Source organism: Streptomyces sp. NPDC023723, from assembly GCF_040639815.1.
In the GTDB taxonomy this organism is placed as follows: Bacteria; Actinomycetota; Actinomycetes; order Streptomycetales; family Streptomycetaceae; genus Streptomyces.
This window is the reverse complement of record NZ_JBFAAP010000031.1, coordinates 1-54,602: the sequence shown is the minus strand read 5'-3', so window position 1 is coordinate 54,602 and position 54,602 is coordinate 1. Positions and strand designations below refer to the sequence as shown.

The window sequence follows — 54,602 nt, the reverse complement described above, 5'->3', positions numbered from 1 at the left end:
GCGGCTGCTGGACGAGGGCAAGCCGTTCCACGCGCACGAGGTGTTCGAGGACGCTTGGAAGTCGGGTCCCGACGCGGAGCGGGAGCTGTGGCGGGGGCTGGCGCAGCTGGCGGTGGGGCTGACGCACGCGGCCCGGGGGAACCTCACCGGCGGGCCCCGGCTGCTGCGGCGCGGCGCCGGCGCGGTGCAGGCGTGGGCGGCGGGCGACGGCCGGCCGCGGCCGTACGGGATGGATCTCGGCGCGGTCGCCGGATGGGCGCGGGAGCTGGCCGACGACGTGGAGCGCGGCGGCACGGCGGTGGACGCGGCGGCGCGGGCGCCCCGGCTGCGCGGCTGACCCCGCCCGGCGTCGGTGCCGGCCGCGCGGTACGGCAGACTCGGGGTGTGCGGAAGATTCATGTCATCGGTATCGGCGCGGGCGACCCGCGGCAGCTGACCCTTCAGGCGGTCGACGCGCTGCGCGGCACGGACGTGTTCTTCGTCCTGGACAAGGGCGAGGTGAAGGCGGACCTCACCGAGCTGCGCCGGGACATCCTCCGGACGCATGTGCCGGAAGGGACGTACCGGATCGTTCAGGCGCGGGACCCGGAGCGGGACCGGACGGCGGGCGGCAGTGCCTACTCCCCCGCCGTCGGCGACTGGCGCAGTGCCCGCGCCGGGATCTACGAGCGGCTGATCGCCGAGGAACTGGGCGAGGACGAGCGCGGCGCGTTCCTGGTGTGGGGTGATCCGGCGCTGTACGACAGCACGCTGGGCATCCTGGAGGAGATCCTGGAGCGCGGTTCGGTGGCCTTCGAGTACGACGTGGTGCCCGGGATCAGCAGTGTGTCCGCGCTGGCCGCCCGGCACCGCACCGGGCTGAACCGGGTGGCCCGGCCGGTGCAGATCACCACCGGGCGGCGGCTCGCGGAGGAGGGTTTCCCGGCCGGGGTGGACGACGTGGTGGTGATGCTGGACGCCCGGCAGGCGTTTCGCGGGTACGCGGACCAGGACGTGCACATCTACTGGGGGGCCTACCTCGGTACGCCGGACGAGATCCTCGACTCCGGTCCGCTCGCCGAGGCGGCGCCGCGGATCGAGCGGCTGCGGGCCGAGGCGCGGGAGCGCAAGGGCTGGATCATGGATACGTATCTGCTGCGCCGCGCGCCCGGCGAGCGGTAGGGACACTCGGCCGGACCGGCACCGCATGCGTGGCCCGGTCACCGATGTGATCGTGGCCGGGTGACAGTCGCCGAGGAAACGCCGCGGACCGCCGCCGCCCAGCCGCCGGTGCTGGACCGGCGGCGGCGCAACGTGGTCTTCGCCACCATCGTGCTGGGCATGCTGCTGGCCGCCCTGGACCAGACGATCGTCGGCACCGCGCTGCCGACGATCGTTTCGGACCTCGGCGGGGCCGAGCACATGTCGTGGGTGGTCACGTCCTATCTGCTGGCCGAGACCGTGGCGACCGTGCTGGTCGGCAAGTTCGGCGACCTGTTCGGACGCAAGATCGTCTTCCAGGTCTCGGCGATCGTGTTCATCGTGGGCTCGTTCCTGTGCGGGCTGTCCACCAACATGACGCTGCTGATCGTGTGGCGGGCCATGCAGGGCGTCGGCGCGGGCGGGCTGATGGTGACCGCGATGGCGCTGATCGCGGATGTGATCCCGCTGCGCGAGCGCGGCAAGTACCAGGGGGCGATCGGGGCCGTGTTCGGCGTGGCCACGGTCATCGGGCCGCTGCTCGGCGGGCTGTTCACCGACCATCTGTCCTGGCGGTGGGCGTTCTACGTCAACGTCCCCATCGCGGTCGTGGTGGTGCTGGCCGCCGCCCGCACCATTCCGGTGGTGAAGTCGGCGCTGCGGCCGGTCATCGACTATCTGGGCATCGCGCTGGTGGCGATCGGCGCCGGCGCGCTGATCCTGGGCACCAGTTGGGGCGGCAACCAGTACGCCTGGGGCTCACCGGTGATCATCGGGCTGTTCGCCGGCGGGGTGGTGGCGCTCGCGCTGTTCTGCTGGACGGAGAACCGGGCGGCCGAGCCGATGCTGCCGATGCGCCTGTTCCGCAACCCGGTGTTCACGGTCTGCTCGATCCTCAGCTTCATCGTCGGTTTCGCCATGCTCGGCGCGATGACGTACCTGCCGAGCTACCTCCAGTACGTCGACGGCGACTCGGCCACCGTCTCCGGGGTGCGGACGCTGCCGATGGTGATCGGGCTGCTCGCCTTCTCCGTGCTCAGCGGCACCGTGGTCAGCCGGACCGGGCAGTACCGGCTGTTCCCGATCGCCGGCGCGCTGGTGATGGCGCTGGGCCTGTACCTGATGTCCCGGATGGGCCCGGACACCGGCGCGGCGCTGGAGTCGCTGTACATGTTCGTGCTCGGCGCCGGCATCGGACTGTGCATGCAGGTGCTGATCATCGCCGTGCAGAACACCGTCGAGTACGCCGAACTGGGCACCGCCACCTCGGGCGTCACCTTCTTCCGCACCCTCGGCTCCTCGTTCGGCACCGCCGTCTTCGGCACGATCTACGCCAACTCCCTCACCCCGAACCTGCGGGACGGGATCGCCGCCGCGGCGGCGACGGGGGCCGCCGATCCGGCGACGATCAGCCGGGCGGCGACCAGTCCGGAGGGCGTGCACTCACTGCCGCCCCGGGCGGCGGCGCCGGTCATCGGCGCGTACGCGGACACCATCCAGACCGTCTTCCTGTGGACGGTGCCGGTCGCGGCGCTCGGCTTCGTGGTCGCCCTGTTCCTCAAGCAGGTGCGGCTGCGGGACAGCGCCCGGGCCGGCTCCACCGACCTGGGCGAGGGGTTCGCCTCGCCGAACGACACCGATTCGCGCCGGGTGCTCGAATCGTCGGTGGGGAAGATCATCGGCGGTACCCGGCTGGAGACCGCGCGCCGGATCATCGCGGACAGCGACACCCGGCTGGACACGGCGGGCGCGTGGGCGGTGATGCAGGTCGAGCTGTTCACGCGGCTGGTCGGGCATGCCGGCCTCGGGCTGATCGCCACCCGGCACCGGGTGCCGCCGGAGGTGCTGCTGCCGGTGTTCGACCGGATGGTGCAGGAGGGGTACCTGACCCGGGACGGTTCGCTGCTGTCGCACACCGCGGCGGGCGCCCGGGAGGCGGCCGTGATCGCGCGGGCCTGGACGTCCTGGCTGGAGGACCGGGTGGAGCGGGACATCGGCCGCCCCAGCGACGCGGAGGTGCGGGCGGCGGTCGACTCGATCGCCAAGCGGCTGCTGGTGGAGGACCTGAGCAGCGGGCTGCCGGCCCGGGCCCGGCGGCCGGCCGGCGCGACCGCCGGGGTCTGAGCTCAGCGCAGCAGCAGCTGGAGGCCGCCCAGCACGGTCGCCGCGATCACCAGCCGCTCGAACAGCTGCTGGTTGATCCGGTGCACGGCCCACTTGCCGAGCAGCGCGCCGGGCACGACGAACAGCACGAGCGCGGCGTCGAGCAGCAGCGAGTACCCGTCGATCAGGCCGAGACCCACGCTGAACGGCAGCTTGGAGACGTTGACGATCAGGAAGAAGAAGGCGGAGGTGCCGAGGAAGCCGAGCTTGCGGAAGCCCGCGGAGAGCAGGTACAGCGACATCACCGGGCCGCCCGCGTTGGCGACCATGGTGGTGAAGCCGCCGAGGACGCCGTACGAGCGGGCCTTGAGCCGGCCGGCCCGGGTGGCGGCTTCCCGCTCCGGCCGCTGCGGTGCCTCGGCCGTCCGCCGCCGCCACACCGTCACCGCGGCCATCACCAGCAGGATGACGCCGATCGACATCCGCACCGCGCCGTCGCCGGCCCACATCAGGAAGAGGGTGCCGGCCACCACCCCGGCGCCGACCGCCGGGAACAGCCGCCACAGGGTGGGCCAGTGCGCGTGCTTCCGGTAGGTGAGCACGGCCAGCACGTCCCCGGCGATCAGCACCGGCAGCAGTACGCCGGTGGAGGCCCGGGCGGGCAGCAGCGCCGCGAAGATCGCGAGGCTGACCGTGTTGGCCCCGCTCACGGCCGTCTTGGCGAAGCCGACGAGCAGGGCCGCGAAGGCCAGCGCCGCCAGCTCCCAGCCGGTGAGGTGCCAGTGCGTCATCATGTCCATTACGGGGACTGATGCTATGTGCACCGGTCCGGTGCCGTAAGGACCGTCTCGCTGAGCGGTCCCTACCCGGCGGCGTACCGCACCCGCAGTTCCCGCTTGAGCACCTTCATGCTGGGGCCGAGCGGCAGGGCGTCGGTGTACTCCACCCGGCGCGGGTACTTGTGCCGGCCGAGGTGTTCCTTGGACCACTCGGTGAGGCCGGCCGGGTCCGGGGCGGCGCCGGGGGCGGGCACCACCACGGCGCACACCTCCTCGCCGTGCAGGTCGTCGGGGAGGCCGATGACGGCGACCTGGGCGATGGCCGGGTGCCGGGCGAGCACCTCCTCGACCTCGCGCGGGTAGACGTTGTAGCCGCCGCGGATGATGACGTCCTTCTTGCGGTCGACGATGCGCAGGAAGCCCTCGTCGTCCTTGGTGCCGAGGTCGCCGGTGCGGAACCAGCCGTCGACCAGCGCCTCGGCGGTGGCCTCGGGGCGGCCGAGGTAGCCGGCGAAGACGTTGTGGCCGCGGATGACGACCTCGCCCAGTTCGTCCGGCGGCAGCAGTTCGATCCGGCCCTCCACCTCGGCGCGGGCGATCTCCACGTCGACGCCCCACAGGGGGTGCCCGATGGTGCCGGGCCGCGCGCCGAACACCGGCTGGTTGACGGAGGCGGCCGGCGAGGTCTCCGACAGCCCGTAGCCCTCGTAGATCTTGGCGCCGAACGCCGTCTCGAACCGTTCCAGCACGGCGACCGGCAGTGAGGCGCCGCCGGAGACGCACACCCGCAGCCCGGGCAGCCGCCCCGCCCCGGCCGCGGCGGCGGCCAGGGCGACGAACATGGTGGGCACCCCGTGGAAGGTGTTGACGTTCTCCTCGGTCATCAGCTCGATCGCGCGCGCCGCGTCGAAGCGCGGCAGCAGCACGAGGGTGGCCCCGGCCCGCCACACGGAGTTCATGGAGACCGTCTGCCCGAAGGCGTGGAACAGCGGCAGCGCGCCCAGCGCGATGTCGTCGGGCCGGATGTCGTTGGCGTCGAAGGCGTTGACCGTGGCGTTCATCACCAGGTTGAAGTGGCTGAGCACGGCGCCCTTGGGGACGCCGGTGGTGCCGCTGGTGTAGAAGACCACGGCGGGGTCGTCGGCCTCGCGGGTGACGTACGAGGTGAGCGGCTCGGCGCCGGCGGCCAGCTCGGCGAACTCCGTGCCGAGCTGGATCACCCGCAGCCCGGCGGCGCGGGCCGCGGCGGTGCCGGTCCCGGCCTGCGCGGGGTGGCACAGCAGCAGGGTGGCGCCGCTGTCGGTGAGGACGTGCTCGACCTCCTCCGCCGACAGCAGCAGATGGACCGGGACGACCACGCCGCCGGCCGCCGCGATCGCGTAGTACGCCTGCGGGAACTCCGCCGTGTTGGGCGCCATCAGCGCGACCCGGTCGCCGGGCCGGACGCCGAGTTCCACGAGGGCGCCGGCCCGGGCCAGGGCCCGCTGCCACACGTCGGCGAAGGTGAGCCGCAGCCCGCCCTCGACCAGGGCCTCCTTGCGCGGGCGGCGCCGGGCGTTCTCGGCGAGGATCGCGGCGACGGAGAGGGTTGCCATGGAGTGATGCTCCGTTTCCTTGCGGCCGTCGACGAGCACCGCGCTGCCCTGCCCCATACCGGCGGACGGTCCACGGTGACCGTTAATTAGCACTGCTAGTTTTGGACTATAGACCGCCCGGCGGCTCCCTGGGAAGATCCCCCTTCAGACCCTTCGCCGACGCAGCTGGAGGACCAGTGGCAGCGCCCCGCACGCACACCCTGACCGGCACCCGGGGCCGGATCGCCGTCCACCGGTGGCCCGCCGGCCGTCCCCGGTACGTGGCGCTGCTGGTGCACGGCTACGGCGAGCACCTCGGCCGGTACGCCGGGCTGGCCGGCGTGCTGACCGGGCACGGCGGCGCGGTGTACGGGCCCGATCACCTCGGGCACGGGCGATCGGACGGCGAGCGGGTGCTGATCGAGGACTTCGAGGACGTCGTCACCGATCTGCGCGCCGTGGCCGAGCTGGCCGGGGCCGCCCACCCGGGCCTGCCGGTCGTCGTGATCGGCCACTCGATGGGCGGGCTGATCGCCGCCCGGTACGCCCAGCGCCACCCGGCAGGGCTCGCCGCGCTGGTGCTGTCCGGTCCGGTGATCGGCGACTGGGAGCTGCCGCGCCGGCTGCTCGCCCTGGAGCAGATCCCCGACACGCCGATCAGCCCGGCCGCGCTGTCCCGGGACCCGGCGGTCGGGGCGGCGTACGCGGCCGACCCGCTGGTGTGGCACGGCCCGATGAAGCGGCCGACGGTGGAGGCGTTCGTGACGACCCTGAAGACCGTCGCCGACGGCGGTGGCGTCGGCCGGCTGCCGCTGCTGTGGCTGCACGGCACGGACGACCGGCTGGTGCCGCTCACCGGCAGCCGGCCCGGCGTCGAGCGGCTGTCCGGCGGGGAACTGACGGAGCGGATCTATCCGGGCGCCCGGCACGAGGTGTTCCTGGAGACGCACCGCGCCGAGGTGTTCGCGGACCTGACCGGGTTCCTGGACGGCGCGCTCGGCCGCTGAGCCACCCGTCCGGGCGGATTGTTTGCGCAGGTGCCGCCGGGGCACCCGGATGGTCATGGGGCGGTCGCGCCGCACGGCCCCGCCGGGGAGGACATCGCACCGCTGGTCCCCTTGAGCGGCCGCGCGCGCCACCGCACCGCCACACAAGTCGACGCCGCAAGGAGCAGCACCGTATGACTGTCGTGAAGAGCACGATTCCGGAGTCGGCCCGTCAGGTCACCGGGGACGCGTTGCAGAACACGCTCGTGGATCTTCTCGGGCTCTCCCTGATCGGGAAGCAGGTGCACTGGAACATCGTGGGGCCCCGGTTCCGCTCGATCCACCTCCAGCTCGACGAGATCGTCTCGGCGGCCCGGGAGTTCGCGGACACCGTCGCCGAGCGCTCGTCGGCCCTCGGGATGCCGGCCGACGGCCGCCCGGAGACGATCGCCACCGCGTTCACCCTGCCCTCCCCGAAGAACGGCTGGATCCGGGACGAGGACGCCGTCGCGCTGATGACCGAGACGCTCCAGGAGGCCATCGCCCGGCTCCGGGAGCGGATCAAGGCCACCGACGAGCCCGACTCGGTCACCCAGGACCTGCTGATCAGCATCACCGCGGAGCTGGAGAAGCAGCGCTGGATGTTCGACGCCGAGAACTGGCCGAAGGAGGACTGACCGGCGCGTCCGCCACCGCCGCACCGCACGCACGTACGCACCACGGAACCAGGGAAAAGGGGCATCTCATGGCCGACGCCCTCGAACTCGACGCGCTGTGGGAGGGCTTCCACCGCGCGGTGAACATGACCTCCGCCGAGCTCTCGGCCTGGCTGCGGGTCAGCGACGCCGACGAGACCACCGAGCCGCTGCCGGACCAGGCCGGTTCGCCGGCCGGACAGCGGGTCCTCGCCATCCTGCAGAAACGCCGCACCGACCTCACCGAGGACGACCTGGGCGTGATGCGGGCGGTGGTGGACACGGTCACCGACGAGACGGACGTGGCGAACGAGCCGGTGGCCGAGGACACCGACCGCCGGCACCGGCTGATGAGCCTCGGCCACGACCCGCTCAAGGGCTGACCGTGGACCGCGAGACGCGCCTCGTGCGCGAACTCGTCGGCACGCACGGACGGACCTACGCCGCGGAGGCGGGCGTCCGGCTGCGGGACACCCCGCAGCCGCTGTACCAACTGCTGGTGCTGGCCCATCTGCTGAGCGCCCGCATCCGCGGCTCGGTGGCGGTGGCCACCGCCCGTGCGCTGCGCGAGGCACAGCTGGGCGACCCGGGCCGGATGGCCGCGGCCGGCCGGCAGACGCGGGTGGACGCGCTGGGCCGGGGCGGCTACCGGCGCTACGACGAGCGCACCGCCACCCAGCTCGGCGCGGAGGCCGAGCTGCTGACCGAGCGCTGGGGCGGGGACCTGCGCCGGCTCCGCGAGGAGGCGGACGGCGAGGTGCCCGCCCTGCGCCGGCTGCTCCAGGAGTTCAACGGGATCGGACCGACCGGTGCCGACATCTTCCTGCGCGAGGTCCAGGGCGTGTGGCCCCAGGTCGCTCCCTACCTGGACCGGAAGGCGCTGAAGGGCGCGGAACGCCTCGGCCTGCCCGCCGACCCGGCCCGGCTGTCGGCCGCCGCCGGGCGAACCGACCCGGCGGTGCTCGCCGCCGCGCTGGTCCGGGCGTCGGTGGACAAGCAGGTCGCGCGGGACATCCGGGAGCGGGCGTCGGCGTGACGTACTCCCCGGCGGCGGGCGCTGAAAGTATGATCAAGCGATGTCTGACATGACCGAAACCACGCCGGGCTGGCTGACCACCGACGAGCTCGAGTCGGCGCGCGCCCGCCTGCCCATCCTGTACGTCGAGGCCGTGCCCGTGCGGGTCGACGACAGCGGCGAAGTCACCAGCGTCGGCCTGCTGCTGCGCATCGGACCCGACGGGACGGTCAGCCGGACCCTGGTCTCGGGCCGGGTGCTGCACCACGAGCGGGTCCGGGACGCCCTGCTGCGGCACCTGGAGAAGGACCTCGGCCCGGTGGCGCTGCCCCGGGTGCCGTCCTCGCTCCAGCCGTTCACGGTGGCCGAGTACTTCCCGACCCAGGGTGTCACCCCGTACCACGACCCCCGGCAGCACGCGGTGTCCCTCGCCTACGTGGTGCCGGTGACCGGTGACTGCCGGCCCCGGCAGGACGCGCTGGACCTGGTCTGGTTCAGCCCTCACGAGGCGCTGTCACCGGCGGTGCAGAGCGAGATGCCCGGCGGGCACGGCGTGCTGCTGAAGCAGGCGCTGGCCCATGTGGGCTGCGTGCTCTGATCCGTTCCGCCGGTCAGCGGGTGCCCGGACGGCCGCCCTCCGGTTCGCCCTGTCCCTGCCAGGGACGGGCGAGTGCCGTGAGGGCGAGCCCCGCCGCGGCCAGGCTGGCCAGCATGATCGTCGCCATCGGCAGCGAGCTGTCCTCGCCGAACAGGCCGACCAGCGGCGAGGCGACGGCGCCGAACAGGAACTGGCAGCCGCCGAGCAGCGCGGACGCGGCGCCCGGCGCGTGCCGGGCCAGTGACTGGCCGATGCTCATGGTGCCGGGGAAGACCATGCCGATGCCGAAGCAGGTCACGAACAGCGTCGCCCAGGTACCGGCGAGGGTCTCCCCCGCGGCGGCGACCAGCAGCACCTGTGCCAGCGCGCCGAGCAGCGCGATGCCGACGCCCGCGCTCAGCAGGGTGTTCAGCCGCAGCCGTCCGGCCAGCTTCTGGAAGACGAAGCCGGAGATCAGGATGCCGACGGCGTTGCTCGCGAAGATCAGCGAGTAGAGCGTCGAGGAGACGCCGTGGATCTCCTCGAAGACGAAGCTGGACCCGCTGATGTAGGAGAACAGCGCGGCGGAGACGCAGGCGAGGACGAGCACGTACCCCATGAAGGTCCGGCGGCCGAGCAGGGCGCCCATGGCGCGGAAGGTGCTGCCGACACCGCCGCCGTGCCGCCGCTCGGGCGGCAGGGTCTCGGGAACGCGGCGCACCACCGCGAGCAGCAGCAGGACGCCTATCAGGGTGAGGACGGCGAAGACCGCGCGCCAGCTGGAGACCGACAGGACGGCACCGCCCAGGACCGGCGCGGCGACCGGGGCGACGCCCATGATCTGGGAGAGGACCGCGAAGTAGCGGGGCAGGTCGGCGCCCTGGAAGCGGTCGGTGAGGACGGCTCGGGCGAGCACCATGCCGGCCGCCGCGGCGACGCCCTGGAGGAAGCGGGCGGCGGTCAGCAGGGTGATGTCGGGGGCGGCGGCGCAGGCGACGGAGCAGACGATGAAGCCGGTGGTGCCGGCCATGAGCAGCCGGCGGCGTCCGACGCTGTCGCTGACGGGCCCGATCAGCAACTGCCCGACGACCAGGCCGGCGAGGAACGCGGTCATGGTCAGCTGCACGGCCGAACTGCTCGCGTCGAGCGTCTCCCCCATCGCGGGGAAGCCCGGCACGTACATGTCGATGGCGAGCGGTGCCACGGCGGTCAGCGCGGCCAGTACGGTGACCAGCAGCGCGGGGCGCACGGCGAGCGGGGCGGCGGCGCCGGGCGCGGCGGTTCGGGAGGGGGACGGCGATACCATGCGCGCAACGATAACCAATGGTTCACCAGTTAACGAAGCTGCCGGAGGCGGTTGCCATGTTCCCCTCCCCCGCCGAGACCCGGGCCCAGTGGGCGGCGCGGCTGCCCGGTCTCGACACCTCGCCGATGGAGGTGGTGGCCGCGCTCAAGCACGCGGTCGGCCTGCTCGACCAGGCGCTCGACCCGCTCTACGAGGGCGCCTGTCTCACCCCGGCCGAGATCGGTACCCTCGTGCCGCTGCGGCACGCCGCCCAGCCCCTCATCGCCCGCCGGCTCGCCGAACGCCTGGGCCTGTCCCCGGCGGGGGTCAGCAAGACGCTGGCCAAGCTGGAGAAGCGGGGACTGATCGCGCGGACCCCGAATCCGGCCGACCGGCGCTCGGTGCTGGTGACCATCACCGCGGAGGGCGCCCGGACCGTGGACGACCTCTTCCCCCGGCAACTGGCCGCCGAGGGCGAGCTGCTGGCGGGGCTCGGGGCGGACCGGGAGTGGGTGCTGGGGGCGCTGCGGCGGCTGGTGCAGATCATGGAGAGCAACCGCCGCTAGCGGCCGTCGTCGTCGCTGAGCTGCGGGTCCAGGTCGTCGCGGAGCAGGCCCCGGCTGCCGGTCTGGCCGGTGCGGTAGGCGGAGCGGGCCACCAGGTGCGAGGCGACCGGGCCGGTCAGGAACTGGAAGAAGCCGATCAGCGCGAGGGTGCCCAGGTCGATGCCGTTGCGCAGCCGCAGCGCCACCCCGACCAGCACCAGCAGCAGCCCCAGGGTCTGCGGCTTGGTCGCGGCGTGGCTGCGGGAGAGCACGTCGGGGAAGCGGAGCATGCCGATGACGCCGAGCAGGCTCTGGAAGCTGCCGAGCAGCAGCAGGCACGCGCCGGCCAGGTCGGCGGCCTCGGCCCAGGGGTTCACCGGTGGTCCTCCTTGCCGTCGGGCCGGACGGTGGGCCGGTCGCGTACGGCGATGAACCGGGCGATGCCCACCGAGCCGGTGAAGCCGAGGAAGGCGAGGACCAGCATGATGGGGAAGTAGAAGGCGTCGCCGTCGTGCGCGGACTTGGCGCCGATGCCGGCGATGATCAGCGCGGCGGCCACGTCCAGGGCGATCGCCCGGTCCAGCATCGAGGGGCCGCGCCAGATCCGGAACAGCAGCAGGGCGCCCGCGGCCAGGATGAGTACGACCGAGGCGATCAGCATGCCGTCCTCGACGGTGTGCAGGGTCTTCACGGCGACTGCTCCCCTTCCGGTACCGGCCGGGCGACCAGGGCGATGTCCCCGGCGGTGCCGAAGGCCCGGGCGACGAGTTCCTCCATGCGCCACACCTGCCGCTTGGCGCTGTCGACGGCGCCGGGGTCGTCGGCCTCCAGGACGTGCACGAACACGGTGGCCGTCGCGCGCCGCACCTCGATGATGGAGCCGCCCGGCACGTTGGAGACGGCGACCGCGGTGGCGGTGAGCATCAGGTCGCTGCGGCCGCGCAGCGGGACGGCGACGACCGCCGCGTGGCAGGGGTCCTTCGCGAAGATCTGCCGGGTGACCTGGACGCTGGAGGAGAACATGTCGTAGAGCAGACAGGCGCCCAGCCGCAGGATGCCCAGCGGGCGCAGTCGCAGGCCGAGGTCGACGGCGGGCAGCGGGAAGGCGAGGCAGACGGCGACCGCGACGATGATCCCGTTGACCAGGTTGCCCCATGACACGGTTCCCCACAGCAGGTTCCAGATGACGGTCAGCCAGGCGATGAGCGGCAGGTCCAGGACCCGCCGTCCGCCGCCCACGCGCAGGGACCAGCTGTACGGGGAGCGGTGCCGGAACAGGTCGCTCATCGGCCGAGCACCGCCTCGATGTACGGGGTGCGGGCGAGGAGTTCGGCGGCGGCGTGCTCGGTGAAGGTGGTGAGCGGGCCGCCGAGCACGGTGTACAGCAGGCCGAGGGCGACGGCGGCGCAGGTGGCGACGACCATCGGCCACGGCAGGTGCTTGGTGGTGGTGATGGACTGCCCGAGGAAGCTGGCGGGGACCACGGCGCCGGCGGGGATGTGCCGGTGGTCCCCTGATCTCTTCCTCCGGTAAGGGTCGTCCGAGCCACCGCCGCCGTCCGAGCCACCGCTGTCGCCGCTGTCGCCGCTGTCGTCGGAGTCGCCGGCGTCGTCGCTGTCGTCCTCCGCCGATTCCAGGACCACCCCCTCCCCCGCGAATCCGGGCGGGGCCTCGCGCCAGAAGGCGAGGTTCCACACCTTGGCCATGACGTACAGGGTGAGCAGGCTGGTGGCGGCGGAGCCGGCGACCAGCACCCAGGCCCAGCCGCCGCCGTCCGCGACGCCCGCCCGCATCAGGCCGACCTTGCCGATGAAGCCGGACAGCGGCGGGATGCCGGCCAGGTTCATGGCGGGCACGAAGAACAGCACGGCGAGCAGCGGCGCGGATTTGGCGAGGCCGCCGAGACGGGTGAGTTCGGTGCTGCCGGCCCGCCGTTCGATGAGCCCGGCGACCAGGAACAGGGTGGTCTGCACGGTGATGTGGTGGGCCACGTAGACGATCGCCCCGCTCAGTGCGTCCCGGCCGGCCAGGCCGATGCCGAAGACCATGTAGCCGATGTGGCTGATGAGGGTGAAGGACAGGACGCGTTTGAGGTCGGTCTGCGCGACCGCGCCGAGGATGCCGATGACCATCGAGGCGAGCGCGGCCAGCATCAGCAGGTCGCCGAGGCGGTGGCCGGGGAAGAGCAGGGTCTGGGTGCGCAGCATCGAGTACACCCCGACCTTGGTGAGCAGGCCCGCGAAGACGGCGGTGACCGGGGCAGGCGCGGTCGGGTAGGAGTCGGGCAGCCAGGCGGCGAGCGGGAAGACGGCCGCCTTGATGGCGAAGACGGTCAGCAGCATGGCCTCCAGCAGGGTGCGCACCCCGGCCGGGACCTCCTGGAGGCGGCCGGCGAGCTGGGCGAAGTTGACGGTGCCGGCCACCGCGTAGGTCATGGCGATGCCGATCAGGAACAGCAGCGAGGAGAAGAGGGAGATGATCACGTACGTGGCGCCGGCCCGGACCCGGGTCGCGGTGCCGCCGATGGTGAGCAGCACGAAGCTGGCCACGAGCATGATCTCGAAGCCGACGTAGAGGTTGACGAGGTCGCCGGCGAGGAACGTGCAGGAGACCCCGGCGACCAGGATCAGGTAGGCGGGGTGGAAGACGCCGAACGGGGTCTGGTCGTCGCGGTCGGCCATGCCCTGGCCCAGTGAGTACAGGTGGACGAGCAGGGTGACGGCGCTGGACACGGTGAGCATCAGGCCGGCCAGCCGGTCGGCGACGAGGGTGATGCCGAGCGGCGGCGGGAAGTCGCCGAGGTTCACGTGCAGCGGGCCCTGCCGGTCGGCGGTGATCATCAGGATCACCGAGAGCACGAAGACCACGCCGAGCACGGCGAGGCTGATCAGCCGCTGGAAGCGCTGGAGCCGGGGCCCGATGGCGAGCTTCAGGCCGGTGACGAAGAGGGGCAGCAGGACGGGGAGCGGGACGAGCGCGTTCACGGGGAGCCTTCCTGGCCGGCGCCCTCGGGGTCGTCGGGCTGGTCGGGAGCGGGACTTCCCGGCCGCTCGGAGTCCTCGTCGGGCTCGCGGCCGGTCTCCCCGGGGTCGTTGGAGGGGCCGGCCTCCCGGGCGGGGGCCGGGCCGGGGCGCCCGGTGGCGTCGGTGGAGCCCCGTTCCTGGCCCGCGCGGTAGTCCTCCGGGTCGGCGCCGAGGATGTCGTTCCACAGGTTTCCGGAGACGTCGGTGGCGCGGGCCTGGTAGGCGCGTTCCTCCCGCAGCCGTTCGCGCAGCCGTTTGCGGGCGGCCCGGTAGCGGTCGCGCTGTTCCCGGGTGGTGCCGCGCTCGGCCCGCGCCCGGCGGTAGCCCGACCGCAGTTCACTGCGCCGGTCCAGGACCTCGGCGCGCAGCGCGACCAGCCGGTCCTCGGTGTCGTCGTGGATCTCGTCGGAGCCGGTGACCTGGTGGCTGCGGTAGGCCATGGAGAGCAGGAAGGCGGTGGTGGCGAGGGTGATGACGATCGCGGTGAGCGCGATGGCCTGGGGCAGCGGGTCGGTGACGCGGTTGCGGATGACGTTCGGGTAGAGCAGCGGCGCGTCGCCGGCGCTGCCGGTCGAGGTGAGGACCAGCAGGTTGACGCCGTTGCCGAGGATCACGGCGCCGAGCAGGATGCGGGTCAGGGACCTGGTGAGCAGCAGGACACCGCCGACGGCGTTCAGCACGGCGGCGGTCACCAGGAGCGCGAGGCTGACGGTCATCCGGGACCCGCCTCCCGTCGCCGGGCGGGTGGGGCGGGGTGGGCGGCGCGGGCGGGATCGGCGGCGCGGGCGGGATGGACGGCACGGCCGGAATGGACAGCACGGCCGGAATGGACAGCACGGCCGGGGGCCGGGAGAGAGCCGACGGCCGGGAGTGAGCCGAGGTCCGAAAGAGAGCCGAGGTCCGGAAGAGACCCGAGGTCCGGAAGAGACCCGAGGTCCGGGAGAGAACCGACCGTCATGCGGGACCCGCCTCCCGTCGCCGGGCGCGCTGGGCGGCGGCCCGTTCGATGTGCCGGTCGATGCGGGAGCCCAGCGCGCGCACGATGTCCAGGACGACGCCGAGGACCAGGAGGTAGACCCCGCAGTCGAAGAGGACGGCGGTGGACAGGTGGACGTCGCCCCACACCGGGAGGTGACCGTGCCAGGTCCAGCCGTGCAGCACGGTGCCCTCGGCGAGTCCGCCGAGCGCCACGGCCGTGGACAGGAACAGGCCGAGGCCGGTGAACAGGCCGGGGGCGAACGGCGCGGCGTCGGCGAGTTCGTGCCGGCCGCCCGCCAGATAGCGGGTGATGAAGGCGACCCCGGCCACCAGGCCGGCCACGAAACCGCCGCCCGGCAGGTTCTCCGCGCACATCAGCAGGTAGACGGAGAGGACCAGGATCGGGTGGTAGAGGAGGCGCGCGACGACTTCGAGGACGATGGAGCGGCGCTCGGGGGCGAGGGTGGCGCCGGCCGCCAGCCAGGTCCGTTCCGGCGCGCTCTCGTCGCCGCTGGGCAGGCCGGCCAGGGTGCCCGAGGAGACGCTGCCCTGGGTGCGCAGGGCGGCCTCCGGGTGGTCGCCGGGCAGCGGCAGGACCGGCTGGTCGGCGCCGTCGGTGCGGCGGTGCAGGTAGATGAGGCTGGTGACGCCGACCGCGGCGGCGGCGAGGACGGCGGACTCGCCCATCGTGTCCCAGGCCCGCAGGTCCACGAGGATGGTGGCGACCACGTCCTTGAGGCCGTGGTGGGCGACCTCCTCGACCATGGCGTCCCCGGCGGAGTCGCCGGCCCGCCGGTGTCCCGCCATGATCCAGACGACGAAGGCGACGGCGGCGCCGCCCACCAGGGCGACCGGCATCCGCAGGGCGCGCCGCAGCAGGACGAAGTTCTCCTCGAAGAGCACCGGCATCCGGCGCAGCACCAGCACGAAGACGATCATGGAGACGGTCTCGACGCAGAACTGGGTGAGGGCGAGGTCGGGGGCGCCCTGGAGGACGAAGAGCAGTGCCGTGCCGTAGCCGGTGAGCCCGGCCAGCACCACGGCCTTCATCCGGCGCCGTACGCCCAGGCAGAGCAGGCCGACGGCGCAGATCAGGACCGCGACCGCGGCCTGGGCCGGGGTGTCCCACAGCCGCGGGGCGGGGGCGCCGGTCCAGGGTTCGTCCACCACCAGGACGGCGATCTGCCCGGCCAGCACCACGCTCAGGGTCGTCACCAGGTACACCGACAGCGAGCCGCGCTGCACGAAGCCGGTGCACTGGAGGGCGGTGCGTTCCAGGGCGAGCAGCAGCCTGCCGAAGTTCCGGTCGGCGGAGCGCCAGGCGAGTCTCGCCCCGGTCCGCGCGACGGGCCCGGCGGCGAGGAACAGCAGCACACCGCCGGCCCAGGCCGCGCAGGACAGCAGCAGGGCGGGCCCCATGCCGTGCCAGAGCGCCAGGTGGTACGGGTGCGCGGGCACCGGGAACTGCGCGGCGTACGTGCCGAACAGCCCTTGGAGCCAGGCGACTTCGGGGCCGAGGACCAGGCAGGCGAGGGCCAGCACGGCGGGCGGGGCGAGGAAGGCCGCCGGGACGCGGTGGGCGGGGGTGTCGGGGACGCCGGGTTTGCGGGCGAAGGCGCCCCACAGGTAGCGCAGGGTGTAGGCGGTGGTCAGCGCCGAGCCGACGACGGTCGCGGCGAGCGCCCAGCGGTCGGCGGTGTCCCCGTCCAGCAGGGTCTGGAACGCGGCCTCCTTGGCGGCGAAGCCGAGCAGCGGCGGTACGGCGGCCATGGACAGCCCGGCCGCCACGGCGACCGCGCACACCGCGGGCAGCCGCCGCCCCAGCCCGGACAGGCGCCGGAGGTCCCGGGTGCCGGTGGCGTGGTCGACGATGCCGGTGACGAGGAACAGCGGCGCCTTGAACAGGGCGTGCCCGAGGATCATGGCGGTGGCGGCGATCGCGGTGTTGTACCGGCCGGCCCCGGTGAGGACGGTGAGGAAGCCGAGCTGGCTGACGGTGCCGTGGGCGAGGACCAGTTTCAGGTCGTTCAGGCGCAGCGCCCGCCAGCCGCCGAGCAGCATGGTGGCGGAGCCGAGGATCAGCAGCAGCGGCCGCCAGGGCGTGACCTCGGCGAAGGCGGGCGCGAGCCGGGCGATCAGGTAGACGCCGGCCTTGACCATCGCGGCGGCGTGCAGATAGGCGCTGACCGGGGTGGGCGCGGCCATCGCGTTGGGCAGCCACAGGCTGAACGGCCAGATCGCGGACTTGGACAGGGCGCCGACGAGGATCAGCACCACGGCCGCGGACAGCGCGCCGGACGCGGGCGGCGGGTCGGCGAGGATCGCCGAGATCCGGTACGTCCCCGCTTCCTGGCCGAGCAGCAGGAAGCCGACCAGCATGGTCAGTCCGCCGAGCGTGGTGACGGTGAGGGCCTGCAGGGCGCTGCGCCGGTTGCGTTTGTGGTCGCTGGTCTGGCCGATCAGCAGGTACGAGAAGACGGTGGTCAGTTCCCAGAAGATGTACAGCAGGATCAGGTCGTCGGCGAGGACCAGACCGAGCATCGCCCCGGCGAAGGCGAGCAGGTTGCCCGCGAACCGGCCCAGCTGGGGCGAGCGGTCGTCGAAGTAGGAGCCGCAGTAGACCAGTACGAGGGTGCCCACCCCGGCGGCGAGCAGCACCATCAGTTCGGCCGGCGCGTCCAGGCGCAGCGCCCAGTCCACGCGGTAGGCGGGCAGCCAGGTCCATACGTGGGTGTCGGCGCCGCCCGCGGCCACCGTGCTCCACCGGCCCGCCGCCCAGACGGTGGCGGCCGCGGGCGGCAGGGCCAGCACCAGGAAGGCACGCGTCCCGCACCACCGCACGAGCGGCGCGGCGCACAGCGCGAGCGCGAAGTGGCACAGGACGAGCGCGGTCATACGGGTCCGCCGGGACTGGGCACCCGACAGTGATATATCGGATATGCCGCCTGTGTACCCAGGCACGCCGCAGCCGCCGGACCGTACCAGCCGCACATTCCCGGTAGTGTACGTTCGTACGCTCTCCCGGTAGGGTCCCGTCCATGACAGTCGACATCCTGGCCGGGCCCTCGGTGGCCGAACGGCGGGCCCGCATAGCCGTCGCCGTGCTGTTCCTCACCAACGGAGCCCTGTTCGCCAACCTGTTGCCGCGCTATCCGGAGATCAAGGCCGACCTCGGGATGGGCAACGCCGGCTACGGGCTGGCCGTCGCCGCGTTCCCGGCCGGCGCCGTCGCGGCCGGGCTGGCGGCCGGGGTGCTGGTACGCCGGTTCGGCTCGGCGCGGGTGGCCGTCGCCGGCACCCTGCTGACCGGCCTCGGCACCCTCGCCGCGGGCACCGCGGGCTCGGTGCCGGTGTTCGCGGCGGCCCTGTTCCTGGCCGGGGCGATGGACGCGGTCACCGACGTCGCGCAGAACGCGCACGGCCTGCGGGTACAGCGCCGCTACGGACGCTCCATCATCAACTCGTTCCACGCGGTGTGGTCGATCGGCGCCGTCACCGGCGGCGCCATGGCCGCCGCCGCCATCGCCCTGGACCTGACCCGCGGGCAGCATCTGACGGTCTCGGCGGTCGTCTTCACCGTCGCCGCCGCTCTCGCCCTGCGGTACTGCCTGCCCGGCCCCGACACCGGGCCCGACACCGACACCGGCATCGGCACCGAGACCGACGGCCACGCGGCCCGGGATTCCCGGCCCACGGGCGTCGCCCGCCGCACGGTGTACGTACTGACCGCCCTCGTCCTGATCGCCACCGCCGGCACCCTCGTCGAGGACGCCGGGAACTCCTGGGCCGCCCTCTATCTCTCCGGCCCCCTGCACGCCTCCGCGGCGCTCGCGGCGAGCGGCTACATCGCCCTGGTGGGCGCCCAGTTCGTCGGCCGTGTCATCGGCGACCGGCTCGTGGACCGGTTCGGGCAGCGCGCCGTGGCCCGGGCCGGCGGCCTGATCACCGCGGCCGGCATGGGCCTGGCCCTGGCCGTGCCCACCCTGCCCGGCACCGTCGCCGGTTTCGCCGCCGCCGGCTTCGGCGTCGCCACCCTCGTACCCGCCGCGATGCACGAGGCCGACACGCTGCCCGGCCTCAAACCCGGCTCCGGGCTGACCATCGTCTCCTGGCTGATGCGCCTGGGCTTCCTGCTCTCCCCGCCCCTGGTCGGCCTCGTCGCCGACGCCGCGGGCCTGCGCCTGGGCCTGCTGGTGGTACCGCTGGCCGGAGTCCTGGTCATCGTCCTCGCCGGGGTACTGCGCCCACGCGCACGCTGACCGGCACCGCTCCCCCGCCCGGAAGGTACGCCCGTACACTCCCGGTGCTACGCTCCTGCCCATGCCGACGACGGACCACTTCGCGGACGACCCGCGCAGCAACCTGGAACGCATGCGGGCGGGCGACCTCTACATCGCCGACGACCCCGAGATCGCCCGCCGCCAGCAGCAGGCCGTCCGCCTGGCCGCCCGCTACCAGGCGGCCTACGCCGAGGACGCCGACGCCGCCCGGCCGATCCTGGCCGAGCTGCTCGGCGCGCTCGGCCCGGAGGCACACCTGCGGCCGCCGCTGTACGTCGACTACGGCAGCAACATCACGATCGGCGCCCGTACCTTCGTCAACTACAACCTGACCGCCCTGGACGTCGCCGCGGTCACCATCGGCGCGGACTGCCAGATCGGGCCGAACGTCCAGTTGCTCACGCCGACCCACCCGCTGGAGCCGGGGCCCCGCCGCGACAAGCTGGAGGCCGCCCGGCCGATCACCATCGGGGACAACGTGTGGCTCGGCGGCGGCGCGATCGTGCTGGCCGGCGTGACCATCGGGGACAACTCCGTGATCGGCGCCGGCGCGGTCGTCACCAAGGACATCCCCGCGGACGTCGTCGCGGTGGGCAATCCCGCCCGCGTGCTGCGGAGTCTGTGAGGCTGTCGTCATGGCCACCGGACACACCGACCCGCAGCGCCGCGAACGCATCCTCGCCGCGGCCCTCGACCTCATCGCCGACGAGGGGGTCGCCGGCGTCTCGCACCGCAGGATCGCCGCTCGCGCCGGCGTGCCGCTGGGGTCGATGACGTACCACTTCGACGGCATGGACGACCTGCTGAGCGAGGCGTTCCGCCGCTTCACCGACCACATCGTCGAACTCTTCGACCGGTGCCTGAGCGCCCCGGCCGACCGCGAGGAGGCCAGGGCGGCGGTGACCGACCTCATCCACACCCTGTCCGAAGGCAGCCAGCGCGACCTGGTACTGACCCAGGAGCTGTACACCCTGGCCGCCCGGCGCCCCGCCTACCGGGAACTCACCCACACGTGGATGGCCCGCAGCCGCACCCACCTGGAGAAGCACTTCGACCCGGACACCGCCCGGCAACTGGACGCCCTCATCGAGGGCCTGACCCTGCACCGGGCACTGGCCCAGCACCCGCACGACCGCGCCCTGACCCTGGAAGCCGTCAGACGCGTCACCACACCCGGCGGCCGGTCCGGCTGACCGCCCACCGGCCCACGGCGGCGAACAGCGGGCCCGGCCGCCGGCTTCACCCGGGCCGGAACCGGAACCGGACCACCGTGCCGAGCACCCGTTCCACCGGGAAGTAGCCGACGTGGCGCGAGTCGTAGCTGTTCGTCGGATTGTCGCCGAGCAGAACGAGCCGGCCGGGCGGTACCACCGGGTCCGCGCAGCACGCCAGGGCCGGCACCCGGTCCAGTGGAGCGGGATCCCCGGGAACCGCGGCCACGCGTTTGATGATCCACCGCCTGGCCGCCACCGCCCGGGGAGAGGCCGCGCGGTCCACTGACGGCAACGGCCAGTCAGTGCCCCGGCCAGGGCGTTCCAGCACAACCACACGCCCCACCGCGATCCGGCCGCCTCGGTGTACGAGGACCCGCGCACCGTCCTCGTACACCGGCGCCATGCTGATGCCACGCACGGTCACCCGTACCACCGTGTGCCGCAGCAGTACGGCGATGCCCGCCAGGCCCAGCCCGGCGGCGGACACCGCCCGGCGCGCACGGGGCGTCACCGACGGCCCGCCTCCTCCAGGCCGGGCGCCGCCTCCGCCCGGTATCCGGACGCCTGGAGGGCGAACAACCGCGCGTACTCCCCGTCCGCCGCCATGAGGGCCGCGTGGCCGCCCTGTTCAATGATCCGGCCCGCCGAGAGCACCACGATCGTGTCGGCCTCCCGGACCGAGCCGAGCCGGTGCGAGATCAGCAGACTGGTCCGCCCATGCCGGTGTTCGCGCAGCGCCTGCTGGATCTCCGCCTCCGCCTGCGCGTCGAGCCCGGAAGCCGGCTCGTCGAGGATCATCAGGTCCCGCCCGTCCCGCAGGAACGCGCGGGCCAGCGCGAGTCGCTGCCACTGGCCGCCGGAGAGCACGACCCCGGTGGCCGGGTCGCCGTCCCCGGCGGTCATGGCGAAGCGGCGGGACAGCAGGGTGTCGTACCGCCGTGGCAGGGTGGACAGCTTGCGGTGGATGCCCGCCCGCTCCGCCGCTGCCCGGATCCGTTCCTCGTCGTGGAAGGCGTCCAGGTCACCCAGCCCGATGTTCTCCGCGGCCGTCATGTCGTACGCCATGTAGTCCTGGAACGCCGCGCCGATCCGTGTGCGCAACACGACGGGGTCGACGTCCCGCAGGTCGACACCGTCCCAGCGGATCGCGCCGCGTGTCGGATCGTAGAACCGGCACAGCAGCTTTACCAGAGTCGACTTGCCCGAACCGTTGAGACCTACCAGGGCCACCGCCTCCCCGTACCGCATGCGGAAGCTGACCCCACGCAGTACCCACGGGTGCTCGTCGGAGTACCGGAACCACACGTCCCGGAACTCGATGCCCTCACTCAGTGCGGGCAGCGGCAGCGCGGCGGAGACCGGCAGGTCCGGCTCGCAGTGGACGACGTCCAGGTAGTGCTCGAACAGCATCAGTGCCTCGTGAGACCCGCTGATGTGGCCCGTGGCGGCGGTCAGCGAGCCCTGCACACCCGCCACCGCGGCGATGAAGACGGCGATGTCACCCACGGAGAGGTGGCCGGACCGCGCCGCCATGACGACCCAGACCACCCCGCCGCCGGAGACCAGCGCGGCCAGCAGCGACAGCGACGACTGGACGAGCGTGTCCCGCCGTTCCAGCAGTGCCTTGGCCGTGTTGGCGGTCCGCCGGTCGGTGAGCATCCGGTCCTGGAGGAAGGTGCCGATGGCGAACAGCCGTATCTCCTTCGCGGCTTCGACGGTCGACAGCAACTGGTTGTAGAAGATCTCCCGCCGTTGCGTCGGCCCCAGGCCCCAGTGCAGGCGGACCCTCTGCCGCGACAGGATCAGCTCGGCGACGAGCGCGGGAATCCCGGTCACCAGCACCAGCACGGACGTGGCGGGGCTGAGCGAGTAGAGGGAACCCAGGAAGCCGGTCACGGTCAGTACGGCCTGAACCAGGCCCAGCATTCCGTTGATCACCTGGCCTGGTCCCATGGCACTCGCCTGCTGCGCCAGCCGCAGCCGGTCCAGGAAGGCCGGGCTCTCGAACCGCTCCAGGCTCACGAAGCGGTTGACGGCGGTGAACAGCCGGTCCTGTGTCAACAGGCCGATGGATCGCTCCAGTTGCCCGCGCAGATAGTCGTTCGTGTGCGAGATCACCGCGGTCAGCAGACCGACAACCGCGAGTCCCGTCGCCAGGCTCACGAGCGCGACCGTCGAGGTGCCGTGTTCGGTCAGGCCGTCCAGGGCTAGCTTGGTCAGCCAAGCGGCTGCCACGGGCAGCGCGCCCGTGGCGAGCGTCAGCAGCACATGGACGGTGAAGACCGCCGGAGCTGCCCGGGCGGCCAGCGCGATCGCCGCCACCGCGTGCCGGGTGAAGCGTGACAGGCCCGAGCGACGCGGTACGGCGGCGAGGGCCGGGCCGCCGGTCACGCGGTCAGGCCGGCCGGGCGGACGAGGGCGACGTCGTCGTCCACGACGACGAGTCGGCCGTCGGCGGTGCGTTCGGCCAGCAGGACGCTCGGGAAGGCCCGTATCCCGAGCGCGGTGCTCATCGCCCCGCCGGACTCCTCGACCACGACGTGCGCGACCTGACTCAGCTCGGCCACGAAGTCGGCGGCCGCGTCGGCGTCACCGACGACGGTCGCGACCACCGAGAAAGGCCCGCCGTCCGCTCGCCGCGCGTACTCGACGAAGCGGGGAAGCTTGTCCTTGCAGGGCTCGCAGGTCGGAGAGAAGACTCCGAAGAGGACCGGCCCGGCCAACAGGTCGGGCGTCAACATCTCCCCGGTGGTGGTGGACGTGTCGAACCCGCCGACCTCCTCGCCGACTTCGAGGCGCGCCGGCTCCCCTCGCACGGCGCCGAGCAGTTCCGTGTGCTCCCGCAGGCGTTTCACGACTCCGAGGGTGAGGACCAGGTCCAGTGCGCAGACGATTCCGACGAGGGCCACAAAGGTGGTCAGTACGGGCATGGGGACTCCTTGGCTGAGTGGTCAGGTGCGGTTCCGGGCCGGGCCTGCCGGTCGCCCCGGCCGGCGACCGGTATCGGCGGCGCGCTCGCGAGCGGCGTCGCGGGGCAGCGGGCGGAACAGGGCGAGGACGTGGTCGAGTTGGGTGACGACCGCTCCGACGACCGTCCCGCCGATAGCGGCCACCACCAGTCCGCCCGGCCCGGCGGCACCGGCCGCGGGTCCGGCCAGCGCCCCGGTCACCGCGACGGCGCAGAGCACGGAGTTGCGCACGATGTGCCCGACACCGACGGGCGTCGTCGAGGCGCCGAAGCAGCGGCAGGGGGCAGTGGCTCCCCGGCGTACGGCCGCGGCGATGCCGGCGGTGAACGCCGTCAGCAGAACCGCGGCGACAAGCAACCCGGCTGTGGTGGCCTTCCGCGCCGGCAGCGCCAGCAGGACACACACGGCCGCCTCCGCGGCGATCACCGTGTGGGCCACCGGACGCAGAAGGGCCGGGCTGGTCACCCCCATCGCCCGGACGGAGCCGAGGAATCCGGTGAACGCGGCAGGTCCAGTGATCTTGCTGACGAAGGACACCAGGAACACCAGTGCCAGCAGGGCACGGGCTCCCGTGACCAGATATTCCATCGGTCCGCCTCCCGGCGCAGGGATCAGAACGGAGCTGTGCGGTGGGCGGCTGCCCACCGCACAGCCGAGGTGACCGGCAGCCGTCAGATGCAACTGCCGGAGCCGGGGGCGCAGTTCGCGCACCGGACGAACACCCAGTTGGAGGAGCCGCAGGGTGCGCTGTGGTAGTACCGGCCCTTGGTCGACGAGCAGCCGGAGCCCTGCACGCACTCGGTGCACGTGCACTCCGCCGCGGCGGACGCGTCCACCCGCGGCATCAGCAGGTTCAGCATCCTGCCGCCCAGTTCTTCCAGCCTTGTCAGCATGGGTCGCTCCTTCGTAGTCCCATGGGACGCTGTGCCCGTCAGAGACTGCTGACAGCGGATCGATGACAGCAAGGGGCGGTTGCCGTCCCGGACAGCTCGCCTGTGTCCGCCCAGGTGAGCCGCTTGTCCGGGTACTTGTCCGGGGTTTCGTCCGGAGTCCGGACGAGACCGAACCCGGCATGATGTCCCTGAATTCATCGCGCTGCCGCGCCGGTTGAAGGAGCGCTCGGGGCACACCTGTCGGGAGTTGGAGGAGCGCGCGGCGCAGCGGGGTGAGGTGCTGGCACGCAGCACGCTCGCCGACGTCCTGCGCGGAAGGACGTCACCGCGTCCGGAAGCGCCGGCCGCCTCCGTGCCTGACGGACGGCCGTGTCCGAGACCACCAGTACACCCCCCTGGTGGCCGTGCAGCGACCGTGCGACGAGGTCTCTCCGCGGGGAACCCTGCTGGAGCCCTTGGGCGGGGACACGTATCGCGTCCAGTGGAGCGCGTTCCACATCGAGCCGTCCGGGGGATACGGCAGCGACACGTACGTGCTGCGCGTGGCGGGACAGGGATGCGTGTCGATCAGGGGCTCCGCCGTGAACCCGCGTCCTGACCCGGACCGCACCCAGCACAACGCCCCGCCGCGGAAGGCTCCCGGGGCGGGGCGGGGTGCGGTGCCGGCCGCGGTTCAGGACATGTCGCACCAGACGGGTTCACCGTTGGGGCGGGTGACATGCGTGCTGTACACCCACCCGTAGTAGGTGAAGTACCAGGTGTTGCCATAGCTGTTCCGGTACCGGCAGTACGCGTCGAGGTAGGACGAGGCGCTTCTCGTGCTCCCGTCGCACTCGGCGTAGGGGCCGTCGCGGAACGGGGCTGTTGCGTGGCGGACGACGACCGAGTCCCAGGAGTAGTAAGTGGGCACCACGTCGCAGATCGCCGCGGTGCCGCTCCCGCCACCACTGTCCGCGCCGGCGGGTGCGGCGGCGAGGCCCCCCGCGAGTGCGGCGGTCGCCGCGGCGGTGGCCAGAGCGCGTCGGATGCGCATGTCTCCTCCTCTGCTGACAGCGCCCCAGGTCCGGGGCACGGGCTCAGAGAATGGCCGCACCAGGACGTCGCGCGACAGGGCTGCGCCCTGTCCGGGACAGTCCCGGACAGCCGGACGTCGGGAACTGCGCTGTCCGGGAGTGTCACGCGGGAGGACGAGCACTTCCCAACGCGTTCGATCGGATCTCTGTCAGCGGCCGTCGTCCGGGGCCGGCGCGGGGGTCGCCGAGTCCGCCGCCGTGGTGAGTACGTCGGCCAGTTCGGCGCCGAGTTCGGGAGTGGCGGCGATGATGCCGGACCAGCGGCGGGTGAGGTCGGTGTCGAAGGCGATCGGGCGTCCCCGGGCGTCCAGGACCACTCCCCCGGCGCGCGGCACCATCACCGCCGCGGCGGCGAGGTCGACCAGCCGGTGGGTGTCGGAGCAGGCGTCGGCGAAGGCGTCGGTGGCGCCCTCGGCGACCAGCGCGGCCTCCAGGCAGGTGGTGGACAGGATGCGGACCCGGGCGGCGCGGGAGGCGGCGGCCCACCAGGCGGCGGCCGGGCCGGGCTTGGCGGTGTGCGGGCGCAGCATCGACAGCGCGGCGCCGGACAGTTCCTTGCGGCCCGAGGTGCGGTAGGGCACCGGCTGGTCGCGGTGGGCCCACCAGCCGCGGCCGGTGTCGAGCCATACCGTGTACGCCTCGGTGAACTCGCCGTCGACGGCGACGGCCGCGGCGAACGCGGTCAGCGGGACCCCGGCGGCACCGTTGGCGGAGCCGTCGAGGGGGTCGATGACCAGGGAGGCGGCACTGCCGTGGTCGATCCAGCCGCTCTCCTCGGAGAGGATGTTGACGCCGTGCGGGCGCAGCGCGTCGATCACCGCGTCCTCGACCAGGCGGTCGATGCGCATGGTGGGGGTGCCGTCGGCGCCGGTCGCCACGGACTCGGCGAGGGTGGCGCGGTCGTGCGCGGCGCGCGCGGCCGCGTAGGCGTCGAGGGCCGCGTGCGCGGCGGCGGTGAGGGCCGGGTGGACGGCCGGGTCGGTGGGTGCGGAAGTGGTCATGGTGGTCACCGTCCTGTGGTGCTGAGCAGTCGGGCGACGGAGACCGGGGTGTCGTCGCCGTCCCGGGACTCCTCCGCGAGCAGGGTCATACGTACGGTGGGACGGCCGCCGTCGGGGGTGACGACGATCAGGTCGGCTCGGAGCCCCGGGACGAGGGCGCCCCGGTCGGTGAGCCCGGCGGTACGGGCGGCACCGGAGGTGATCAGGGCCACGGCCGTGTGCAGTGGTATCACGCCGCGCTCGGCGAGGCCCAGCGCCGCGGCGAGGAGGGTGGTGGGCATGTAGTCGCTGGAGAGGTTGTCCACCAGGCCCTCGGTGATGAGCTCCCCGGCGCCGACGTTGCCGCTGTGGGAGCCGCCGCGCAGTACGTTGGGGGCGCCCGCGACGACCGGCATCCCGGCGTCCTTCGCGGCGCGGGCGGCCTCCCGGGTGGTGGGGAACTCGGCGACGGCGGCTCCCGCGGCCCGTACCTCCATGACCTGGGCGGCGCTCTCCACGTCGTGGGCGAGCAGCCGGATGCGTCCGGCGGCGGCCTCCTCGCCGAGGTGGGCGAGGGTGCGGACGCGCTGCGGGATGCCGTCGGCGCGTTCCTCGATGCGGCGGCGCACCCAGACGTCGGCCGCTTCGGCGGAGAGGTTCTCCTGCCGCTGGATCGTCTCCCGGTAGGTGTCCAGGTCGCGGTACTGGCCCTGGCCGGGGGTGTGGTCCTCGTAGGAGACCAACGGGGGTGGCTCGGTGGGCGGCAGGCCGGCCAGGACGCCCTTGAGGACGTCGAGGGCGTCGGCGTCGCGGGCGTCGAGGCGGTGCAGCAGCCGGTGGTCGACCAGGCCGACGCCGGCCGACGCGCGCTCGCCGACCGCGGTGGCGAGCGCCAGGGAGCGGTCGATGGTGCGGTCCTTGAGAACGTTGGTCTGGTAGCTGACGGCGTGGTGCATGGTGGTGACGCCGGCCGCCCGGACCCGGCCCTCGAAGCTGCGCACGGCGAAGCCGGGCTCGAACTCCACGGTGGGGCGCGGGCGTTGCTCCTTCTCCAGGGCGTCGCTGTGGGTGTCGATGATGCCTGGCAGGAGCAGCGCGCCGCCGAGGTCGCGGGCGCCGGCCGGCACCGCGCCCGGGGTGACGGGGGCGATGTCGGTGATCCGGCCGTCCTCGACGACGACGAGGGCGTCGTCGAGGGTGCGGTCCGGCAGTACGGCGCGGGCGTGAGTGAACACGTAGCGGCTCATCGGGCCACCTCCAGCGGCAGGTTCGGGTCGTGCAGGATGTCGCCGGGGGTGCCGGTGGCCAGCACCCGGCCGCCGCCGAGTACCACCACGCGGGTGGCGAGGCGCTCGATGGCGTCGAGGTCGTGGAAGACGGAGAGGACGGCGGTGCCGGTCTCCTCCAGGCGGGCGATCAGGTCCAGGACGGCGGCGCGGTTGGCCGGGTCGAGGGCGGAGACCGGTTCGTCGAGGAGGAGCAGCCGGGGCGGGGCGATGGTGCCGGCCGCGATGTTGACGCGCTGCTTCTGCCCGCCGGACAGGACGGTGGCGTGCGTGTCCCACAGGTGCTCGGCGATGCCGACCTGCTGGAGTGCCGCTGCGGCGGCCTCGCGGGCGGTGTCGCGGTCCATGCCGCGGGCGGTGCCGGAGGTGGTGACGATGTCGAGCACCGAGCGGCGCGGCTGCGGGCGCAGGAACTGCGAGACGTAGCCGATCTCCTGGCCGCGCAGGTCGGCGGCCTCGGCGTCGGGCAGCGCGGCCACGTCGAGGAGCCGGTGGTCCGCGGTGCGGAACCAGATGTGTCCCGAGCCGGAGAGGTAGGTGCGGTGCACGCAGCGCAGCAGGGTGGACTTGCCGGCGCCGGAGGTGCCGGCCAGGGCCACGTGTTCGCCGGGGCGGACGTCGAGGTCGACGCCGTGCAGGGCACCGACGACACGGCCGTCGATGGTGTGCAGCCGGAAGTCCTTGCACAGGCCGCGCACCGACAGGACGGTGTCGTCTGGGACTTCGGGGGCTTCGGAGACGCCGGGAGCTTTCGTGGGAGTGGTCACTGTGCTGGTCATCCTCGGGCCGCCGCGACGAGTTGCTGGCTGTAGGGGTGCTGGGGGTCTTCCAGGAGCTGGTCGGTCAGGCCGGCCTCGACGACCCTGCCGTGCTGCATGACCAGCACCCGGCGGGTGAGCATGTCGATCACGCCGAAGTCGTGCGAGACGACCACGGCGGCCACCCCGGTCTCCTCCAGCAGGCCGCGCAGCAGGTCCAGTACGCCCGCCGCGACGGAGGCGTCGAGGCCGGTGGTCGGTTCGTCCAGGAGGAGGACGGGCGGGTCGTTGGCGAGGGCCTTGGCGATCTGGACGCGCTGGCGCATGCCGCCGGAGAAGTTCCGTACGAGGTCGTCCATGCGGCTGAGGGGTACCTCGACGCGCTGGAGCAGTTCCGCCGCGCGGTCGCGGATGTCGCCGTAGTGGCGCCGGCCGGCGGCGGTGAGCGGGTCGGCGATGTTGCCGCCGGCGGTGACGTCGAGGTTGAGTCCGGCCGCCGGGTCCTGGTAGACGGCGGCGAGGTCCTTCAGACGGAGCCTGCGCCGGTCCGACGGGGCGAGGTCGCGGAGGTTGACGGTGCCGTCGGCGACCGAGCGCAGGGCGATGCCGCCGGTGGTGGCGGTCTCGTCGCCGGCCACGCACCGCATGACGGTGGACTTGCCGGAGCCGGACTCGCCGATGATGCCGAGGGCCTCGCCGGGGGCGACGTCGAAGGAGACGTCCCAGGCGGCGACGACCGCGCCGGTCGCGGGCGAGACGGCGGTGCCGTGCTCGGGGCCGGTGCCCGGCAGGGAGGCGGGGCCCGGATCGCCGTAGATGCGGCCCAGGCCGGTGACCTTCAGGGCCCAGGGGGTGTGCGTGGTCATGCGGTGGCTTCCTGTTCTGGCGTGGCGCGCCGGGTACGTCCGTCCAGTACCGCCCGAGCCAGTGCGGCCGGGCCGGCGGCGACCTCGGCGGGGGCGTCACCGGTGCGGCGCCGGGTGCAGAAGTCGGTGTCGGAGCAGACCCAGTTGCTGAACGTGCCGTCGGTACCGGGTTCCTGGACGAGGTAGGTGTCGTCGGAGCCGCAGAGCCGGCAGGCGGCGCCGGGGGTGTACTCGACCTCGAAGGGCCGGTCGTCGAAGGTGAGGGGTTCCACCCGGGTGTGCGGGGGGACGGCGAACAGCCGCTTCTCACGGCCGGCCGACAGGACGGTGATGGCCTCGGACCGGTTCAGCTTGGGCACGTCCCAGCGCGGGATCGGGCTCGGCGTCATCACGTACCGGCCCTCGACGAGCACCGGGTAGCCGGCCGCCGCCGTGATGAGGCCGTTGTGGACGATGTCCTCGTAGAGCCGCACCCACATCTTGCTGTAGTCGGCCTCGGCGTGCATGCGGCGCTGTTCGTCCATGTCGCGGACGATGGCGGCCAGCGGTTCGGCGCCGGGCACCTGGAGGACCAGTATCTGGCCGTCGGTGAGGGGCTGTTCGGGGATGCGGTGCCGGGACTGGACGACGTCGGCGGCGCGGGTGTCGGTCTCCTCCTCGCAGCCGGTGTGCCCGGTGACCAGGCGGCGCAGGTTGGAGGCGTTGACGCCGGCGTCCTCGCCCTGGTCGATGACCTTGAGCCTGGAGTCCTCGCCGACCAGGGCGAGGGTGGCCTGGAGGCCGCCGGAGCCCCAGCCGCGGGCGACGGGCATCTCCCGGGAGCCGAAGGGGACCTGGTAGCCGGGGACGGCGATGCCGGTGAGGATGGCGCGGCGGATCTCGCGCTTGGACAGTTCGTCGAAGATGCCGGGGCGGGGGGCCGGGCCGGCGAGGGCGCCGGTACGGGTGGGGGCGGGCGGGGTCGTCATACGGTGTCTCCGGGTGGGGTGGCGTCCTGGTGGGCGGCCTGGGCACGTTCCAGGACGGAGCGGTACTCCACGTGGTGCGGCAGCTTGAGGTGCTGGACGTAACCGGTGGAGTCCAGGCCGTCGAGGGTGAGCAGGACGTCGTACTGGAGGTCGGCGGCGTCGGGGTCGCCCTCGTGGTGGGCCAGCAGCAGGTCGAGGCCGGCCATGGAGATGGCCTTGCGTTCGTTGTGGCCCAGGCAGATGCCGTAGCCGACGTCGAGGTGTTGGCGCAGTTCACCGGCGCGGGGCAGGCTGTGGAAGGTCTGCACCTCGCTGACCCGGACCTCGGTGACCGTCACGGCGCGGCCGGTGTGCGGGTGGGTGACCCGGACCGGCAGGGCGCCGTGGCGCAGTTCACCGGGGACCTCGTGGCCGGCTGGGCGCCAGTCGGAGCCGTACCACAGGTGCAGCAGCGAGCCGGTGTCGGCGCGGGCCATGGTCTGCAGCCACGCCGAGCGCGGGGCACCGGGACGGGCCGGGCGGCGGGTGATGTCGTACGGCTCCGGGTCGTCGGGTTCGTCCGGGAGGGGGGCGACGAGACCCATCTCGCGGAAGACGGAGAGGACGTGGCCCGGGGTGCGTTCGACAGGAGCGGCGGGCTTGTGCTCGTGACTGCGACTGCGGTCGTGGTCGTGGTCATGGCCGTCGCTGTGACTGTGACTGTGGCTGTGGCTGTCACCGTGCCCGTGCCCGTGCTCGTGGCTCTGGTGGTCACCGTGGCCGTCCTCGTGAACGTGCCCGTGCTCGGGTCCGTCGTGCTCCCGTGCCGTTCCCCCGGACGTGTCGGCCAGGCGGGCGCGGCCCTCGTCCTCCGGGAGCAGGTCGAGCAGGCGGCCGACGTAGTCCAGGGTGCGGCCCAGAACCTGGCCGCCGGGCGGGTTGCGGAAGGCCGAACTGATCCGCCGTACGACACGCAGTTCGGTGGTGTGCACCGGCTCGGACACCGCGAGCCGGGGCAGGGCGGTGCGGTGGGCGCGCAGCAGGTGTGCGGCGTCCACCGGGTCGCCCTCGGCCTGGCGGACGGCGCGGGCGGCCAGTTCGGGGGCCCACAGCCCGCCCTCTCCCATCGCGCGGTCCACGGCGAGGTCGAGGCGTTCGGTGATCTGGTCCAGGTCCAGCCCCGGCGGGGCGGGGGCGGGAGTCGTCGCGGGCACGTTCACGGCCGGGCCTCCGCCGCCGCGCGCACCGCGCGCACTCGGTCGACGGTCGACCGGAAGTCCACGTAGTGCGGCAGCTTGAGGTGTTCCAGGAACCCGGAGGCTTCCGGGCCGTCCAGGGCGATCAGCACTTTCTGCTCCAGTCGGTCGGTGGCCCCGTCGCGGTGCACCAGCAGGTCCAGGCCGGCCATGGCGAGGGCCTTGGCCTCGTTGTCGCCGAGGCAGAGGCCGTAGCCGGTGTCGAAGCGGCTGCCGTCCGGGCGGGGCCGCGGGTCGGGGCGGACGGTACGGGCCTCGGTCACCCGGACCTCGGCCACCGTCACCGGTCCGCCGGTGACGGGGTGCGCGACCCGCAGGGGCAGCCGGCCGCGGCGGAGTTCGATGGGGATCTCCGGCTGATCGTGGCGCGGGGCGCGGGTGACCGTGTACCAGAGGTGGGTCAGCGAGCCGGTCTCCGCGCGGGCCAGCGCGGTCAGCCGGGCCGAACGCGGGGTGCCGGGGCGGGCCGGGGAACGGGTGATGTCGTAGGGGCCGGGGTCGGCGGGGTCGCGCCGGTCGGCGAGCAGGCCGGGGGGCATGGCGCCGGCGTGCCGGTCCGCCTGTGCCGTCGCCGCGTCCGGTGTCCGGACGCCGTGCACGGCGTCCGCCGGCACACCGGCGCCGGGGGCGGGGGCCGAGGCAGCGGCGGGGGCGTCGTCGGTGACGTCGAGGACGCGGGGTGTGTAGTCGGTGGTGTGGCCGAGGAGCTGGCCGCCGGGCGGATTGCGGTGGGCGGGGGCGATCCGGCGGACCGGGCGCAGCACGGTGGTCGCGACGGGCAGGCTGTAGGCGAGGCGGGGCAGGGTGGAGCGGTGGGCGCGCAGCAGTTGCGCGGCCTCCAGGACATCGCCGCGGGCCTGCCGGATCGCGCGGGCCGCGAGACCGGCTGACCACAGCCCGGCCTCGCCCATGACCCGGTCGACGGCCAGGCCGAGCCGGCCGGTGATCTGGTCCAGCTCCAGCCACGGGCTGGTGCCGCCGAACCGGTCGCGGCGTACGAGGCGTTCGGCGGCGGCGATGGCCTCCTGGCCGCCGCGCACTCCCGAGTAGCCCATGTCAGACCTCCCCGGCGCGGTGTACGCGGGTGCTACGGGGCAGTCCGGCGACGGAGCCGTCGTCGGCCACGAGGAACAGGTCCACCCCCGCCGGGTAGGCGGCGTTGGCGTCGGCCAGCGCCGAGACGGTCCCGGCGGAGAGGCCGCGCACGGCGAGGACGCGCTCGGTGCCGTCCGGGACGCCCGGTCCGGTCAGTGAGAGGCGCACGTCGTGCGGGCCGGGCCCGTCGAGGGCGGCGACCCGGGCGAAGACCCGGGCGCCGGTCTCGGGATCGAGCGGGCTGCCCCGGTGCAACGCGGCGACGTCGGCCGCGGTGAGCGGGCGCAGCGCGAGCACGGTACGGGCGTCGGGCAGGTCGGCGCGCGGCGCGCCGGTGGCGGCGTGCACCGCCTCGGCCCAGGCGGCGTCGTCCGGGTTCGGGCCGGTCAGTACGTGCGTGGGAACCTCTACGTCGATCAGGCCGCAGGCGGCGACCGCGGCGGCCGGGGCGCCCGCCGGCGCGTCGAGGCGGCGGACGCGGCCCGGCCGGGCCAGGACGTCGAGCAGGGCGGTGAAGTCGCGCTGCGACCTGCGGGGCGAGCGGCGCAGGTCACGCACGCGTTGGGCGGCGGTCGGCGCGGCGGCGGGCTCGGGACGGGCCGGCGCGGTGCCGGTCGTGGGGGCGGTCATGCCGGCTCCTCGGAGACTGCGGTGGGGGTACGGCGCGCGTCGCGGGTCCGCTCGGCGGCGGCCGGCGCCGCGGTGGGCACGGGGACGCTCACGCCAGTTCCTCGAAGACGACGGTGGTCGCGGTGACGTCGGACCACTCCGCGGCGTCCTCGGCGGCGCGCCGTTCGGCGACGGCGGCGCACAGGGCGTCGATCTCCTCGGTCACCGGGCCCCCGGCGGCGGCGACGGCGTCGAGCAGGGCTCCGGCGAGGGCGGCGACCCGGTCGTCGCCGGGGCGCATGCACCAGCCGGGCACCCCGCCGACCTCGACGGAGCACTCGGTGACGAGGACTTCTCCGAGGTAGAAGCGGGTCTCCTCGACGGGCTCGCGGACCTGGAGGACGACCATGCCGGTCTCGGGGGACTTCAGGACGGTGGGTTCGGGGGCGGTGCCGTCGGCCAGGAGCCGTTCGGCCAGGGGGACGATTTCCTCGTGCGCGGCGGCGGCGAGCAGTTCGCAGCGCCGTTCGCGCGTGGGTGTGGGGGACACGCGGTCTCCTTGTTCTGTTGCGGTGGTGCGTGGTCCGGTGCCGCGGTCGTCCGGCTCGCGGGTCAGTGACCGCTGGGGGCCGGGCCGTCGAGCTCGACGATGATGCGGGTGCCGTCGGGCCGGCTCCAGGTGCTGCTGCACATGACGGGCCTGCCGGTCGGGGCGTCTCGGCTGACGCTTTCCACCAGCCACACCGGCCGGTGGCGGTCGGTCTCCAGGCCGGTGGCGGCCTCGGGGCCGGGCAGCACGCTGCTGACCCGGCACCAGGACCGGACCGGGGCCACCCCGCACATCTGCCGCAGGATCGCGTCGAGCGACTCCACGGCGTGCACGGCGGCGTCCAGTTCGGGCAGCAGGTCCACCGGGATGAACTCCTGGGACCAGCCGTTGAGCAGTCCGTTGATGTAGTTCTGGCGGGTGAGCAGGTGCGCGGGGGTGCCGTCCGGCCGCTCCAGCCGCTCGGCAGGTTCCCCGGCGAGCGGGACGCGGCGGATGTCGCGTACGACGGTGCGGGCCTCGGCTCCGGCGTCCCGCACCGTCTGGTGCAGGGACGGCGCCCGGCGCTGGGACAGCACGTAGTCGATGGGGCGGTTGACGAAGGTGCCGGCGCCGCGGACCCGGCGGACCAGCAGCCGGCCCTCCAGTTCCTGGAGTGCGGCGCGTGCGGCGGCCCGGCTGACGTCGAAGCGCGCGGCGATCTCGTGCTCGCTGGAGACCCTGGTGCCGGTCGGCCGGCCGGCGATCTCGGCCGCGAGCACTTCGGCTATCTCTGCGTACCTGCTTCTGTTGGCCACGCTTCGACTGTGCGTCCCGGAGTTGTCCGTACAAGTAGCCGCATGCCATCGGTTGTCCGCACGCAGGTGAACAGCAGGAACACTTGTCGCACGCCGTTGCCCCCGGTCCCCGGGTCCCTCGTCCCCGCCACGCCGACGGCCCGCCCGGCTGGGCCGGGCGGGCCGTGGAAGGTGGCGGTGGCGGCGGCGGTGGTGGCCGGGCGGGGTCAGGCGGGGTCAGGCGGGGTCAGGCGGGGTCAGGCGTACACCTTCCGGAGCCACACCGCGAGGCCCTCCACCAGCAGGACGACGGCGAGCACCATCAGCACCACGGTGGTGACCACGCCGAACTCCAGCACCCGGGCCGCGTTGAGCAGGTCGTAGCCGAGGCCGCCCGCGCCGACGATGCCGAGCAGGGTGGCCGAGCGGAAGTTGACGTCGAGCTGGTACAGCAGGTGGGCCACGATCGCCGGCCAGGCCCGCGGCAGAATGGCGCCGAAGAAGATCTGGGGCCGCCGGGCCCCGGTGGCCAGCAGGGCCCTGGCGGGTCCGGGTTCCACCTCTTCCAGCGAGTCCGCGACGAGTTTGCCGAGCAGGCCGATGGAGCCGATGCCCAGGGCCAGGGCGCCCGCGACCGGGCCGAGCCCGGTGACGACGACGAAGACGATGGCGAGGATCAGTTCCGGTATGCCGCGGATGAGGAGGATGACGGTCCGGAAGAAGCGGGCGACGCGCGGCGCGCGCACCACGTTGCCGGCCGCCAGCACACCCAGCACGACGGCCGGGACCAGGCCGATCATGGTGCCGGCGAGGGAGATCTGGATGGTCACCCACAGGTCTTCGAGCAGCGTGTCGCCGATGCCGCCGGTGCCCGGCGGCAGGAAGTCGCCGAAGGTCGGGAACAGGGGCTCGGCGCCCCTGCTCAGTGCCTGCCAGGAGACGTCCGACCGTGCGGCCGAGGCGATCACGAGGACCGCGGCCAGAGCGAGCCAAGAGCGTACGGCGGCGCCGTGCGGCGTTCCAGGGCGGGCTGGTCCGCCGGGCGGGGGCGGGCCGTGCCCCGCCGGAGGAGGCCGGAGCGGTCGGGGCGGTCGGAGCGGTCGGAGCGGGAAGTCGCGCCGTCGTCGTCGCGGTCCGCTCCCGCCGCCGGGGACGCCGGGCGCGGGTGGTGACCTCGGAGAGCAGGGTGCGGCGGATCGCGCCGGACACCGCCTCGAAGGCGAAGCACACCACCAGGACGATCAGGGCGAGGGCCATGGCCCGCTGGTAGTCCAGGCGGGCCACGGCGGTCGACAGGCTGTGGCCGATGCCGCCGACGCCCACGAAGCCGAGGACCACCGAGACGCGCAGGTTGATGTCGAGCCGGTGCAGGGCGGTGGCGACCAGGGAGGGCAGCACCTGGGGCAGTACCGCGCCGGTGATCTGCTGGAGCCGGGACGCGCCGACCGCGCGCAGGGCGGTGCGGGGGCCTTCGTCGATCTGCTCGACGGCGTCCGCGGTGAGCTTGCCCACCATGCCGACGGAGTGGACACCGAGGGCGATCACGCCGGTCATGCCGCCGAGGCCGAAGACCCGGAAGGCGGCGATGGCGAAGACCACTTCGGGGACGGCCCGGCACAGCACGATGACCGCGCGGGCAGCCGTCCGGCCGGACGCGTTGAGAGTGGTGTTGCGGGCGGCGAGCAGCGCCACGGGCACGCTGAGCACGACGGAGAGCGCGGTGGCCGTGACGACGATGGCCAGGGTCTGCCAGAGCAGCCCGAGCAGTTCCCCGGCGGGCGGGAAGTCCAGCGGCAGCATCCGGCTGGTGAATTCGGCGGCGTTGCCCGCGCTGTCGGCCAAGGTGGCGACGTTGATGCGCAGTGAGGCGACCGCCCGGATTCCGCCCGCCAGGACGGCCAGCAGGGCGAGCCCGGCCACCACCGCGGCCGGGCCGGGCCGGGCGAGGGTGCGGCGGTCCGGGGTGGTGGGGGGCTTGTCCGGTCCGGGGACCGGGGCGGGCGCGGGAGTGGGGGCGAGGGGGACCCGCTGGTCGGCGGCCGGCACGTCACTCCGTCCCGGCGGCCGGCGTCAGGGCTTCGTCGTCCGCCCCGACCTCGGAGTACAGGCGCATGACGTCGGCCCGGTCGATGCCGTGGGTGGTGACGTCCATGACCATGCGTCCGTCGCGCAGTCCGATGATCCGGTCGGCCCAGGACAGCGCGAGATCGACCTGGTGGAGGCTGCACAGCACGGTGAGGCGGCCCCGGTCGGCGATGTCCCGCAGCAGCCGCATGATCTGCGCGGAGGACTCCGGGTCGAGGGAGGCGACGGGCTCGTCGGCGAGGAGGAGTTCGGGGCGCTGCATCAGCGCGCGGGCCACGGCGACGCGCTGCTGCTGGCCGCCGGAGAGGGTGTCGGCCCGCTGGAAGGCGTGGCCGGTCAGGCCCACCCGGTCCAGTCCCTCCAGGGCGCGTTCGCGGACGGCCCGCGGGTAGGTGAACAGGCCGAGGCGGGGGCCGCGCAGCGAGCCGAGGGCGCCGGTGCAGACGTTCTCCAGGACGGTGAGCCGGCCCACCAGGTGGAACTGCTGGAAGACGAAGCCGATGCGGCCGCGCAGCGCGCGCAGCCCGGCGTCGCCGGTGCCGGCCAGGTCGGTGCCGAGGACGGTGCCGGTGCCGGCGGTGGGGCGCTGGAGTCCGTCGAGCTGGGCGAGCAGGGTGGACTTGCCGGACCCGGACAGGCCCAGGAGCGCCACCACCTCTCCCTGGCCGACGTCGAAGGACACGTCGTCCAGGGCCGGCCGGGAGGCGGTACCGGAGCCGAACCGCTTGCTGAGCCCGGTGAGCCGGATCACCGGTCCGCGATGGCCGTCCCGCGCCGGTGCCTCGGCGCCGAGGGCCGTCACGAGCCCGCCTGGCACTGCTCGTCCTTGGTCGCGGCGCAGACGTCGCGGACGCTGTCGTAGTCGGCGTCCTTCACCGGGACGTAGCCCCAGTTGCCCTCGATCAGGCAGTCGTCGCTGTCGCAGTAGCCCTTGGACTTGAGATAGTCGGCGTTGGCCTTGGTGCCGAACGCGTCGGTGATCTCGTTGCGCAGCTCCTTGGTGAGGTCCGTGGAGACGGCGACCGGTGAACCGGGGATGACCGCCGACTTCCAGACCGTCTTCAGCTGACCCTTCTTGATCTTGCCTTCCTCGATGAGCTGCCGGCCGACCATGTCGTCGGTGGCGAAGCCGGCTTCGCAATCGCCACTGGCCACCGAGAGCACGGAGGCGTCGTGGCCGCCGGCCATCACCTTGGTGTAGGCGTCCTCGTCCAGCCCGGCCTCGGTGAGCCCGGCCTTGGGGTAGAGGTAGCCCGAGGTGGAGGTCTCGTCGACGAAGCAGACCTTCTTGCCCTTGAAGTCGGCGAGGCCGCTGATGTCCTTCGCCGAGCTGAGCGTGAAGCCGAACGACTGGTATCCGGGGTCGCCGCCCTTCTCCTTGACCGGGGCGGCGAGGATGTCCAGGCCCACGCCGCTGTTCTTGGCGACGACGTAGGACAAGGGGCCGTAGAAGGCGATGTCGGCCTTGTGGGCGCGCTGGGCCTCGATGACGGCGGCGTAGCTGGTGGCCTTCTGCAGTTCCACCTTCTTGCCGGTCTCGTCCTCAAGCATCTTCATGATCGGTTCGTAGCGCTGGGCCAGCGACGTGGAGTCCTCGGACGGGATCGCGGCGATCACCAGGGTGTCCGGGTCCCGGCCGTCGGCCGACGTCGCACCGTCGTCGGCGGCGCTGGAGCCGCAGGCGGTCAGCGCGAGGGGCAGCAGTGCCGCCGCGGCGAGCAGCACGGAGGTACGGAAGTGGCGTGGCATGAGGGTTTTTCCTTACGAAAGCGAACGGCGAACGGCCGCCGGTTGTGCCGACATCTTCGGGAGCGCAGATGAGGGCTGGTGTCCGAGCGTGTTACGAGGTGCTGAACGGCATGGAAGACGATGCTTGACTTGGCGGCACGCCTCCCCCGCCGCTGCCGAGTACCGTCCCGACCGCCCCGCTCCGAGGGAAAAACAGCGAAGAAGAAGCACAAAAACGGCTCCGGTCCGTCATCGAGGCCGCGGAGGCGGACCCTGCGGTGTTCCTCGGCGCCGTCCCGGTCGGGGTTGCGGTGCGCCGACCAACGGCGGGCCCGCTCGCTCGCGGTCCACATCCGGTCGAAGGTCTCCAGCAGTGCGCGGTTGCCGCACCCCTCCAGCAAGGTGCGGCGGAAGGCCCTATGAGCTTCGGCCCGAGCGCCGGTGCAGTAATCGCCCTCCTCCGGCACATACGCCGGAGTGCGCACCAGACGATGGTGGGCGGCCCGTACACGGGCCGCCCAGTCGACGTCGCCGCGCTCGATGGACATGCGCAGTACGACCGGTTCGACAGTCCGGCGGGCCTCCGCGATCTCCTGCCAGCGGCGGTCGGAGAAGGACGGGACTGTGAAACCGCGGTTGGGCAGCCGGTCGGCGAGCCCCTCGCCGACCACCCGCACGAGCGCCTCGCGCACCACGGCCAGGCTCACGCCCTGCTCCTTGGCAAGATCCTGCGGCTTGAGGGAGCGCCGGAGGAGTGGTCCCCGCGCATGATCGTGTCCCGCAGGTGTGCGTGGACCTGCTCGGAAAGCATCCGCTTCCCCGGCGGGGTCGAGGAGTGCGCCGTCTGAGTCATGAGCCCATCCAGACGATCCTCAATAATCGATTATCTCTGCTATGGTCGATTCAGTGCCGCTTGAAGACGTCCTCGTCCGGAATGGAACAACCGCTGTGCCTGCCAACGACCACTTCGCCCGCCTCCCCCAGGCGGCCTCGTTCACCGTCACCAGCACCACCGTCACCGACGGAGCCGCGTGGCCGCCCGAGCAGCACCCTCCGGACTGCCCGACGGGAAGGACACATTCCCGCAGCTGTCCTGGAGCGGCGCCCCGGACGGCACCAAGAGCTACGACGTCAACGTCCACGACCCCGACGCCCCCACCGGGTCCGGGTTCTGGCACTGTCGCCGACATCCCCGCCACCGTCACCGAGCGCCCCGAGGGCGCCGGTGACGACACCGGCTGACAAGTACCCGAGGACACCTACCAGTTGCCCAAGGTGCCCGCGTGGCCCGCTACATCGGCGCCGCCCCGCCGGCCGGACACGGCCCGCACCGTTACTTCATCGTGGTGCACGCCCTGGACATCCCCGCCACAAGTGTTCCGGCCGACGCCACACCGGCCGTCCTCGGCTTCACCATGGCCGGTCACATCCTCGGACGTGCCGTGTTGACCGCCACTGCCGAAACACCCGCCTGACAGCGCCGCCCACCCCCCGACCCCCGGAGACACCACCGCCATGCACCTCGACGCCCTTCCCAACTCCGCCCGCACCGGCGACGGCCCGATGGACCTGAACGCCGTCCGTGACGTCAGCCGCGCCATCAGTGCCGCTCACCTGTTCATACATCTCGTCCCCGAGACCGCTGAGGAGGCGGCCGGGCTCGGCGTGACCGACCGCGGGCCGGCCTATCTGGCCTTCCGGTCGGCCGCGATGGGCGCGGTCCCATGGCAGGTCACGCTCGCGGCCTTCTACAACTTCAGCCCGCGGGCGGTGAGGGCCATGGCGGGTGTGTGGGAGGCCGCGTCGCCCGAGCGGTGGCAGGCCGCCCGCTTCCTGGCCGCCGGACGGGCGATGCGGCGTGTCAACGTACATCTCACGGACGGCCACCTTGCCGAAGCGCGCTCGCTGATCGATCCGGTCGTCGCCGGCGCCGACTACGCCGGCAAGGTGCTCGCCGCCGCGAACGCCTCGGTCGCGCTTCCATCCGATCCTCTTGTCGCACTGTGGCAGCAGATCACGGTGGCGCGCGAGTGGCGCGGCGACGCCCATCTCGTAGTACTCGCCGACAACGGCCTCGGGCCATGCGACTGCCTCGTTCTGCACACCGCAACCGGCCGCCTCCCGACGGCTCTCGCGCGAGCGACCCGTCAGTGGGACGACGAGGAGTGGAGCGCGGCGACGGCACGCCTCGTCGCGCGCGGCTGGCTCGACTCCCACGGCGTTGTCACCGACGCCGGCGGTACGGCACGCGAGCGCATCGAAGTGGAAACGGACGAGCACTGCGCCGCGCTGTGGGCGCCGATCGGCACCGCGGGGGCCCGCCGCTTCGCCTCGCTCATCGCGCCGATCACCAACGCGTTCACTGCGGCGGGGACGTTCCAGGCCGTTCGCGGACAGTCTGATCTCGCATAAACGGTCCTTCGCCCGAGCAAGTGCCCGCACCGAAGACGTACCGGTGCCGGTCCTTCCCTCACAGCTCTGGCGGTACGGCCGGATGACACGCGGGCCAGCCCGCCTCGCACCTGCGTGGAGCGACACCGGCGCCGCAGGTGGCATAACGGGCACGGAAAGTAACCCATAAGCGCCGGTTGGCCAAACCGGCGTTGCTGCGGACCAGCGACAGGGCGTGGTCCCACCGCCGCGTCTCCACCTGCGGCTGCCGGTCAGCCGGCATCGGTTGCCGATATCCCAACTCCCCAGCAATCACTCCGTGCTGTGACGGGCCTCGCCACCACCGCCCGGCTTCGTCTGCCGCGCGCTCCCCTGGCCTCGACAACAGCCGTGCTTCTGCCCCGCCCCGAACGCACGGCGTCCGTTCCATTCCGCCCGGAGCCCATGCACCCCACCAACCCCAATCCGCAAGCCACCACCGACACCCCGCACCAGAGCCTCACCGTGCGCCGCCGGCGCACATCGAGCACCGTCCCACCCGGGCCTCCCCGCACCCCGCCCGCGTCCGCTGGACCGACCCCGCCACAGGCCGACGCGTCACCCTCTCCAAGAGCAAGGCCACCGAGGACGACGCCCGCGACTGGATCAAGGGCCTCAAGGACGCCGCCCAGGCCGGGCTCTCCCCCAACCTCGCCACCATGACCCTGACCGGGCTACGGCAACACCACCATGCCCGTCGCCCTGCGCGGCATAGACCTAAAACCCACGGCCCCTACCTCGCCGGCTGGCGCCGACGCGTCATCCCGTCCCTCGGACACCTGCCCGTCCGCATGATCACCGACGGCGCCGTCGACCGCGCCGTCCGCACCCCAAACGGTCCCCAAGACGTACGGCAGAGGGCCCGCCGGATTGCTCCGACGGGCCCTCTGATCTGCGACTGTCTCCAGTCGGGACGACAGGATTTGAACCTGCGACCCCTTGACCCCCAGTCAAGTGCGCTACCAAGCTGCGCCACGTCCCGATACCTGCCTGACCTGGGGTTTCCCCGGCAAGGCGTGCAGGAAAACCATACCGCACTCCAGGCGGTGGTCGCGCAACCCTTTCCCGTGCCGCCCGCGCTTGACCTCAAGTTTGGTTGAGGTCGCAGGATCGTCGGTATGACGACCACCACCGAGGAACACGGGCGCACCCACGGGTACGCCGACCTGTCCGGCCTGATGGCGCTGATGACGGGGGACGAGAAGCACGGGCCCGCCGCGACGTCCACCCTGGACGTGCTGTGGGTGCTGTACGACCGGGTGCTGCGGGTCGGTCCGGAGCGCGCGGACGATGCGGGGCGGGACCGGTTCCTGCTGTCCAAGGGGCACGGGCCGATGGCGTACTACGCCGTGCTCGCCGCCAAGGGCTTCGTGCCCGTGGACTGGCTGGACGGCTTCGGGAGGTACGACTCGCCGCTCGGGCACCATCCCGACCGGACGCTGGTGCCGGGCGTGGAGATCGGCAGCGGTTCGCTCGGGCACGGGCTGCCGATCGCCGTGGGCACCGCGCTGGGGCTGCGCGCCCAGGGACTCGACGAGCCCCGGGTGTGGGTGCTGACCGGGGACGCCGAACTGGACGAGGGCAGCAACCACGAGGCGATCGCCTTCGCCGGGGCGGCCGGTCTGGAGCGACTGCACACCGTCGTCGTCGACAACGCCTCCGCCCGGCACGCCCGGCCCGGCGGGATCGCCGCCCGGTTCACGGCCGCGGGCTGGTCGACGGCGACCGTCGACGGCCGGGACCACGCGGCGCTGTACGCCGCCTTCACCGCGCCGCATCCGGGCCGCCCGCACATGGTGGTGGCCCAGGTCGAGCCGAAGTCCGTCTGAGCCCCGCCCCCGTGTCGCATGTCTTCTTGTGAAAGGACTACCGATGGACACCATGCGTGACCGTTTCGCCCCGGTCGTGACCGAGCTGCTGGACGAGGACCCGCGGGTCGCCGTGGTCCTCGCCGAGATCGGCGCGGACGGCTTCGTCGAGGCCGGGCGCCGGCATCCCGACCGGGTGATCAACGTGGGCATCCGGGAACAGCTCCTGGTCGGCGCCGCCGCGGGGCTGGCGCTGACCGGGCTGCGGCCCGTCGTGCACACCTTCGCCAGCTTCCTCGTGGAGCGGCCCTTCGAGCAGGTCAAACTGGACCTCGGCCATCAGGACGCCGGCGCGGTGCTGGTCAGCGCCGCCGCGTCCTTCGACTGGCCGGCCGGCGGGTTCACCCACATGGCACCCGGCGACGTGGCGCTGCTGGACACCCTGGACGGCTGGACCGTGCACGTGCCGGGGCATCCGGACGAGGCCGAGACGCTGCTGCGGCACGCGGTCGCCGCCGGGGACGACAAGGTGTACGTACGGCTGTCGGTGCGGTCGAACGCCGATGGGCTGCCGGTCGACGGCGGGCGGTTCCGCACCCTGCGCGAAGGCGGCTCCGGCGTCGTCGTCGCCGTCGGACCGGTGCTGGACGAGGTGCTCGCCGCCACGCAGGGCCTGGACGTCACCGTGCTGTACGCCACCACGGTCCGCCCCTTCGACGCCAGGACGCTGCGCCGGGCGGTCCGGGCGGCGCGGGCGGACGTGGTCCTGGTGGAGCCGTACCTCGCGGGCACCTCCACGGCGGCCGCGAACGACGCGCTGGCCGACGTACCGCACCGGGTGCTGGGGCTGGGAGTGGGGCGGCGGGAGCTGCGGCGCTACGGGCTGGCCGAGGAGCACACCGCGGCGCACGGTCTGGACGCCCGGTCGCTGCGGGAGCGGATCGGCGGCTTCCTCGGGGCGGCGGCGCGCGGCTGACCCCCGGAGCCGTCAGCCGGCGGGCGGCAGGCCGAGCCGGGGGTGGCTCTCCAGCAGGCCGGCCGGGGCGGCTTGGCGCCAGGAGTCGGCGAGGATGTCCCGCAGTTCGTCCTCGTCCTCCAGCGCGGCGAGCCGGACCCGCACCCAGGCGAACTGGGCCTCGTGCCCGGCGATCCAGAACTTCTCCGGCTCGGCCAGGGCGAGTTCGTCCCGTTCCTCCTTGGGGCAGCGCACGGCGGCGGACGTCTCGTCCTCGGGCAGCGTGGCGAACATCTTGCCCGCCACCCGGAAGGTCGGCATGCTCCAGGCGGTCTTCTCCGTGGTGTCCGGCAGGGACAGGGCGATACGGCGTACGTCTTCGGCGTCCGGCATGTCTGGCACCGTAGCCCGGGGCACTGACAGCCGGCCCCCGGCGGCGGCCCGCCGGGACACTGGTTTGCGCAGGACGCATACTCTTTTGCCCATGACGCAGGAAACCACCGGTGACCTCGATGGTCTGGTCAGGGCCCGGATCCGCGCGCTGCGCCTGGCGCAGGGCTGGTCGCTCGACGAACTGGCCGTCCGGGCCCGGCTCAGCCCCTCCACCCTCAGCCGGATCGAGACCGGCCGGCGGCGGCTCGCGCTGGACCAGCTCGTCACGCTCGCCCGCGCCCTGGACACCTCGCTCGACCAGCTGGTCGAGACCGCCGCCGACGACGTGATCTCCAGCCCCGTGAGCTACGCGGCCCACCAGCGGATGCAGTGGCGGGTGCGCGCCGATCCGGGGCTGACCGTGGTACGCCAGCGTCTGACGGACCCGCCGCCCGTCGGTCCGGCGGGGATGCGCGCGCATCCCGGCCGGGAGTGGCTCGTCGTCCTGGCCGGTACCGCGGTGCTGCTGCTGGGCGACCGGCGGCTCCGGGTGGAGACCAACCAGGCCGCCGAGTTCCCGACGATGCTCCCGCACGCCCTCGGCGCCGAGGGCGGGCCGTGCGACGTGCTGGGCATCTTCGACCGGGACGCCCGCCGGGGCCACGCCGACCGCGCGGCGCCGTGAGGTACGGGTTTCTTGCGCGACCGGCATGCGGGCGGCCGGTGTCTTGCCCTTCCGGGAAGCGGCCACGCGATACGCCGGTACTGCTCCTAGCGTGGCCGGCATGACACACACCACCCCGCCCACCGACCACCACCCGGCTCAGCACGCCGACCACCACGCAGACCACCACACCGGTCAGCACACGGGTCAGCACGCGGACCAGCACGCCGGCGACCAGGCGGAGATCCTCGACCTGGACGCCGAAGTGCTCGCCGAGCAGCTCGCCGACATCACCGCGTGGCTGCCCCGAACGGCCGCGCCCCGGCGGATCGTGGACCTGGGCTGCGGGACCGGGACCGGCACCTTCGCCCTGCTCCAGCGCTTCCCCGCGGCCGAGGTGACCGCCGTCGACGCCTCGGCCAAGCACCTGGACCGGCTGCGTGAGAAGGCCGCCGCGGCCGGTCTCGCCGACCGGGTGCGCACCGTCGAGGCCGACCTCGACACCGGCTGGCCGGACCTCGGCAGGCCCGAACTGGTCTGGGCGTCCGCCGCCCTGCACCACATGGCCGATCCGGACCGCACGCTGCGCCAGGTGCGCGAGACACTCGCGCCCGGCGGGCTGTTCGCCGTCGTCGAACTGGCCGGGTTCCCGAGGTTCCTGCCCCCGGATGCCCCCGCCGACCGGCCCGGTCTGGAGGAACGCTGTCACGCCGCGCTCGACCGGCACCACGCCGAGCACCTGTCGCACCGGGGCGCCGACTGGGGAGCGAAGCTCGGCGCCGCCGGCTTCACCGTCGAGGCCGAGCGCACCGTCACCGTGGACCTGCCGGGCAGTGCGGCGGTCGGCCGTTACGCGCTCAGCAGCCTGCGCCGGATCCGCGGCGGGGTGGCCGCCCTGCTGCCGGCCGAGGACCTGGCCGCCCTCGACCGGCTGCTCGACACCGGCGGTCCGCACAGCGTGCTGCGCCGCGCCGATCTGACGGTGCGTACCGAACGCATGGTGTGGGCGGCGCGGCGCGCCTCCTGAGCCGGGTTCAGCCGGGCGGCGCCACGTGCTTGAAGTACAGCGTGGTGGGCCGCAGGACACCGGACGGGCTCGCGGCGTAGTCGGGGATCTCGCCGGCCCGGGTCCAGCCCGCCGCGCGGTAGAGGCGTTCGGCGGGGCTGTCGGTCTCGGTGTCCAGGTGGAGCAGGGTGATGCCGGACGCGGCGGCGGCCCGTTCGGCGGTCTCCAGGAGGGTGCGGCCGAGACCCCGGCCGCGGGCCCGGCGGTGCACCATCAGCTTGACCAGTTCGGCGCGGTGGCGGCTGTTGGGCTTGTCCGGCAGGACGAGGCTCACGGTGCCGGTGACCGGTCCGCCCGGCCCGTCCGCTCCCTTCTCCCGTGCCGTCCATACGGCGAGGCTCCCGGCGGCCACCGCGTCGGCCCGGGACCGCCACCAGGACAGCGCCTCGGCCCGGTCCAGCGGGGCGAGGAAGCCGATCGAGGCCCCGCCGTGCACGGTGTCGGTCAGCAGGTCGGCCAGTTCCCCCGCGCACTCGGTGAGCCGGGCCGCGCCCAGCCGGGTCACCGTCATGGCGGCGGTCATGGCAGCACCACCGCCAGTACGTACCGGACGCCGTCGGGCCCCGGGCAGCGGAACCGCGTCGGCCCCCAGACCCGCAGCCGCAGACAGTCACCGGTCGCCAGGTGGTGCGCGGTGTCCTGCGCGGTCACCTCCAACTCCCCCGCCAGCACCCAGATGTGCTGCTCCAGACCGGGCACCGGCGGCCGGTCGTACGCCAGGTCGGCACCCGCGGCGAGCCGGCCCTCCACGAGTTCGCCGCGCAGCCCGGCGTGCGGCGGGGACACCGACCGGCGTACGAAACCGGCGGCGCGGTCGGTCCAGATCCGCTGGTCGGCGGCCCGGACCACGGGGGCGGGCCGGGCCTCGACCTCGCCGAGCAGCTGGGACATGGTGCGCCCGTGCACCGCGCACAGGCGGTTGAGCAGGGCGGCGGTGGGGCTGGTCTCGGCGCGTTCGGCGCGGGACAGGGTGGAGCGGCTCACCCCGGTGCGTTCGGCCAAATCGTCCAGCGACCAGCCGCGTTCGGCGCGCAGCTCGGCCAGCCGGGTGCCGAGCCGGACGTCCATCGGGTCCGGGGAACCACTGTCGCTCTGTCTCATATCCGGGACGCTATCCCTGATATGAGACAGCTGTGTTACGGGACGCTCACTCCTTGGCGGCCGTCTCCAGCGCGTCCAGCACCGTGCGGATCAGCGGGTGTTCCGCGGCGCCCCGGCGTACGGCCGCGAACACCCGGCGGGTGGGCGCGGTCCCGTCCAGGGGCTGGAAACCAGGCGCTCTCGCAGGCCGGCATCACCACGTCGTGGCAGGGGCATGGGTCAGCCGGATGCCGGGCGCGGTACGGGCCAGGCCGGTCAGCGCCGGCGCCACGACCTGGTCGATGCCGGTGGCGAACGAGGCAACGGTGCCGGTGCCGGCCTCGCCCGCGGCCCACGCGGCCAGTTCGGCCTCGGCGCGCTCCAGCCGGGCGAGGACGGCGTGGGTGTGACCGCCGGCCGGCCCGGGCCGCGTCGCCGGTCATCACCGGCGCGATGAGGTGTTCCCCGGGCAGCACGTCGAAGCCCGCCGCGGTCATCCGGCGGCGGAAGAGGGCGGTGTTCCCGGCGAGCCGGACCCGCAGGCCGTCGGCGAACTCCAGCAGGTCGAGGACCTTCAGGGAGGCGGCGGCGATGACCGGGGCGCGGGTGTTGGAGAACCGGTGCCGCGGCTTTCCTTCACGCGGCGCGGGAGCCTCACAGCGGCAGGCCGTCGGCCGCGCTCCGCTCGATCCGGCCCATCAGCTCCGCCGCCATCGCCTTGATGGTCGCGAGCCCCGCCTTCCCCCACGGTCTGGGCCGTACGTCGGCGGCGCTCACCGCGCCCAGTACCGTCCCGGTGCTGTCGATGAGCGGGGCGCCCAGGTAGGAGCGGATGCCGAAGGTGTCGACGACCGGGTTGCCCGCGAACCGCGGATAGTCGCGGACGTCCTCCAGGGCCAGCGCCCGGCGCCGGGCGGCCACATGCGGGCAGAAGCCGTGGTCGCGGGGCTGCACCCGGGCGAATTCGAGGACCCCGCCGTCGCCCGTCGACGCGGCCCGGGGGGCGTGCAGACCGGCGAACAACTGCCCGTTCTCCACCAGGAAGTTGACCATCGCGTACGGCGCGTCGGCCAGGTCCGCGAGCCGGCCCGCGAAGGCGTCGAGCGCGGGGTCGGGGCGCACCGCGAGACCGAGCAGCCGCAGTCGCCGTACCCGCGCGGGTGCCTCCCGGTCCTCGGGCGTGAGCAGCAGCCGTCCGGGCGGGCGCGGCGGGTCGTAGGTCATGGGCGGCTCCAGGGCGAGGGCTGTGGCGGGCCGGGCAGGCGGTCACATGTGGGCGCCGTGGCCCGTGGCGGGCTCCGGCGTGTGGGCGATGAGGTGGCGTACGAGGGTGAGCAGGGTCGCTACGCCGGAGCTGGAGATACGGGCGTCGCAGCGCACGATCGGAACCTCGGCGGGCAGGTCCATGGCGGTGCGTACCTCCTCGGTGTGGTAGCGGTGGGCGCCGTCGAACTCGTTGACGGCGACGATGAAGGCCAGGCCGCGCTGTTCGAAGAAGTCGATGGCGGCGAAGGACTCCTCCAGGCGCCGGGTGTCGGCGAGGACGACCGCGCCGAGCGCGCCCTCGCACAGCTCGTCCCACATGAACCAGAACCGTTCCTGGCCGGGCGTGCCGAACAGGTACAGCACGTGCCGCGGGTCGAGGGTGATGCGGCCGAAGTCCATGGCCACGGTGGTCTCGAGCTTGTTCTCGATCCCTTCCAGGTTGTCGGTCGCGGCGCTGACCGTGGTGAGCAGTTCCTCGGTACTGAGCGGCGCGATCTCGCTGACCGCGCCGACGAAGGTGGTCTTGCCCACCCCGAATCCGCCCGCCACCAGGATCTTCAGTGCGGTGGGGAACGGGTCGGCGCCGGACGCGCCGTACTCACAGCTGTCGTCGTAGTCCATCGAGCACTGCCTCCAGAAGGGCCCGGTCCGTGGGGTTGTGGTGGAACTCGGCGGGTGGCTTGGTGGTCAGCGCGCCGCAGTCGACGAGGTCCGACAGCAGCACCTTGGCGACCGCCACCGGCAGCCGCAGATGGGCGGACACCTCGGCGACCGGGACGGGCGCGCGGCACAGGTCCAGGGCCTGGGTGTGCTCCGGACCGAGGTAACCGAGGGGGGTGGCCCCGGTGGCCATCACCTGCGACATCAGGTCGAGGTCGATGGTGGGCCGGGTACGGCCGTTGCTGACCGTGAAGGGGCGCACGAGGCGCCCGGCCGCCTCGTCCACCCACGGCCCGTCGCCGGCCGTCACCACGCTCACGGCCTCATCGCCGGGGAAGCCGGGGAGACCGCGGCCTGAACGGTGTGCTGCCGGGGCGCGGTCACCAGGTAGGGGCGGACGCTCTTGACCAGCATCGCCATCTCGTAGCCGAGGACGGCCGCGTCGGCCTCGCGGCCGGCCAGCACGGCGAGACAGGTGCCGGAGCCGGCGGTGGTCACGAACAGCAGGGTCGAGTCGAGTTCGACGACGACCTGCCGTACGTCCCCGCCGTCGCCGAACCGGATCCCGGCGCTGCGGCCGAGGGAGTAGAGGCCGGAGGCCAGCGCGGCCATGTGGTCGGCGCTGTCGGCGTCGAGGCCGTGGACGGACTTCACCAGTCCGTCGCAGGACAGCAGCACCGCGCTGGACGTGTGCGGCACCCGCTGCACGAGGCCGCTCATCAGCCAGTCGAGGTCGGACACCTGTCCGGTGGGCGCATCGCTCGCCATGGTGGATCGACTCCTTGGGGTACGAAGATCTGCGCAAGCGCTGAGGGTGGGGGTGGAGGTGGAGGTGGCGGTGAGGGTGGGGGTGGGAGCGGGGTGGTGGGTGGTCATCCGGTCGGTGCGCTCCCGTCGGGACGGGTGCGGGGGTCGGTGCTGTCGGGGGCGGGCGCGGACCGGGCATCGGTGGTGCGGGCATCGATGGTGCGGGCATCGATGGTGCGGGCATTGATGGTGCGGGTGACGTCGCCGGTGTCGGCCGGGAACGGCTCCGGATGCCCCGGCTCCAGGCGCTGCTGGGCCTCGGCGAGGCCGATGCCGCGCTGGAAGGCGGCCATCAGGCCGGGATCGTGCCCGGCGACCTGGTCGGTGTCCTGGCGGGGTGCGGGCCCTTCGCGCAGTTGCGGCACCAGGTGTTCCTGGGCGCGACGGTGGGGCAGCCGGGGCTTGTCCATGGTGCCGCGCACGGCGGTGTGGCGCGGGACGGGCGGTGCGCTGGTGTGCTCGGCGACCAGCGGCCGGTCGTCGGGCCGGATGCCGGGCACCGCCTCGGCGGGGGTGGCCCGCACCGTCCCACGGGCACCGCGCACGGGCAGCGGCGGGGCCGTGCCGGTGCCGGTGCTGCGGGGAGCGGCTGGGGCGAGCCGGGGCCCGGGGGGCACGGGCGACGCCGGTACGGCGGCGGACGGGGCGGCAGACGGGGGCGGGAACGGGGACGGGGGCGGGACGGGAGACGCGGAGTCGGTGACCGGTGCGGGGCTGGTGGCCGTTCCGGAGCCGGCGGCCGATCCAGGTCCGGTGGCCGTTCCGGAGCCGGCGGCCGATCCGGGTCCGGTGACCGGTCGGTAGCCGGCAGCCGACCCGGGTCCGGTGACCGATGCGGCCCCGCCGGCAGGGACGGACGGGCCCGCAGACCCGGGTCCGGCCGTGGGCCGGGGCGGCGGCGGTACGGCCGCCGGACCGCCGCCGACGGTCGCCGGCGGCGCCGCCGTGTCCGGGGCCGAGGCGTCGGGGGCCGTCCCCAGCAGGGCCTGCGGCACGATCAGGACGGCCTGGACCCCGCCGTAGATGTTGGTCTGGAGGCGGACGCCGATGCCGTGCCGCTTGGCGAGCTGGGAGACGACGAACAGGCCGATGCGGCCGTCCGCCAGCAGCCGGGCGACGTTGACCTGGTCGGGGTCGGCGAGCAGGCCGTTCATCCGCTGCTGTTCGTCGACCGGCATGCCCAGGCCCCGGTCCTCGACCTCGACGGCGAGTCCGGCGGTGACCAGGTTGGCGCGCAGCAGCACCTGGGTGTCGGGGGCGGAGAACACCGTGGCGTTCTCCACCAGTTCGGCCAGCAGGTGGATCACGTCGGCGACGGCGTGGCCGCGCAGGGTGCCGTCGACCGGCGGGACCAGCCGGACCCGGGAGTACTGCTCGACCTCGGCGATGGCCGAGCGCAGCACCTCCGTCATGGAGACCGGGTGGCTCCACTGCCGACGGGAGACGGCGCCGCCGAGCACGGCGAGGTTCTCCGCGTGGCGGCGGATGCGGGTGGCCAGGTGGTCGACGTGGAAGAGGCCCTTGAGCAGGTCGGGGTCCTCCTGCTCGTTCTCCAGCTCGTCCAGGATGGAGATCTCCCGGTGCACCAGTGACTGGAGACGCCGGGCGAGGTTGACGAAGACCTCCAGTTTCTGTTCGCTGCCCGCCTGGCTGGAGAGCTGGGCGGCCCGGACGACGGCGCTGACGGCACCCTCGTGGGCGCGGGACAGGTCGGCGGCGAGCAGTTCGAAGTCGTCGGCGTCGTCCGGCGGTCCGCCGCGCGGTTTGCGCTGCGGCGGAGCCTCGCCGCGGCGCAGCGTCTCGACCAGGGTGCGCAGTTCCGCCTCGCCCCGGGCGGTGCTGCGGCGCAGTGCGCCCAGGCGTTCACCCACGGTTCGGGCGGCGCGGTCGGCGGCCACGGCGGCGATGACGACGGCGGCCACGGTGACGCAGAGGGCGCCGGTCAGCACGGCCCACAGCGCGGGCGCCGGGCGGATGGCGGTGGACCGGACGGTGAACAGGACGGCCGCCGAGGCGCTGAGGGCGACCGCGACGGGCGGCAGCACGGCGAGCCGGAGCAGCTGGGACCGTATGGGGGTCTCGGGCAGCACGGGCTCGGTGCGGGCGGCCGGCCGGCCGTGCCGGCCGCCTTCACGGCGGTCGGCGCGCACGGCCGGGGCGCGGAGGTGAGACATCGGTGTCCTCGGGTACGGGTCCGTGGGCGGACACTCACAGTAGTCGCGTGCGCATCAGGCGTGCTGGGCGGTTTGCCGAAATCCCCCGCAGATGGCCTTTAAAGCGCGAGACATCGATCGAGAACGATCAAATAGCAATCACCCTCGGTTACCGCACACCCCTCACTCGGTCCTTTTGCCCGCACATGGTTCGCCCGCCTCCCCGACATATATATGATTGCTATATGCATCAATCCGACGAGCAGCGCATCGAATGCGCGGCTCGGGGCCTCCTGCGAGGCATCGGACAGCTGGCACAGGCGCTCTTCCGCACCGGTGACTTCGGGCTGACCCGCAGCCAGGTGGCCGTGCTGGACGCGCTGGAGGACGGCCCCCGGCGGGTGACCGCGCTCGCCGCCTGCACCGGCATGGTCCAGCCGCGCGTGACCGTGGTCCTGCAGAGCCTCGAAGAGCGCGGCCTGGCCGCGCGCGAGCGCTCGGCGGCCGACCGGCGGGTGGTCCAGGCGTCCCTGACGCCGGCCGGGCGGGAGCTGCTGGAACAGGGACGCCGGCGGATGGCCGCCGCCCTGCTGCGGGGCCTCGACGCCGGTGTCGCGGACTCCGAACGCGCCGTGGGCGCCGCCCGGGACGCGCTCACCGTCCTGTCGGACGCGATGACCACGTCGAACACGACGGACTCGTCAAACACGACGGACTCGTCGAACATGACGGACCCGATGAACATGACGGACTCGATGGACAAGGATTCGGAGGCCACTTGAGCAGCCCAGGCACCGCGGCGTCGGACACGGCACCGGAAGCGATGCCCTCCGCGCCACCCCCCGCCACCCCCGCTCCCGCCCACCCGGCGGGCACCCTCGCGCCGCGCCGGGTGGGCGGCCCCCCGAGACGCTGGGACTGGGTGCTCGCGGCCGACCCCGGCCTCGGCCGGCTCCAAGCGGGCTGGCGCACCTTCGTCGCCATGGTGACCGCCCTGGCGACCGGCTACGGCATGGCCCGGGCCCTGGACCTGCCCGCGATGATCGGCATGATGGTCGGCGGGATGATGGGCCTGATGAGCGCCTTCGCCGTCGCCGAGAACACCTGGCAGCGACTGGCCCGCGCCATCCTGTGGATGCCGTTCCCCTACGCCGCGATCCTCTACCTGGCCGCCGAACTGCACGACGAGCGGGCGCTGGAGATCGGCCTGATGGTCGTCGCCCTCGCGCTGACCTTCTTCCTCGCCCGGTTCGGCCAGCTCTTCCTGCTCACCGGCATGATGCTGTTCAACGGCCTGATGGTCGGCATGATGGCGAACATCCCGGCGTCGATGTCGGGCCAGGCGTTCGTCGTCGCGCTGGTCGCCGCCGCCGCGGTCCTGGCGACCCGGCTGCTGCTGTGCTACCCGATGCCCCGCGAGGACCTGCTGCGCACCCAGCGCGCCTTCGTCGTGGAGGCCCGCCGGGTGGCGGACGCGGCCGTGGACGCCCTCGACCCCGACGCCGACCAGCAGCGGGCCGTGCGCCGGATGTCCCGCTCACTGCGCCGCCTCAACATCACCACCGTCACCATCGACGGCCGCCTCGCCCAGCCCGAGGTCGCCGCCGACCCCGACATGGCCGAGCTGCTGCACCGGCACCTCTTCGACGCCGAACTGGCACTGCGCGGCATCGGCCGCGCCGTCCAGGACCTGGCCGGCCGGGACGTACCCCCGCGGTTGCGCGAGGCGATGGCCGTCGGCTTCGTCCTGGCCCGGGACACGCCCCTCGGCAGTGCCCAGGGGCTGCACCCCGCGGCCGAGCACATCCGCCGCCAGGCCGACCACGTACTCCACCACGCCGCTCCCGGCGACCGGCAGGCGGAGACCGTCGAGTTGGCCCACCGCGTCGCCGGCCTCCTCGACTCGCTGGCCGGCTCCCTGTCCCAGTGGCTCGCCCTGGGCTGGAGCTCCCCCGCCGCCCCGGCGAAGGTTCCCTTCCAGCCGACCGTGGCCCTGGAGCGCGGCCTGCCGCCCGGCTCGGCGCCCGCCACCCGGCGGGTCCTCGCGGCGGGCGCGGACCGGAGCTGGCGCCGGATCGTCCCCTTCGTACGCGCTCCCCTGCACGCCGGGATCGCCGCCGCCATCGTCTGCCCGCTCACCGACGCCATCGACCCGCAGCGCTTCTACTGGGGCCTGGTCGGCGTGATGATCACATTGTTCGGCACCAACACCACGCACGAGCGGCTGCGCAAGTTCGGCCATCGCATGGCGGGCACCGTGATCGGCGCGGTGATCGGCATCGCCCTGCTCGGCGTGCTGGGCACCGGCCACGTCTACGCGACGCTCACCGTCATCGTGCTGGGCCTCACCTTCGGCGCCTGGGGAATGCAGCGCGCCTACGCCCTGTGGGTGGTCGGCCTGGTGGTCGCGCTGGTGCAGCTGTACGGCCTGACCACCCCGTACGACGGCATGGACCATCTGCTCGGCGAGCGGCTGCTCGACAACGGGCTCGGCATCCTGATCGCCACCGCCTGCGCCGCGCTGATCTTCCCGCTGTCCAGCCGGCGGATCACCCGGGAGGCGGAGCGCGGTTACGTCGCCGCCGTCGCCGACCTCGTCGCGCAGCTCGGCGAGCGCTGGCGGGACCCGGAGGCCCCGGTCCGGCTGCGTGGCGCCGCCCGCGCGGTGGACGCCGCCCTGTTGCAGGTGGTGAGTCTGGCCCGGCCGCTGGTGCGGATGCCGCTCGGGGTGCGCGGCCGGGCCGCGGACCACCGCACCGCGCTGCTGACCACGGCCACCGGGCACGCCCGGGCGCTGGCCTCGGCGGCCGACATCGACGTCGATCTGGCACCGCGGCAGGCCGAACGGTTCACGCTGGTCACCACGGCGCTGGCCGGCTCGCTGGGCGCGCTGGAACGCTCGCTGGCGGCGGGCGAGCCCGAGGGCACCTGGCAGCGGGTGGGGCCGCTGATCGGTGAACTGCGGGCGGAACTGGATCTGGCGCCGCCCGGCCCCCGGGCCACCCGGCTGCGCCGGGCGCTGCGCGAACTGGCCGCGCTGGACGAGACGTTGGCCGGGTACGCGGAGCGGTGCGGGCTCACCGTGCGCAGCGCCGCGCCCGGCGAGGTGGCGAGTTCGCCGATGGAACGCCGGGCGCGGGCGCTGGTGGCCGAGTGGGCGGTACGGCCCGCGGTACGGCACACGGCCGCCGCCGTCGCCCCGGCGGAACCCGGACCGCGCACCCCGGCCGGGACGGCGCC

At 73.5% G+C, this 54,602-nt stretch carries 55 protein-coding genes, 1 tRNA gene and 5 pseudogenes (1 of these 61 running past the window's edge); 20 read left to right on the top strand and 41 right to left on the bottom strand.

What is annotated here, in order from left to right; genetic code table 11:
- The 3 genes in view from AB0G32_RS27145 to AB0G32_RS27135 are tightly spaced (at most 60 nt apart) and all read left to right on the top strand, a layout consistent with a single transcriptional unit that may run on beyond the window.
- Positions 1-337, top strand: the 3' portion of a protein-coding gene (locus tag AB0G32_RS27145) for a DUF309 domain-containing protein (protein ID WP_361168534.1). It extends 164 nt beyond the left edge of the window; 337 of the gene's 501 nt are visible here — the last part of the coding sequence; the start codon falls outside the window, past its left edge; the stop codon is at positions 335-337.
- 47 nt (positions 338-384) lie between these two features.
- Positions 385-1,161, top strand: a complete 777-nt coding sequence (gene cobF, locus AB0G32_RS27140; protein ID WP_361168531.1) for a precorrin-6A synthase (deacetylating) — start codon at positions 385-387, stop codon at positions 1,159-1,161.
- A gap of 60 nt (positions 1,162-1,221) precedes the next feature.
- A complete protein-coding gene (locus AB0G32_RS27135) occupies positions 1,222-3,303 on the top strand; it encodes an MDR family MFS transporter (protein ID WP_361168528.1) in 2,082 nt (693 codons plus the stop codon).
- Between the two features lie 2 nt (positions 3,304-3,305).
- Here the strand turns inward: AB0G32_RS27135 and AB0G32_RS27130 are convergent, their stop codons facing one another.
- Together AB0G32_RS27130 and AB0G32_RS27125 are read right to left on the bottom strand one after the other, a co-directional pair.
- A complete protein-coding gene (locus AB0G32_RS27130; RefSeq protein WP_361168525.1) occupies positions 3,306-4,082 on the bottom strand; it encodes a sulfite exporter TauE/SafE family protein in 777 nt (258 codons plus the stop codon).
- Between the two features lie 62 nt (positions 4,083-4,144).
- Positions 4,145-5,656 (bottom strand): long-chain fatty acid--CoA ligase, encoded by a 1,512-nt coding sequence (locus AB0G32_RS27125; protein WP_361168522.1) that lies wholly within the window; start codon positions 5,654-5,656, stop codon positions 4,145-4,147.
- Between the two features lie 176 nt (positions 5,657-5,832).
- Here AB0G32_RS27125 and AB0G32_RS27120 point away from each other — a divergent pair, with 176 nt between their 5' ends.
- From AB0G32_RS27120 to AB0G32_RS27100, 5 genes are all read left to right on the top strand, one after another.
- The gene (locus tag AB0G32_RS27120) at positions 5,833-6,642 is read left to right on the top strand and encodes a lysophospholipase (protein ID WP_361168519.1); all 810 of its coding nucleotides are present in this window, start codon (positions 5,833-5,835) and stop codon (positions 6,640-6,642) included.
- A 173-nt stretch (positions 6,643-6,815) separates the two neighbouring features.
- Positions 6,816-7,298: a DNA starvation/stationary phase protection protein gene (locus AB0G32_RS27115; RefSeq protein WP_361168516.1), complete on the top strand. Its 483-nt coding sequence runs from the start codon at positions 6,816-6,818 to the stop codon at positions 7,296-7,298.
- A gap of 68 nt (positions 7,299-7,366) precedes the next feature.
- Positions 7,367-7,699 (top strand): DUF3140 domain-containing protein, encoded by a 333-nt coding sequence (locus AB0G32_RS27110; RefSeq protein WP_361168513.1) that lies wholly within the window; start codon positions 7,367-7,369, stop codon positions 7,697-7,699.
- A gap of 2 nt (positions 7,700-7,701) precedes the next feature.
- Positions 7,702-8,352, top strand: coding sequence for an endonuclease (locus tag AB0G32_RS27105; protein WP_361168510.1), 651 nt, complete (start codon positions 7,702-7,704; stop codon positions 8,350-8,352).
- Between the two features lie 49 nt (positions 8,353-8,401).
- The gene (locus tag AB0G32_RS27100) at positions 8,402-8,929 is read left to right on the top strand and encodes an NUDIX hydrolase family protein (RefSeq protein WP_361168630.1); all 528 of its coding nucleotides are present in this window, start codon (positions 8,402-8,404) and stop codon (positions 8,927-8,929) included.
- Between the two features lie 13 nt (positions 8,930-8,942).
- Here the strand turns inward: AB0G32_RS27100 and AB0G32_RS27095 are convergent, their stop codons facing one another.
- Positions 8,943-10,214, bottom strand: coding sequence for a multidrug effflux MFS transporter (locus AB0G32_RS27095; RefSeq protein WP_361168507.1), 1,272 nt, complete (start codon positions 10,212-10,214; stop codon positions 8,943-8,945).
- A 56-nt stretch (positions 10,215-10,270) separates the two neighbouring features.
- Between AB0G32_RS27095 and AB0G32_RS27090 the strand changes: the two genes are divergently transcribed.
- The gene (locus AB0G32_RS27090) at positions 10,271-10,759 is read left to right on the top strand and encodes a MarR family transcriptional regulator (RefSeq protein ID WP_361168504.1); all 489 of its coding nucleotides are present in this window, start codon (positions 10,271-10,273) and stop codon (positions 10,757-10,759) included.
- Here AB0G32_RS27090 and mnhG read toward each other — a convergent pair.
- The 6 genes from mnhG to AB0G32_RS27060 form a co-directional block, all read right to left on the bottom strand.
- A complete protein-coding gene (mnhG, locus tag AB0G32_RS27085) occupies positions 10,756-11,115 on the bottom strand; it encodes a monovalent cation/H(+) antiporter subunit G (RefSeq protein WP_361168501.1) in 360 nt (119 codons plus the stop codon). The two genes, AB0G32_RS27090 and mnhG, sit on opposite strands and share 4 nt — an antisense overlap.
- On the bottom strand, positions 11,112-11,399 hold the full coding sequence (locus AB0G32_RS27080; protein WP_361168627.1) for a monovalent cation/H+ antiporter complex subunit F: 288 nt from the start codon (positions 11,397-11,399) through the stop codon (positions 11,112-11,114). Before AB0G32_RS27080 ends, mnhG begins: the two co-directional genes overlap by 4 nt.
- A gap of 26 nt (positions 11,400-11,425) precedes the next feature.
- On the bottom strand, positions 11,426-12,025 hold the full coding sequence (locus AB0G32_RS27075) for a Na+/H+ antiporter subunit E (protein ID WP_361168498.1): 600 nt from the start codon (positions 12,023-12,025) through the stop codon (positions 11,426-11,428).
- Positions 12,022-13,722: a Na+/H+ antiporter subunit D gene (locus AB0G32_RS27070; protein ID WP_361168495.1), complete on the bottom strand. Its 1,701-nt coding sequence runs from the start codon at positions 13,720-13,722 to the stop codon at positions 12,022-12,024. The genes AB0G32_RS27075 and AB0G32_RS27070 overlap by 4 nt, the downstream gene beginning before the upstream one ends.
- The gene (locus AB0G32_RS27065; RefSeq protein ID WP_361168492.1) at positions 13,719-14,477 is read right to left on the bottom strand and encodes a Na(+)/H(+) antiporter subunit C; all 759 of its coding nucleotides are present in this window, start codon (positions 14,475-14,477) and stop codon (positions 13,719-13,721) included. Before AB0G32_RS27065 ends, AB0G32_RS27070 begins: the two co-directional genes overlap by 4 nt.
- 238 nt (positions 14,478-14,715) lie before the next feature.
- A complete protein-coding gene (locus AB0G32_RS27060; protein ID WP_361168489.1) occupies positions 14,716-17,634 on the bottom strand; it encodes a Na+/H+ antiporter subunit A in 2,919 nt (972 codons plus the stop codon).
- Between the two features lie 143 nt (positions 17,635-17,777).
- Here AB0G32_RS27060 and AB0G32_RS27055 point away from each other — a divergent pair, with 143 nt between their 5' ends.
- The 3 genes from AB0G32_RS27055 to AB0G32_RS27045 all read left to right on the top strand — a co-directional run bounded on the left by AB0G32_RS27055 (position 17,778) and on the right by AB0G32_RS27045 (position 20,212).
- Positions 17,778-18,998, top strand: a complete 1,221-nt coding sequence (locus tag AB0G32_RS27055; protein ID WP_361168486.1) for an MFS transporter — start codon at positions 17,778-17,780, stop codon at positions 18,996-18,998.
- A gap of 61 nt (positions 18,999-19,059) precedes the next feature.
- Complete coding sequence (locus AB0G32_RS27050; RefSeq protein WP_361168483.1) at positions 19,060-19,644, top strand: sugar O-acetyltransferase; 585 nt, start codon at positions 19,060-19,062, stop codon at positions 19,642-19,644.
- A gap of 10 nt (positions 19,645-19,654) precedes the next feature.
- Positions 19,655-20,212, top strand: coding sequence for a TetR family transcriptional regulator (locus AB0G32_RS27045; protein ID WP_361168480.1), 558 nt, complete (start codon positions 19,655-19,657; stop codon positions 20,210-20,212).
- A gap of 46 nt (positions 20,213-20,258) precedes the next feature.
- On the opposite strand, the gene AB0G32_RS27040 is transcribed toward AB0G32_RS27045, so the two are convergent.
- The 21 genes and pseudogenes from AB0G32_RS27040 to AB0G32_RS26940 all read right to left on the bottom strand — a co-directional run.
- Positions 20,259-20,744 carry a S26 family signal peptidase gene (locus AB0G32_RS27040; RefSeq protein ID WP_361168477.1) on the bottom strand — a complete coding sequence of 162 codons (486 nt, stop codon included), beginning with the start codon at positions 20,742-20,744 and terminating at the stop codon, positions 20,259-20,261.
- Positions 20,741-22,624, bottom strand: coding sequence for an ABC transporter ATP-binding protein (locus tag AB0G32_RS27035; RefSeq protein ID WP_361168474.1), 1,884 nt, complete (start codon positions 22,622-22,624; stop codon positions 20,741-20,743). The genes AB0G32_RS27040 and AB0G32_RS27035 overlap by 4 nt, the downstream gene beginning before the upstream one ends.
- The gene (locus AB0G32_RS27030) at positions 22,621-23,163 is read right to left on the bottom strand and encodes a hypothetical protein (protein ID WP_361168471.1); all 543 of its coding nucleotides are present in this window, start codon (positions 23,161-23,163) and stop codon (positions 22,621-22,623) included. Before AB0G32_RS27030 ends, AB0G32_RS27035 begins: the two co-directional genes overlap by 4 nt.
- A gap of 21 nt (positions 23,164-23,184) precedes the next feature.
- Positions 23,185-23,790 (bottom strand): MauE/DoxX family redox-associated membrane protein, encoded by a 606-nt coding sequence (locus AB0G32_RS27025; RefSeq protein WP_361168468.1) that lies wholly within the window; start codon positions 23,788-23,790, stop codon positions 23,185-23,187.
- 83 nt (positions 23,791-23,873) lie between these two features.
- Positions 23,874-24,095 carry a hypothetical protein gene (locus AB0G32_RS27020; RefSeq protein ID WP_361168466.1) on the bottom strand — a complete coding sequence of 74 codons (222 nt, stop codon included), beginning with the start codon at positions 24,093-24,095 and terminating at the stop codon, positions 23,874-23,876.
- 673 nt (positions 24,096-24,768) lie between these two features.
- Complete coding sequence (locus tag AB0G32_RS27015; RefSeq protein WP_361168463.1) at positions 24,769-25,128, bottom strand: hypothetical protein; 360 nt, start codon at positions 25,126-25,128, stop codon at positions 24,769-24,771.
- A gap of 189 nt (positions 25,129-25,317) precedes the next feature.
- Entirely contained in the window at positions 25,318-26,169 is an 852-nt protein-coding gene (locus AB0G32_RS27010; protein ID WP_361168460.1) for an inositol monophosphatase family protein, read from the bottom strand.
- 5 nt (positions 26,170-26,174) lie between these two features.
- Positions 26,175-27,395: an alpha-D-ribose 1-methylphosphonate 5-triphosphate diphosphatase gene (locus AB0G32_RS27005; protein WP_361168458.1), complete on the bottom strand. Its 1,221-nt coding sequence runs from the start codon at positions 27,393-27,395 to the stop codon at positions 26,175-26,177.
- Positions 27,392-28,201, bottom strand: a complete 810-nt coding sequence (locus AB0G32_RS27000) for an ATP-binding cassette domain-containing protein (protein ID WP_361168455.1) — start codon at positions 28,199-28,201, stop codon at positions 27,392-27,394. Before AB0G32_RS27000 ends, AB0G32_RS27005 begins: the two co-directional genes overlap by 4 nt.
- 8 nt (positions 28,202-28,209) lie before the next feature.
- A complete protein-coding gene (locus AB0G32_RS26995; protein ID WP_361168452.1) occupies positions 28,210-29,058 on the bottom strand; it encodes an ATP-binding cassette domain-containing protein in 849 nt (282 codons plus the stop codon).
- Positions 29,055-30,026, bottom strand: coding sequence for an alpha-D-ribose 1-methylphosphonate 5-phosphate C-P-lyase PhnJ (locus AB0G32_RS26990; protein ID WP_361168449.1), 972 nt, complete (start codon positions 30,024-30,026; stop codon positions 29,055-29,057). Before AB0G32_RS26990 ends, AB0G32_RS26995 begins: the two co-directional genes overlap by 4 nt.
- The gene (locus tag AB0G32_RS26985) at positions 30,023-31,225 is read right to left on the bottom strand and encodes a carbon-phosphorus lyase complex subunit PhnI (RefSeq protein WP_361168446.1); all 1,203 of its coding nucleotides are present in this window, start codon (positions 31,223-31,225) and stop codon (positions 30,023-30,025) included. Before AB0G32_RS26985 ends, AB0G32_RS26990 begins: the two co-directional genes overlap by 4 nt.
- Positions 31,222-32,316, bottom strand: coding sequence for a carbon-phosphorus lyase complex subunit PhnI (locus AB0G32_RS26980; RefSeq protein ID WP_361168443.1), 1,095 nt, complete (start codon positions 32,314-32,316; stop codon positions 31,222-31,224). The genes AB0G32_RS26985 and AB0G32_RS26980 overlap by 4 nt, the downstream gene beginning before the upstream one ends.
- 1 nt (position 32,317) lies before the next feature.
- Positions 32,318-32,986, bottom strand: coding sequence for a phosphonate C-P lyase system protein PhnH (gene phnH / locus AB0G32_RS26975; protein WP_361168440.1), 669 nt, complete (start codon positions 32,984-32,986; stop codon positions 32,318-32,320).
- 88 nt (positions 32,987-33,074) lie between these two features.
- Positions 33,075-33,515, bottom strand: a complete 441-nt coding sequence (phnG, locus tag AB0G32_RS26970) for a phosphonate C-P lyase system protein PhnG (RefSeq protein ID WP_361168437.1) — start codon at positions 33,513-33,515, stop codon at positions 33,075-33,077.
- Between the two features lie 62 nt (positions 33,516-33,577).
- The gene (locus tag AB0G32_RS26965; RefSeq protein WP_361168434.1) at positions 33,578-34,309 is read right to left on the bottom strand and encodes a GntR family transcriptional regulator; all 732 of its coding nucleotides are present in this window, start codon (positions 34,307-34,309) and stop codon (positions 33,578-33,580) included.
- Between the two features lie 236 nt (positions 34,310-34,545).
- On the bottom strand, positions 34,546-35,256 hold the full coding sequence (gene phnE, locus AB0G32_RS26960; protein WP_361168431.1) for a phosphonate ABC transporter, permease protein PhnE: 711 nt from the start codon (positions 35,254-35,256) through the stop codon (positions 34,546-34,548).
- 274 nt (positions 35,257-35,530) lie between these two features.
- A pseudogene (locus tag AB0G32_RS26955) lies at positions 35,531-36,208 on the bottom strand (ABC transporter permease subunit); the annotation flags it as partial.
- A 127-nt stretch (positions 36,209-36,335) separates the two neighbouring features.
- Positions 36,336-37,190 carry a phosphonate ABC transporter ATP-binding protein gene (gene phnC / locus AB0G32_RS26950; protein ID WP_361168428.1) on the bottom strand — a complete coding sequence of 285 codons (855 nt, stop codon included), beginning with the start codon at positions 37,188-37,190 and terminating at the stop codon, positions 36,336-36,338.
- A complete protein-coding gene (locus tag AB0G32_RS26945; protein ID WP_361168425.1) occupies positions 37,172-38,122 on the bottom strand; it encodes a phosphate/phosphite/phosphonate ABC transporter substrate-binding protein in 951 nt (316 codons plus the stop codon). Before AB0G32_RS26945 ends, phnC begins: the two co-directional genes overlap by 19 nt.
- Positions 38,123-38,370: 248 nt before the next feature.
- Positions 38,371-38,954 (bottom strand): annotated as a pseudogene (locus AB0G32_RS26940) (GntR family transcriptional regulator); the annotation flags it as partial.
- A gap of 178 nt (positions 38,955-39,132) precedes the next feature.
- On the opposite strand from AB0G32_RS26940, the pseudogene AB0G32_RS26935 reads away from it, so the two are divergent.
- Positions 39,133-39,576, top strand: a pseudogene (locus AB0G32_RS26935) (YbhB/YbcL family Raf kinase inhibitor-like protein).
- 40 nt (positions 39,577-39,616) lie between these two features.
- Entirely contained in the window at positions 39,617-40,513 is an 897-nt protein-coding gene (locus AB0G32_RS26930) for a hypothetical protein (protein WP_361168422.1), read from the top strand.
- A 926-nt stretch (positions 40,514-41,439) separates the two neighbouring features.
- On the opposite strand, the gene AB0G32_RS26925 is transcribed toward AB0G32_RS26930, so the two are convergent.
- Positions 41,440-41,513, bottom strand: a tRNA-Pro gene (locus AB0G32_RS26925).
- Positions 41,514-41,649: 136 nt separating this feature from the next.
- Here AB0G32_RS26925 and AB0G32_RS26920 point away from each other — a divergent pair.
- Positions 41,650-42,360 (top strand): transketolase, encoded by a 711-nt coding sequence (locus tag AB0G32_RS26920; protein WP_361168420.1) that lies wholly within the window; start codon positions 41,650-41,652, stop codon positions 42,358-42,360.
- Positions 42,361-42,403: 43 nt separating this feature from the next.
- A complete protein-coding gene (locus tag AB0G32_RS26915; RefSeq protein WP_361168417.1) occupies positions 42,404-43,315 on the top strand; it encodes a transketolase C-terminal domain-containing protein in 912 nt (303 codons plus the stop codon).
- Between the two features lie 12 nt (positions 43,316-43,327).
- On the opposite strand, the gene AB0G32_RS26910 is transcribed toward AB0G32_RS26915, so the two are convergent.
- On the bottom strand, positions 43,328-43,687 hold the full coding sequence (locus AB0G32_RS26910) for an MmcQ/YjbR family DNA-binding protein (RefSeq protein ID WP_361168414.1): 360 nt from the start codon (positions 43,685-43,687) through the stop codon (positions 43,328-43,330).
- A gap of 91 nt (positions 43,688-43,778) precedes the next feature.
- Between AB0G32_RS26910 and AB0G32_RS26905 the strand changes: the two genes are divergently transcribed.
- Positions 43,779-44,351 (top strand): helix-turn-helix transcriptional regulator, encoded by a 573-nt coding sequence (locus AB0G32_RS26905; RefSeq protein ID WP_361168411.1) that lies wholly within the window; start codon positions 43,779-43,781, stop codon positions 44,349-44,351.
- A gap of 100 nt (positions 44,352-44,451) precedes the next feature.
- A complete protein-coding gene (locus AB0G32_RS26900; RefSeq protein WP_361168409.1) occupies positions 44,452-45,357 on the top strand; it encodes a class I SAM-dependent methyltransferase in 906 nt (301 codons plus the stop codon).
- 7 nt (positions 45,358-45,364) lie between these two features.
- Here the strand turns inward: AB0G32_RS26900 and AB0G32_RS26895 are convergent, their stop codons facing one another.
- The 9 genes and pseudogenes from AB0G32_RS26895 to AB0G32_RS26855 form a co-directional block, all read right to left on the bottom strand.
- Positions 45,365-45,907, bottom strand: a complete 543-nt coding sequence (locus tag AB0G32_RS26895) for a GNAT family N-acetyltransferase (protein WP_361168624.1) — start codon at positions 45,905-45,907, stop codon at positions 45,365-45,367.
- An 8-nt stretch (positions 45,908-45,915) separates the two neighbouring features.
- A complete protein-coding gene (locus AB0G32_RS26890) occupies positions 45,916-46,497 on the bottom strand; it encodes an XRE family transcriptional regulator (protein WP_361168406.1) in 582 nt (193 codons plus the stop codon).
- A 46-nt stretch (positions 46,498-46,543) separates the two neighbouring features.
- Positions 46,544-46,885: pseudogene (locus AB0G32_RS26885) on the bottom strand (hypothetical protein); the annotation flags it as partial.
- Positions 46,884-47,108, bottom strand: a pseudogene (locus AB0G32_RS26880) (glycine C-acetyltransferase); the annotation flags it as partial. The pseudogenes AB0G32_RS26880 and AB0G32_RS26885, both read right to left, overlap by 2 nt.
- 22 nt (positions 47,109-47,130) lie before the next feature.
- The gene (locus AB0G32_RS26875; RefSeq protein WP_361168403.1) at positions 47,131-47,700 is read right to left on the bottom strand and encodes a GAF domain-containing protein; all 570 of its coding nucleotides are present in this window, start codon (positions 47,698-47,700) and stop codon (positions 47,131-47,133) included.
- Between the two features lie 42 nt (positions 47,701-47,742).
- Entirely contained in the window at positions 47,743-48,363 is a 621-nt protein-coding gene (locus tag AB0G32_RS26870; RefSeq protein WP_361168400.1) for an ATP/GTP-binding protein, read from the bottom strand.
- Positions 48,341-48,715 carry a DUF742 domain-containing protein gene (locus tag AB0G32_RS26865; RefSeq protein WP_361168621.1) on the bottom strand — a complete coding sequence of 125 codons (375 nt, stop codon included), beginning with the start codon at positions 48,713-48,715 and terminating at the stop codon, positions 48,341-48,343. The genes AB0G32_RS26870 and AB0G32_RS26865 overlap by 23 nt, the downstream gene beginning before the upstream one ends.
- A 2-nt stretch (positions 48,716-48,717) precedes the next feature.
- Positions 48,718-49,170, bottom strand: a complete 453-nt coding sequence (locus AB0G32_RS26860; RefSeq protein WP_361168397.1) for a roadblock/LC7 domain-containing protein — start codon at positions 49,168-49,170, stop codon at positions 48,718-48,720.
- 104 nt (positions 49,171-49,274) lie between these two features.
- The gene (locus AB0G32_RS26855; RefSeq protein WP_361168395.1) at positions 49,275-51,383 is read right to left on the bottom strand and encodes an ATP-binding protein; all 2,109 of its coding nucleotides are present in this window, start codon (positions 51,381-51,383) and stop codon (positions 49,275-49,277) included.
- Between the two features lie 224 nt (positions 51,384-51,607).
- Between AB0G32_RS26855 and AB0G32_RS26850 the strand changes: the two genes are divergently transcribed.
- Both AB0G32_RS26850 and AB0G32_RS26845 read left to right on the top strand, forming a co-directional pair.
- Positions 51,608-52,144 carry a MarR family transcriptional regulator gene (locus tag AB0G32_RS26850; RefSeq protein ID WP_361168392.1) on the top strand — a complete coding sequence of 179 codons (537 nt, stop codon included), beginning with the start codon at positions 51,608-51,610 and terminating at the stop codon, positions 52,142-52,144.
- Positions 52,141-54,602, top strand: a 2,462-nt coding sequence (locus tag AB0G32_RS26845) for an FUSC family protein (RefSeq protein ID WP_361168389.1), incomplete at its 3' end; no start/stop codon positions are given. The genes AB0G32_RS26850 and AB0G32_RS26845, both read left to right, overlap by 4 nt.

What these genes read in the sequence shown, in the direction of transcription:
- AB0G32_RS27020 (WP_361168466.1), bottom strand. Translation starts at nt 24,095, where the DNA reads ATGCTGACAAGGCTGGAAGAACTGGGCGGCAGGATGCTGAACCTGCTG.
- AB0G32_RS27095 (WP_361168507.1), bottom strand. Translation starts at nt 10,214, where the DNA reads ATGGTATCGCCGTCCCCCTCCCGAACCGCCGCGCCCGGCGCCGCCGCC.
- AB0G32_RS27130 (WP_361168525.1), bottom strand. Translation starts at nt 4,082, where the DNA reads ATGGACATGATGACGCACTGGCACCTCACCGGCTGGGAGCTGGCGGCG.
- AB0G32_RS26890 (WP_361168406.1), bottom strand. Translation starts at nt 46,497, where the DNA reads ATGAGACAGAGCGACAGTGGTTCCCCGGACCCGATGGACGTCCGGCTC.
- AB0G32_RS26900 (WP_361168409.1), top strand. Translation starts at nt 44,452, where the DNA reads ATGACACACACCACCCCGCCCACCGACCACCACCCGGCTCAGCACGCC.
- AB0G32_RS27025 (WP_361168468.1), bottom strand. Translation starts at nt 23,790, where the DNA reads ATGGAATATCTGGTCACGGGAGCCCGTGCCCTGCTGGCACTGGTGTTC.
- AB0G32_RS27075 (WP_361168498.1), bottom strand. Translation starts at nt 12,025, where the DNA reads ATGAGCGACCTGTTCCGGCACCGCTCCCCGTACAGCTGGTCCCTGCGC.
- AB0G32_RS27050 (WP_361168483.1), top strand. Translation starts at nt 19,060, where the DNA reads ATGCCGACGACGGACCACTTCGCGGACGACCCGCGCAGCAACCTGGAA.
- AB0G32_RS26850 (WP_361168392.1), top strand. Translation starts at nt 51,608, where the DNA reads ATGCATCAATCCGACGAGCAGCGCATCGAATGCGCGGCTCGGGGCCTC.
- AB0G32_RS27055 (WP_361168486.1), top strand. Translation starts at nt 17,778, where the DNA reads ATGACAGTCGACATCCTGGCCGGGCCCTCGGTGGCCGAACGGCGGGCC.
- AB0G32_RS26995 (WP_361168452.1), bottom strand. Translation starts at nt 29,058, where the DNA reads ATGACCACGCACACCCCCTGGGCCCTGAAGGTCACCGGCCTGGGCCGC.
- AB0G32_RS27015 (WP_361168463.1), bottom strand. Translation starts at nt 25,128, where the DNA reads ATGCGCATCCGACGCGCTCTGGCCACCGCCGCGGCGACCGCCGCACTC.
- AB0G32_RS26905 (WP_361168411.1), top strand. Translation starts at nt 43,779, where the DNA reads ATGACGCAGGAAACCACCGGTGACCTCGATGGTCTGGTCAGGGCCCGG.
- AB0G32_RS27010 (WP_361168460.1), bottom strand. Translation starts at nt 26,169, where the DNA reads ATGACCACTTCCGCACCCACCGACCCGGCCGTCCACCCGGCCCTCACC.
- AB0G32_RS26990 (WP_361168449.1), bottom strand. Translation starts at nt 30,026, where the DNA reads ATGACGACCCCGCCCGCCCCCACCCGTACCGGCGCCCTCGCCGGCCCG.
- AB0G32_RS27045 (WP_361168480.1), top strand. Translation starts at nt 19,655, where the DNA reads ATGGCCACCGGACACACCGACCCGCAGCGCCGCGAACGCATCCTCGCC.
- AB0G32_RS27100 (WP_361168630.1), top strand. Translation starts at nt 8,402, where the DNA reads ATGACCGAAACCACGCCGGGCTGGCTGACCACCGACGAGCTCGAGTCG.
- AB0G32_RS26895 (WP_361168624.1), bottom strand. Translation starts at nt 45,907, where the DNA reads ATGACGGTGACCCGGCTGGGCGCGGCCCGGCTCACCGAGTGCGCGGGG.
- AB0G32_RS27110 (WP_361168513.1), top strand. Translation starts at nt 7,367, where the DNA reads ATGGCCGACGCCCTCGAACTCGACGCGCTGTGGGAGGGCTTCCACCGC.
- AB0G32_RS26875 (WP_361168403.1), bottom strand. Translation starts at nt 47,700, where the DNA reads ATGACCTACGACCCGCCGCGCCCGCCCGGACGGCTGCTGCTCACGCCC.
- AB0G32_RS26855 (WP_361168395.1), bottom strand. Translation starts at nt 51,383, where the DNA reads ATGTCTCACCTCCGCGCCCCGGCCGTGCGCGCCGACCGCCGTGAAGGC.
- AB0G32_RS27090 (WP_361168504.1), top strand. Translation starts at nt 10,271, where the DNA reads ATGTTCCCCTCCCCCGCCGAGACCCGGGCCCAGTGGGCGGCGCGGCTG.
- AB0G32_RS26870 (WP_361168400.1), bottom strand. Translation starts at nt 48,363, where the DNA reads ATGGACTACGACGACAGCTGTGAGTACGGCGCGTCCGGCGCCGACCCG.
- AB0G32_RS27115 (WP_361168516.1), top strand. Translation starts at nt 6,816, where the DNA reads ATGACTGTCGTGAAGAGCACGATTCCGGAGTCGGCCCGTCAGGTCACC.
- AB0G32_RS26920 (WP_361168420.1), top strand. Translation starts at nt 41,650, where the DNA reads ATGACGACCACCACCGAGGAACACGGGCGCACCCACGGGTACGCCGAC.
- AB0G32_RS27125 (WP_361168522.1), bottom strand. Translation starts at nt 5,656, where the DNA reads ATGGCAACCCTCTCCGTCGCCGCGATCCTCGCCGAGAACGCCCGGCGC.
- AB0G32_RS26860 (WP_361168397.1), bottom strand. Translation starts at nt 49,170, where the DNA reads ATGGCGAGCGATGCGCCCACCGGACAGGTGTCCGACCTCGACTGGCTG.
- AB0G32_RS27060 (WP_361168489.1), bottom strand. Translation starts at nt 17,634, where the DNA reads ATGACCGCGCTCGTCCTGTGCCACTTCGCGCTCGCGCTGTGCGCCGCG.
- AB0G32_RS27005 (WP_361168458.1), bottom strand. Translation starts at nt 27,395, where the DNA reads ATGAGCCGCTACGTGTTCACTCACGCCCGCGCCGTACTGCCGGACCGC.
- AB0G32_RS27080 (WP_361168627.1), bottom strand. Translation starts at nt 11,399, where the DNA reads ATGCTGATCGCCTCGGTCGTACTCATCCTGGCCGCGGGCGCCCTGCTG.
- phnH (WP_361168440.1), bottom strand. Translation starts at nt 32,986, where the DNA reads ATGACCGCCCCCACGACCGGCACCGCGCCGGCCCGTCCCGAGCCCGCC.
- AB0G32_RS26930 (WP_361168422.1), top strand. Translation starts at nt 39,617, where the DNA reads ATGCACCTCGACGCCCTTCCCAACTCCGCCCGCACCGGCGACGGCCCG.
- AB0G32_RS26915 (WP_361168417.1), top strand. Translation starts at nt 42,404, where the DNA reads ATGGACACCATGCGTGACCGTTTCGCCCCGGTCGTGACCGAGCTGCTG.
- AB0G32_RS26910 (WP_361168414.1), bottom strand. Translation starts at nt 43,687, where the DNA reads ATGCCGGACGCCGAAGACGTACGCCGTATCGCCCTGTCCCTGCCGGAC.
- AB0G32_RS26980 (WP_361168443.1), bottom strand. Translation starts at nt 32,316, where the DNA reads ATGGGCTACTCGGGAGTGCGCGGCGGCCAGGAGGCCATCGCCGCCGCC.
- AB0G32_RS27030 (WP_361168471.1), bottom strand. Translation starts at nt 23,163, where the DNA reads ATGCCCGTACTGACCACCTTTGTGGCCCTCGTCGGAATCGTCTGCGCA.
- AB0G32_RS27065 (WP_361168492.1), bottom strand. Translation starts at nt 14,477, where the DNA reads ATGACCGTCAGCCTCGCGCTCCTGGTGACCGCCGCCGTGCTGAACGCC.
- AB0G32_RS26945 (WP_361168425.1), bottom strand. Translation starts at nt 38,122, where the DNA reads ATGCCACGCCACTTCCGTACCTCCGTGCTGCTCGCCGCGGCGGCACTG.